52 protein-coding genes and 1 pseudogene (1 of these 53 cut by a window edge) are annotated in these 57340 nt (G+C 59.7%); 20 read left to right on the plus strand and 33 right to left on the minus strand.

All coding sequences use genetic code 11. The annotated features are described in order from the left end of the window. Both LC354_RS07445 and LC354_RS07450 read right to left on the minus strand, forming a co-directional pair. On the minus strand, positions 1-410 hold a 410-nt coding region (locus LC354_RS07445), incomplete at its 3' end, for a transposase (protein WP_223421634.1). Between the two features lie 304 nt (positions 411-714). Then, positions 715-1608 carry a hydrogen peroxide-inducible genes activator gene (locus LC354_RS07450; RefSeq protein WP_223422528.1) on the minus strand — a complete coding sequence of 298 codons (894 nt, stop codon included), beginning with the start codon at positions 1606-1608 and terminating at the stop codon, positions 715-717. Positions 1609-1840: 232 nt separating this feature from the next. On the opposite strand from LC354_RS07450, the gene katG reads away from it, so the two are divergent. Continuing rightward, positions 1841-4018, plus strand: coding sequence for a catalase/peroxidase HPI (gene katG, locus LC354_RS07455; RefSeq protein ID WP_223422529.1), 2178 nt, complete (start codon positions 1841-1843; stop codon positions 4016-4018). A 55-nt stretch (positions 4019-4073) separates the two neighbouring features. Here the strand turns inward: katG and pcaG are convergent, their stop codons facing one another. The 3 genes from pcaG to pcaC are packed head-to-tail and all read right to left on the minus strand — an operon-like array spanning position 4074 to position 5783. Beyond that, a complete protein-coding gene (gene pcaG, locus LC354_RS07460; RefSeq protein ID WP_223422531.1) occupies positions 4074-4682 on the minus strand; it encodes a protocatechuate 3,4-dioxygenase subunit alpha in 609 nt (202 codons plus the stop codon). Further along, the gene (gene pcaH, locus LC354_RS07465; RefSeq protein ID WP_223422532.1) at positions 4682-5407 is read right to left on the minus strand and encodes a protocatechuate 3,4-dioxygenase subunit beta; all 726 of its coding nucleotides are present in this window, start codon (positions 5405-5407) and stop codon (positions 4682-4684) included. The genes pcaG and pcaH overlap by 1 nt, the downstream gene beginning before the upstream one ends. Next, positions 5400-5783, minus strand: a complete 384-nt coding sequence (gene pcaC, locus LC354_RS07470; protein WP_223422534.1) for a 4-carboxymuconolactone decarboxylase — start codon at positions 5781-5783, stop codon at positions 5400-5402. Before pcaC ends, pcaH begins: the two co-directional genes overlap by 8 nt. 154 nt (positions 5784-5937) lie before the next feature. On the opposite strand from pcaC, the gene aspS reads away from it, so the two are divergent. The 4 genes from aspS to LC354_RS07490 all read left to right on the plus strand — a co-directional run bounded on the left by aspS (position 5938) and on the right by LC354_RS07490 (position 11233). After that, positions 5938-7788: an aspartate--tRNA ligase gene (gene aspS, locus LC354_RS07475; protein ID WP_223422536.1), complete on the plus strand. Its 1851-nt coding sequence runs from the start codon at positions 5938-5940 to the stop codon at positions 7786-7788. Positions 7789-7879: 91 nt separating this feature from the next. Further along, the gene (locus LC354_RS07480; protein ID WP_317849278.1) at positions 7880-9271 is read left to right on the plus strand and encodes a DUF1800 domain-containing protein; all 1392 of its coding nucleotides are present in this window, start codon (positions 7880-7882) and stop codon (positions 9269-9271) included. An 11-nt stretch (positions 9272-9282) separates the two neighbouring features. After that, positions 9283-10455, plus strand: coding sequence for a DUF1501 domain-containing protein (locus LC354_RS07485; protein WP_223422537.1), 1173 nt, complete (start codon positions 9283-9285; stop codon positions 10453-10455). A gap of 52 nt (positions 10456-10507) precedes the next feature. Further along, the gene (locus LC354_RS07490; RefSeq protein WP_223422539.1) at positions 10508-11233 is read left to right on the plus strand and encodes a GNAT family N-acetyltransferase; all 726 of its coding nucleotides are present in this window, start codon (positions 10508-10510) and stop codon (positions 11231-11233) included. A 6-nt stretch (positions 11234-11239) separates the two neighbouring features. Here LC354_RS07490 and LC354_RS07495 read toward each other — a convergent pair. Next, a pseudogene (locus LC354_RS07495) lies at positions 11240-11959 on the minus strand (response regulator). Positions 11960-12088: 129 nt separating this feature from the next. On the opposite strand from LC354_RS07495, the gene mce reads away from it, so the two are divergent. Together mce and LC354_RS07505 are read left to right on the plus strand one after the other, a co-directional pair. Beyond that, positions 12089-12493, plus strand: a complete 405-nt coding sequence (mce, locus tag LC354_RS07500) for a methylmalonyl-CoA epimerase (RefSeq protein WP_223422551.1) — start codon at positions 12089-12091, stop codon at positions 12491-12493. Positions 12494-12495: 2 nt separating this feature from the next. Further along, the gene (locus LC354_RS07505) at positions 12496-12771 is read left to right on the plus strand and encodes a DUF1467 family protein (RefSeq protein ID WP_223422553.1); all 276 of its coding nucleotides are present in this window, start codon (positions 12496-12498) and stop codon (positions 12769-12771) included. Here the strand turns inward: LC354_RS07505 and LC354_RS07510 are convergent. The 6 genes from LC354_RS07510 to trpS all read right to left on the minus strand — a co-directional run bounded on the left by LC354_RS07510 (position 12728) and on the right by trpS (position 18169). Then, a complete protein-coding gene (locus LC354_RS07510; protein ID WP_223422554.1) occupies positions 12728-13447 on the minus strand; it encodes an EI24 domain-containing protein in 720 nt (239 codons plus the stop codon). The genes LC354_RS07505 and LC354_RS07510 overlap by 44 nt on opposite strands. Further along, positions 13444-14022: a nitroreductase family protein gene (locus LC354_RS07515; protein WP_223422556.1), complete on the minus strand. Its 579-nt coding sequence runs from the start codon at positions 14020-14022 to the stop codon at positions 13444-13446. Before LC354_RS07515 ends, LC354_RS07510 begins: the two co-directional genes overlap by 4 nt. A 61-nt stretch (positions 14023-14083) precedes the next feature. Further along, the gene (locus LC354_RS07520; protein WP_223422558.1) at positions 14084-15190 is read right to left on the minus strand and encodes a class II histone deacetylase; all 1107 of its coding nucleotides are present in this window, start codon (positions 15188-15190) and stop codon (positions 14084-14086) included. A gap of 174 nt (positions 15191-15364) precedes the next feature. Beyond that, complete coding sequence (locus LC354_RS07525; protein ID WP_223422559.1) at positions 15365-15859, minus strand: VOC family protein; 495 nt, start codon at positions 15857-15859, stop codon at positions 15365-15367. 165 nt (positions 15860-16024) lie between these two features. Beyond that, positions 16025-16813 carry a porin family protein gene (locus LC354_RS07530; RefSeq protein WP_223422561.1) on the minus strand — a complete coding sequence of 263 codons (789 nt, stop codon included), beginning with the start codon at positions 16811-16813 and terminating at the stop codon, positions 16025-16027. Positions 16814-17122: 309 nt separating this feature from the next. Further along, positions 17123-18169: a tryptophan--tRNA ligase gene (gene trpS, locus LC354_RS07535; protein ID WP_223422563.1), complete on the minus strand. Its 1047-nt coding sequence runs from the start codon at positions 18167-18169 to the stop codon at positions 17123-17125. A gap of 69 nt (positions 18170-18238) precedes the next feature. Between trpS and LC354_RS07540 the strand changes: the two genes are divergently transcribed. Beyond that, complete coding sequence (locus tag LC354_RS07540) at positions 18239-18922, plus strand: rhomboid family intramembrane serine protease (protein WP_223422565.1); 684 nt, start codon at positions 18239-18241, stop codon at positions 18920-18922. On the opposite strand, the gene murJ is transcribed toward LC354_RS07540, so the two are convergent. Beyond that, positions 18919-20454 (minus strand): murein biosynthesis integral membrane protein MurJ, encoded by a 1536-nt coding sequence (gene murJ, locus LC354_RS07545; RefSeq protein WP_223422567.1) that lies wholly within the window; start codon positions 20452-20454, stop codon positions 18919-18921. The two genes, LC354_RS07540 and murJ, sit on opposite strands and share 4 nt — an antisense overlap. 228 nt (positions 20455-20682) lie before the next feature. Here murJ and LC354_RS07550 point away from each other — a divergent pair, with 228 nt between their 5' ends. Genes LC354_RS07550 through LC354_RS07565 form a run of 4 tightly spaced genes read left to right on the plus strand, consistent with a single transcriptional unit; the run spans position 20683 to position 24530 of the window. Beyond that, positions 20683-21546 (plus strand): FAD binding domain-containing protein, encoded by an 864-nt coding sequence (locus tag LC354_RS07550; protein WP_223422568.1) that lies wholly within the window; start codon positions 20683-20685, stop codon positions 21544-21546. Further along, entirely contained in the window at positions 21543-22025 is a 483-nt protein-coding gene (locus LC354_RS07555) for a (2Fe-2S)-binding protein (protein ID WP_223422570.1), read from the plus strand. Before LC354_RS07550 ends, LC354_RS07555 begins: the two co-directional genes overlap by 4 nt. Continuing rightward, positions 22022-24283, plus strand: a complete 2262-nt coding sequence (locus tag LC354_RS07560) for a xanthine dehydrogenase family protein molybdopterin-binding subunit (RefSeq protein ID WP_223422572.1) — start codon at positions 22022-22024, stop codon at positions 24281-24283. Before LC354_RS07555 ends, LC354_RS07560 begins: the two co-directional genes overlap by 4 nt. Before the next feature lies 1 nt (position 24284). After that, positions 24285-24530, plus strand: coding sequence for a MoaD/ThiS family protein (locus tag LC354_RS07565; protein WP_223422573.1), 246 nt, complete (start codon positions 24285-24287; stop codon positions 24528-24530). A gap of 120 nt (positions 24531-24650) precedes the next feature. Here the strand turns inward: LC354_RS07565 and LC354_RS07570 are convergent, their stop codons facing one another. Continuing rightward, positions 24651-26204, minus strand: coding sequence for an alanine/glycine:cation symporter family protein (locus LC354_RS07570; RefSeq protein ID WP_223422575.1), 1554 nt, complete (start codon positions 26202-26204; stop codon positions 24651-24653). A 10-nt stretch (positions 26205-26214) separates the two neighbouring features. Further along, entirely contained in the window at positions 26215-26652 is a 438-nt protein-coding gene (locus LC354_RS07575; protein WP_223422577.1) for a universal stress protein, read from the minus strand. Between the two features lie 194 nt (positions 26653-26846). Here LC354_RS07575 and LC354_RS07580 point away from each other — a divergent pair, with 194 nt between their 5' ends. Beyond that, on the plus strand, positions 26847-27293 hold the full coding sequence (locus LC354_RS07580; RefSeq protein WP_223422579.1) for an Lrp/AsnC family transcriptional regulator: 447 nt from the start codon (positions 26847-26849) through the stop codon (positions 27291-27293). Positions 27294-27462: 169 nt separating this feature from the next. Here LC354_RS07580 and LC354_RS07585 read toward each other — a convergent pair whose 3' ends face one another. From LC354_RS07585 to LC354_RS07620, 8 genes are all read right to left on the minus strand, one after another. Beyond that, positions 27463-30603: an efflux RND transporter permease subunit gene (locus LC354_RS07585; protein WP_223422580.1), complete on the minus strand. Its 3141-nt coding sequence runs from the start codon at positions 30601-30603 to the stop codon at positions 27463-27465. Between the two features lie 5 nt (positions 30604-30608). Next, positions 30609-31739, minus strand: coding sequence for an efflux RND transporter periplasmic adaptor subunit (locus LC354_RS07590; RefSeq protein ID WP_223422582.1), 1131 nt, complete (start codon positions 31737-31739; stop codon positions 30609-30611). Between the two features lie 138 nt (positions 31740-31877). Beyond that, positions 31878-33242, minus strand: coding sequence for an FAD-dependent oxidoreductase (locus LC354_RS07595; RefSeq protein WP_223422584.1), 1365 nt, complete (start codon positions 33240-33242; stop codon positions 31878-31880). Then, entirely contained in the window at positions 33232-34098 is an 867-nt protein-coding gene (locus LC354_RS07600; protein WP_223422586.1) for an isocitrate lyase/PEP mutase family protein, read from the minus strand. Before LC354_RS07600 ends, LC354_RS07595 begins: the two co-directional genes overlap by 11 nt. Beyond that, positions 34095-34715: a cysteine hydrolase family protein gene (locus LC354_RS07605; RefSeq protein ID WP_223422588.1), complete on the minus strand. Its 621-nt coding sequence runs from the start codon at positions 34713-34715 to the stop codon at positions 34095-34097. Before LC354_RS07605 ends, LC354_RS07600 begins: the two co-directional genes overlap by 4 nt. Further along, on the minus strand, positions 34712-36775 hold the full coding sequence (locus LC354_RS07610) for a hydantoinase/oxoprolinase family protein (protein WP_223422590.1): 2064 nt from the start codon (positions 36773-36775) through the stop codon (positions 34712-34714). The genes LC354_RS07605 and LC354_RS07610 overlap by 4 nt, the downstream gene beginning before the upstream one ends. Beyond that, entirely contained in the window at positions 36772-38466 is a 1695-nt protein-coding gene (locus LC354_RS07615) for a hydantoinase B/oxoprolinase family protein (protein WP_223422591.1), read from the minus strand. The genes LC354_RS07610 and LC354_RS07615 overlap by 4 nt, the downstream gene beginning before the upstream one ends. Next, a complete protein-coding gene (locus tag LC354_RS07620) occupies positions 38463-39029 on the minus strand; it encodes a tautomerase family protein (RefSeq protein ID WP_223422593.1) in 567 nt (188 codons plus the stop codon). The genes LC354_RS07615 and LC354_RS07620 overlap by 4 nt, the downstream gene beginning before the upstream one ends. 147 nt (positions 39030-39176) lie before the next feature. On the opposite strand from LC354_RS07620, the gene LC354_RS07625 reads away from it, so the two are divergent. The 6 genes from LC354_RS07625 (at position 39177) to LC354_RS07650 (ending at position 44973) form a co-directional block, all read left to right on the plus strand. After that, complete coding sequence (locus tag LC354_RS07625) at positions 39177-39980, plus strand: GntR family transcriptional regulator (RefSeq protein ID WP_223422595.1); 804 nt, start codon at positions 39177-39179, stop codon at positions 39978-39980. Then, positions 39977-41383 (plus strand): 3-isopropylmalate dehydratase large subunit, encoded by a 1407-nt coding sequence (leuC, locus tag LC354_RS07630; protein ID WP_223422597.1) that lies wholly within the window; start codon positions 39977-39979, stop codon positions 41381-41383. Before LC354_RS07625 ends, leuC begins: the two co-directional genes overlap by 4 nt. Further along, positions 41383-41994: a 3-isopropylmalate dehydratase small subunit gene (gene leuD / locus LC354_RS07635; protein ID WP_223422598.1), complete on the plus strand. Its 612-nt coding sequence runs from the start codon at positions 41383-41385 to the stop codon at positions 41992-41994. The genes leuC and leuD overlap by 1 nt, the downstream gene beginning before the upstream one ends. A gap of 100 nt (positions 41995-42094) precedes the next feature. After that, positions 42095-43105, plus strand: coding sequence for a TRAP transporter substrate-binding protein DctP (gene dctP, locus LC354_RS07640; RefSeq protein WP_223422600.1), 1011 nt, complete (start codon positions 42095-42097; stop codon positions 43103-43105). A gap of 60 nt (positions 43106-43165) precedes the next feature. After that, positions 43166-43666: a TRAP transporter small permease gene (locus LC354_RS07645; RefSeq protein ID WP_223422602.1), complete on the plus strand. Its 501-nt coding sequence runs from the start codon at positions 43166-43168 to the stop codon at positions 43664-43666. Continuing rightward, the gene (locus LC354_RS07650) at positions 43666-44973 is read left to right on the plus strand and encodes a TRAP transporter large permease (RefSeq protein ID WP_223422603.1); all 1308 of its coding nucleotides are present in this window, start codon (positions 43666-43668) and stop codon (positions 44971-44973) included. Before LC354_RS07645 ends, LC354_RS07650 begins: the two co-directional genes overlap by 1 nt. 7 nt (positions 44974-44980) lie before the next feature. Here the strand turns inward: LC354_RS07650 and LC354_RS07655 are convergent, their stop codons facing one another. From LC354_RS07655 to LC354_RS07670, 4 genes are read right to left on the minus strand one after another with little or no spacing between them, the layout of a single operon-like run. Then, complete coding sequence (locus LC354_RS07655; protein ID WP_223422605.1) at positions 44981-45535, minus strand: pyridoxamine 5'-phosphate oxidase family protein; 555 nt, start codon at positions 45533-45535, stop codon at positions 44981-44983. Beyond that, a complete protein-coding gene (locus tag LC354_RS07660; protein ID WP_223422607.1) occupies positions 45528-46568 on the minus strand; it encodes a lipocalin-like domain-containing protein in 1041 nt (346 codons plus the stop codon). The genes LC354_RS07655 and LC354_RS07660 overlap by 8 nt, the downstream gene beginning before the upstream one ends. Continuing rightward, positions 46558-48936: an ABC transporter permease gene (locus LC354_RS07665; protein WP_223422609.1), complete on the minus strand. Its 2379-nt coding sequence runs from the start codon at positions 48934-48936 to the stop codon at positions 46558-46560. Before LC354_RS07665 ends, LC354_RS07660 begins: the two co-directional genes overlap by 11 nt. Continuing rightward, complete coding sequence (locus LC354_RS07670; protein ID WP_223422611.1) at positions 48933-49589, minus strand: ABC transporter ATP-binding protein; 657 nt, start codon at positions 49587-49589, stop codon at positions 48933-48935. The genes LC354_RS07665 and LC354_RS07670 overlap by 4 nt, the downstream gene beginning before the upstream one ends. Positions 49590-49899: 310 nt before the next feature. Between LC354_RS07670 and LC354_RS07675 the strand changes: the two genes are divergently transcribed. Then, positions 49900-50925 (plus strand): fatty acid desaturase, encoded by a 1026-nt coding sequence (locus LC354_RS07675; protein WP_223422613.1) that lies wholly within the window; start codon positions 49900-49902, stop codon positions 50923-50925. Positions 50926-51008: 83 nt separating this feature from the next. Here the strand turns inward: LC354_RS07675 and urtE are convergent, their stop codons facing one another. The 6 genes from urtE to urtA form a co-directional block, all read right to left on the minus strand. Further along, the gene (urtE, locus tag LC354_RS07680) at positions 51009-51704 is read right to left on the minus strand and encodes an urea ABC transporter ATP-binding subunit UrtE (RefSeq protein WP_223422615.1); all 696 of its coding nucleotides are present in this window, start codon (positions 51702-51704) and stop codon (positions 51009-51011) included. Then, entirely contained in the window at positions 51697-52446 is a 750-nt protein-coding gene (gene urtD / locus LC354_RS07685; RefSeq protein ID WP_223422617.1) for an urea ABC transporter ATP-binding protein UrtD, read from the minus strand. Before urtD ends, urtE begins: the two co-directional genes overlap by 8 nt. After that, a complete protein-coding gene (gene urtC / locus LC354_RS07690; protein WP_223422619.1) occupies positions 52443-53609 on the minus strand; it encodes an urea ABC transporter permease subunit UrtC in 1167 nt (388 codons plus the stop codon). Before urtC ends, urtD begins: the two co-directional genes overlap by 4 nt. A 25-nt stretch (positions 53610-53634) precedes the next feature. Then, positions 53635-54039, minus strand: a complete 405-nt coding sequence (locus LC354_RS07695; protein WP_223422621.1) for a DUF6636 domain-containing protein — start codon at positions 54037-54039, stop codon at positions 53635-53637. A gap of 62 nt (positions 54040-54101) precedes the next feature. Beyond that, the gene (urtB, locus tag LC354_RS07700) at positions 54102-56027 is read right to left on the minus strand and encodes an urea ABC transporter permease subunit UrtB (protein ID WP_223422623.1); all 1926 of its coding nucleotides are present in this window, start codon (positions 56025-56027) and stop codon (positions 54102-54104) included. Positions 56028-56096: 69 nt separating this feature from the next. Beyond that, positions 56097-57340, minus strand: the 3' portion of a protein-coding gene (gene urtA, locus LC354_RS07705; RefSeq protein WP_223422625.1) for an urea ABC transporter substrate-binding protein. It continues 43 nt past the right edge of the window; only the last 1244 of its 1287 coding nucleotides appear in the window; its start codon lies off the right edge, out of view; the stop codon is at positions 56097-56099.

Here is a 57340-nt window from a genome sequence, read left to right on the forward strand (position 1 = left end):
TCAGACAGAGCCGCCCGGTTCTCTGCGGTCGCCAGTCCCTCGGTCTCGAACCGGCCCATCTGCGACGTGGATGCGGCATGCGCATCGACGGCACGGCCACCGACAACCTGGCGCATCACGGGATCGAGCGCGAGACGGTCGGCGTCATTGACGTCCCCGTATCCTGCCAACCGGCCGTAGACCGATTGCCGAAACAGCCCGTCGAGCCGGTGGATCGTGTTCTTGCCACGGCGATTATCGCACAGGGCAGCAGACGCCAGATTGGACAGACCGAGCGCGTCATCAAGCTCGCGCATCACCAGAAGGCCGCCATCCGAACTGAGCTGAGCGCCCCGGAATTCCAGCCGCACGCGAGGGTCAAAATCCACACGATCTGCCCGCTGCAAGCCCGCACCCTCTGGGTGATCCATGAAACACATCCTCCGCAGCAACCAACGCCATGATATATATAGAAAATATCACGTTCAAGACAGCGAAATCAGAGATCTACTTGGGGAATGCGGGTTGGTATCAGTAATCAAGGCAAACTCGGCAAATCTGTAATGAAATCTGTGGAGCGCGCGTGTTTCGGGGCCGCCGTTTCGCAGGGATTGCATCTTGCGGGTCACAAAACCAGATTTCCAAACACTTCCGGCGTTGGCTGGCAAAGTGTTTGCCCGCTCTGTTTTCGAGCAATTGAACGGCTTCGGGGATGCAACGCGTGCATCGGGTCTGCTATGTCGGCGCGGCACAGGCGCGGACGATGCCCGACAATTGCGTCAGCTGATCTGCCAAAGGATTGCTCTTGCGCCAAACCATGCCCACCGTGCGGGTCGGCCGCGGTTTCTGGAAGCGGGCGATATGAACGGGCGCCGCTTTGGTTTCCACGTCGATCGCCATTTCAGGGATCAGGGTCACGCCGATGCCGGCCCCGACCATTTGAACCAGCGTCGACAACGAGGTTCCATCCAGCCCCTCTCGCGGGCGTGACCCTCCCAAGTTGCAAAAGGAAAGGGTCTGATCCCGAAAGCAATGCCCTTCCTCCAGCAGCAGCAGGCGCATGTCGCGCAGCGCGGCCTGGTCCGGTGCGGGCAAGTCCCTGTCACCTATGGGGCGGATCAAGACGAGGTCTTCGGTAAACAAGTCGATTTCCGTCAGGGACGGATCGGAGATCGGCAAAGCCAGAATGGCCGTATCGATTTTACCCGCCTGCAACTCTGCAATCAGCCGGGATGTGACGGTCTCCCGGATGTGGATATCCAGATCGGGATGTCTGCGGGCAAGATCGGCGATCAGCCTTGGCAGCAGGTAAGGTGCGATCGTTGGAATGATGCCGATGCGCAGACGTCCGCCCAGACCTGCGGTTGCCGCACGCGCCAAATCTCCCAACTCGTCCACCGCGCGCAGGATGGTTTGCGCGCGCTGACCAAACTCTTCTCCGAAAGCGGTAAGACGTACATGCCGCGGGCCGCGCTCGAACAACGCAAGACCAAGGGATATTTCAAGCTCCTTGATCTGGACCGACAGCGCGGGCTGCGAAATCGCACAAGCATCCGCCGCCCGCCCGAAATGCGCCTCGCGGGCAAGGGCTTCGAAATAGCGCAACTGTTTGAGTGTGATGGTATCCATAATCTCAGACTATGAATGTAATCACAAAATGCAACTTAAGTCTATCGCAACACTCTGCTATCTGTTTCGCAATCTGGGGGGACCTACAGCCATTGCGACTCGCAACAAACGCCTTTCGGTTGATCTGAAATCGCAGTTCGCCGAAAAATTTGGACGCAAGTCTAGAATCATTCCAAGTTGGGTGTATGTTCAGACAAGAATATAAATAACGTATAACGGATCGGAGAGAACCATGGACGGAAACGACATTGGCGGTAAATGCCCGGTGATGCACGGCGCGAGCCTTGTAAGTACATTTGGCGGACGTACCAACGAAGACTGGTGGCCAAATGCTCTGAAAGTGGATGTGCTGCACCAGCACGGCAACTCCAACAACCCGATGACCCCTGATTTTGATTATCGTGAGGCGGTCAAGGGGCTTGATGTTGAAGCGCTGAAGGCGGACCTGCATGCGCTGATGACCGAAAGCCAGCCGTGGTGGCCTGCGGACTGGGGCCATTATGGTGGCCTGATGATTCGTCTGGCGTGGCACGCGGCGGGCACGTACCGCACCTATGACGGACGCGGCGGCGGATCGACGGGCAACCAGCGTTTTGCCCCGCTGAACTCGTGGCCGGACAATGCGAGCCTGGACAAGGCCCGCCGCCTGCTGTGGCCGATCAAGAAGAAGTACGGCAATGCGATCTCTTGGGCTGACCTGATGCTGTTGTCCGGCAACATTGCTTACGAATCGATGGGTCTGAAGACCTTTGGGTTCGGCTTTGGCCGTGCCGACATCTGGGCGCCCGAGACCGATATCAACTGGGGCGAGGAAGACGAGTGGCTTGCGCCGTCGGAGAACCGCTACAACGACCTCGACGACACGTCGACCATGACAGAGTCCCTGGCTGCTACCCATATGGGCCTGATCTACGTGAACCCCGAAGGTGTGAACGGCATTCCGGACCCGGCCAGAACGGCTTTGCATGTCCGTGAGACCTTTGCTCGTATGGCGATGAACGACGACGAAACGGCCGCATTGACGGCTGGTGGTCACACCGTTGGCAAGGCCCACGGCAATGGCGATGCTACGGCGCTGGGCGCCGAGCCGGAGAGCGCGGGCCTTGAGGCGCAGGGCTTTGGTTGGGCCAATCCGGATCAGACGGACAAGGCAAGCTCGCTGATGACATCCGGGATCGAAGGGGCGTGGACGACCGAGCCGACCAAGTTCGACATGGGTTATTTCAAGCTGCTGTTCGGATATGAGTGGCAACTGACCAAATCGCCCGCCGGTGCCCACCAGTGGGAGCCAATCGACATCAAGGAAGAGGACATGCCGGTTGATGCGTCCGATCCGTCGGTGCGCCGGATGCCGATGATGACGGATGCGGACATGGCGATGAAGGTTGATCCGATCTATCGCGGGATCTGCGAAAAGTTCATGGCGGACGAGGCCTATTTCCGCGACACCTTTGCACGGGCGTGGTTCAAGCTGACCCACCGCGACATGGGGCCGAAGGTCAACTATATCGGGCCAGACGTGCCGGCCGAAGACCTGCTGTGGCAGGATCCGGTTCCTGCGGGCAGCACCGACTACGATGTCGCTGCGGTCAAGGCCAAGATTGCGGCTGCGGGCCTCAGCCAGTCCGACATGATCGCGACCGCCTGGGACAGTGCCCGGACGTTCCGAGCTTCGGACAAACGGGGCGGGGCCAATGGGGCCCGTCTGCGTCTTGCTCCGCAGCGTGGATGGGACGGCAACGAGCCTGAGCGTTTGGATGCTGTTCTGGCCAAGCTGGAGCCGATCGCGGCTGAAACCGGTGCATCCGTGGCCGATGTGATCGTGCTGGCGGGCGACATGGGTGTCGAAGCGGCAGCGAAGGCTGCTGGGTTTGACATTGAAGTGCCCTTTAGCCCGGGACGTGGTGATGCGACGGACGAGATGACGGATGTCGACAGCTTTGACGTGCTCGAGCCTACTTCGGACGGGTTCCGCAATTGGCACTCTGACAGTGCCAACAAAAGCCGCGAGGACATGTTCCTGGACCGCGCGCAATTGCTGGGCCTGAGCGGTCCGGAAATGACCGTGCTGCTGGGCGGCATGCGGGTGCTGGGTACCAATCACGGTGGAACGGCCCACGGCGTGTTCACCGACCGGGTGGGGCAGTTGACGCAGGACTTCTTTGTCACGCTGACTGACATGGCGTATGTGTGGAAGCCCGGCCCGGACGGGATCTACGAGATCTGCGACCGCGCCACGGGTGACACCAAGTTCACTGCGACCAGCGCGGACCTTGTGTTCGGTTCAAACTCGATCCTGCGGGCCTATGCCGAAGTGTACGCGCAGAACGACAATGCCGAAAAGATGGTTGCCGATTTCGTCGCCGCGTGGACGAAAGTGATGAACGCCGACCGTTTCGACCTCGTCTGAGCCGACACCGTTTCGTAACCTGAAAAACGCGGGTCAGGTGGCCCGCGTTTTTTATTCACACATCGAAAAAGATGGTTTCGTTCGCCCCCTGAAGGTGAATATCAAACTGAAAACGGTGCGGCCCGGTTTGTTTGGCGATCAGCGTCTGTACCCGGTTTTGATGTTCGATCCGTGTCAGCCAGGGGTCGCTTTCCAGTGTGGGATCATCAGGGAAATACATGCGCGTCTGCAAGCCGATGTTGATGCCACGGGCGACAATCCAGAAGCTGATATGGGCAGACATCATGCGCCCGTCCGGAAAGGGCACAGCGCCGGGCCTGATTGTCTCGAACGACCAAAGGCCGGTTGCACTGTCCCCGGCCGTCCGACCCCAGCCGGTAAAATTCGGATCGCCGGCGCCACGCGGATCGCCTGCGGCGTAGATGCCATTGGCATCCGCTTGCCAGATCTCGATCAGGGCATCACGCAGCGGCGTGCCTGTCCCGTCAAAAACGGTGCCTGACACACTAATCCGTTCCCCTTTGACCCCATCCTGCACCATCGGGCTGCCCAGATCGCTGTCATATACCCCTGATACGCCCGCAAAATTCGGGACGCAGCCGATGTGGACGTAAGGACCGGCGGTCTGCGATGGGCTTTCCTTGAGGTGGTCAAGCTTTTGCATCAGTTTCCCTCCATCCGGTTTTCAAACAGGGTTGAGCGCCGTCCTCGCAATACAATATCGAACTTGTAGGCGCGTGCATCCATCGGAACGGTGTTGTTCATGTCCAATGGCGCGATCAGTTGTTCGACCGCCGCCGTGTCTGTGATCGTTGCCACAATCGGGCATGTCCAGATCAGAGGGTCACCCTCGAAATACATCTGCGTGATCAGCCGCTGGCCAAAGCTGGGTCCAAAGACGGAAAAATGGATATGCGCTGGCCGCCAGTCATTCACCCCGTTGGGCCAGGGATAGGCCCCCGGTTTCACCGTCCGTAAACGATAGCCCCCCTGATCGTCGGTGATCGTACGTCCACAGCCGCCGAAGTTCGGATCCAGCGGCGCGAGATAGCCCTCTTTCTTGTGGCGATACCGGCCACCCGCGTTGGCCTGCCAGAACTCCAGCAAGGCACCGGGCACCCCGCGTCCGTTTTCATCGAGCACACGGCCATGTACAATCGTACGCTGTCCTATGGCCATTTCTCCCGGTTGGGCAAAGTTCAGGATCAGATCGTTGTCCAACGGGCCCAGAATATCATGCCCAAAAACCGGCCCGGTTTCCTCGCTCAGGGTGGTGTTCATCGACAAAAGCGCCCGCTGCGGAGATCGAACGACGCTGGTTTTATAATCGGGCGTCAGGCCCTTGGGTTGCCAATTTCGATCCCGGTGGAACAATGCGCCGTCACTCATTTTCGCACTCCATCTCTGCATAGGTCTGCTTGGCCAGTTTCAGTGCATGGTTCGCGCGCGGGACGCCTGCGTAGATCGCCACGTGCTGAAAGGCCTCTGCCACATCCGTCGGCGTTGCCCCGGTGCGCGCCGTGGCGCGGATGTGCATTGGAATTTCCTCGAAATTCCCGGTCGCGGCCAACAGCGCCAAAGTCAGCATGGACCGCTCTCGCAAGCTGATCGCGTCACTGGCCCAGACGGTGCCCCACGCCCCTTCGGTGATCAATTGCTGAAACGGCTCATCCAGTGGTGTGCACGCAGCAGCGGCGCGGTCCACATGGGCATCGCCCAGGACTTTGCGGCGTATGGCGTCCCCTTTCGCGGCCTTGTCTGTCATCTGCACCTCCCTTTTGGAAATTCATAACATGGCAAGGCGGGTTCGTATATCGCGGCCAAATCCCCTTTGTTGCCTTGACTTTCCCGGTCGTGAACTGTGTATCTGCGCCGATATTCGAACCGGGCTGGCCCCGGGCCATGATAGGGATAAACACATGCATGCTTACCGTTCTCACACCTGCGCTGCGCTGACATCGGCCAATGTGGGCGAAACCGTTCGCTTGTCGGGCTGGGTGCACCGCGTGCGCGACCACGGCGGCGTGCTGTTTATCGACCTGCGGGATCACTACGGCATGACGCAAGTGCTGTGCGATGCCGACAGCCCGGTATTTGCCGACGTGGAAAAGTTGCGCAGCGAGTGGTGCATTCGCATCGATGGCACGGTCAAGGCGCGCGACGCGAGCCTGATCAACACCAAGCTGCCCACCGGAGAGATTGAAGTATACGTCCGCGACCTCGAAGTGCTCGGCCCCGCCGGAGAACTGCCCCTGATGGTGTTCGGCGATCAGGAATACCCTGAGGAAACCCGCCTGACTTACCGTTATCTCGATCTGCGCCGCGAAAAGATGCAAGCCAACATGAAGCTGCGGTCAGACGTTGTGTCGTCGATCCGCAAGCGCATGTGGGATCAGGACTTTCGTGAGTACCAGACGCCGATCATCACCGCGTCCTCGCCCGAAGGCGCGCGCGATTTCCTGGTGCCGTCACGGCTGCATCCGGGCAAGTTCTATGCCCTGCCGCAGGCCCCGCAACAGTTCAAACAACTGCTCATGGTGTCGGGCTTTGACAAATATTTCCAGATCGCGCCCTGTTTCCGCGACGAAGATCCGCGGGCGGACCGCTCGCCTACAGATTTTTACCAGCTCGACCTTGAGATGAGCTTTGTTACCCAGCAGGATGTGTTCGATACGATCCAGCCGGTGCTGACGGGCGTTTTCGAAGAATTCGGTGGCGGCAAGGCTGTCGATGCAGAGTGGCCGCAGATCAGTTACCGCGATGCGGCCCTTTGGTATGGATCGGACAAGCCCGACCTGCGCAACCCGATCAAGATGCAGGTCGTGAGCGAGCATTTCGCAGGCTCCGGCTTTGCCATCTTTGCCAAGCTGCTGGAACAGGACGGCACCGAGATCCGCGCCATTCCCGCGCCCAAAGGCGGCAGCCGCAAGTTCTGTGACCGGATGAACGCCTATGCCCAGAAAGAGGGTTTGCCCGGGATGGGGTATATTTTCTGGCGCGAAAAGACGGCTGATGCCGTCGCTCAGGAAATGGGTATTCCGGTGAAAGAGGCGCAAGCCAAACTGAAGTCCGGTGAAGTCGCAGGCGGCATGGAAGCCGCAGGGCCACTGGCCAAGAACATCGGCCCCGAGCGCACCGAAGCGATCCGCCAGCAACTGGGTTTGGGTATCGGCGATGCGGCCTTCTTTCTCGGCGGCAAACCGAAAGCGTTCGAGGCTATCGCCGGTCGTGCGCGCAACGTAATCGGCGAAGAGTTGGGTCTTACGGAGCAAGATCGGTTTGCCTTTGCCTGGATCGTCGATTTCCCGATCTACGAAGCAGATGCGGAAACCGGCAAGATCGACTTTGAGCACAATCCGTTTTCCATGCCGCAAGGTGGGATGGACGCGCTGCAAGGTGATCCGCTCGAGGTGTTGGGCTATCAATACGATCTGGCCTGCAACGGTTATGAGCTGGTGTCCGGCGCGATCCGGAACCACCGCCCCGAGATCATGTTCAAGGCCTTCGAGATTGCCGGCTATGACGAAGCCGAGGTGCGCAAGCGGTTCGGTGGCATGGTCAACGCGTTTCAATACGGCGCACCACCGCACGGCGGCTGCGCTGCGGGGATCGACCGGATCGTCATGCTGCTCGCCGGAGAGCAGAATATCCGCGAGGTCATCCTGTTCCCGATGAACCAACGGGCCGAAGATCAGATGATGGATGCCCCCTCCGAGCCCACCAGCGATCAGCTGATGGAATTGGGATTGCGCGTCATTCCGCAGGACTAGGCAAACGCTTGCCGAATTGTGAACGTGGGTCGGTGCAAAATGCGCCGACCCACATTATATTTCAGTCAGACGTAACGGGTGAGCGTGCGCTGTGCTGAAATTTGATCCTCAATTGGCAGAAATCCGGTTTGGATACGGGCTTTCCCCTCTGGTGCCCGGCCCCGCCAGCCCGAAAGCCATGCTTGATGGGCTGCGCGGCCCGGACGAGATTGTCGAGCAATTCCCGATCGAGCCGTTCACCGAGTTTCAAAACCGCATGGTGGCGGCGCAGAAACAAGGCGTGATCAGACGGAAGAAGCGCGGGACGCCAGAGGCGGAGGCCGCAAAGAAACAACGCAATCTGTTGAACAAAGACGCGCGAATCGCGATGCATAAATGGCTGGGTCAAACGATGCTGCGACGGGCCCATACCAAAACGGCCTTTCGTGAGCGCCTTGTCGCGTTCTGGGCGGATCACTTCACCGCACTGGGCAAGAGCGGCGTCGTGCGCCGGGCGACGTCCCCCTATATCGAGGACGCCATACGCCCGCACATCTCAGGTCGCTTTGGGGATCTGTTGCAAGCGGCCGTGATGCACCCGCTGATGTTGAGTTATCTGGATCAAACACAGTCCATGGGGCCGCTCAGTGAACGTGCCCGGAAAATGGGACCCAGGCAGACCCCCGGCCTGAATGAAAACCTGGCCCGTGAAGTGATGGAATTGCACACGCTTGGCGTTGGTGGCCCTTATTCGCAACAGGACGTCACGCAACTGGCCGAGCTTTTCACCGGCATGACCTTTCAACCGAAAAACGGGTTCAAGTTTCGCAAAGACTTTGTAGAACCCGGCGCTGAAACGATTTTGGGCAAAAGCTATCCGGATGCCTACAACGTGGCCCCGGTCCGCGACGTGCTGAACGATCTGGCAGCGCATCCCGCCACGATGCGGCACATTGCGCGAAAGCTCGCGGTGCATTTTGTGTCTGATTCCCCGGATGAGGATCTGGTGCGCCAGATCGAAAAGACCTTTGAGGCCAGCGACGGCGATCTGATGTCCGTCTATGAGGTGCTCATAGGTCATCCGTCTTCCTGGGATCCGGAACTGGTCAATTACAAGCCACCGATCGATTTCATTTCGTCTGCGGTTCGTGCATTGGGCGTGCCTGCATCCGGTTTTGAAGGGCTAAAGGACAAAGACTATTATCAAATCTTTATCAATCGACTGGTCGAAATGGGTCAGCCGTGGGAGCGGCCACCCGGTCCGGACGGTTGGCCCGAAGAGGATCAATACTGGATCACCCCTCAGGGTCTGGCAACGCGCGTGCAATGGGCCATGGGCATCCCTATTCGACTTGTTCCAGCACTTCCCGATCCACGTGAATTTGCAGTGTCCGCGCTCGGGGATCACGCAAACGAGACGGTGCGGTTCGCGGCCTCGGCCGCGGAAAGCAAACGCGAAGGGATTGGCCTCGTGTTGATGTCACCCCAATTTCAACGCCGGTAAGGAGCCTGCCCATGTCATCTTCCTTGTCTCGCCGTGATTTCCTTTTGCGTTCGGGCTTTATCGGATGCTCGTTGGCGGCCAGCCCCTTGGTGACGCCCGTCAGCTTTGCCCAGACACCGTGGGACAATCGATTGGTTGTGATCATTTTGCGCGGCGGCATGGACGGTCTGGACGTGGTGCAACCTTATGGCGATCCGGCGTTGCGCGGCTTGCGCACGACCTTGTCCGGAGGGCCGGAAAACGGTGCGCTGGATCTGGATGGGTATTTTGCGATGCACCCCGGCCTCGCGCCCCTGATGCCGATGTGGCAGGCCGGGCAACTGAGCTTTGTGCACGCGGTCTCGACGCCCTATCGCAACAAGCGCAGCCATTTCGACGGTCAGGATCTGCTGGAAGCGGGCACGAACGACCTCAACGGTGCTCGGGACGGTTGGCTGAATCGGATGCTGCTATCGGTACCGGGCGTCCACGCGCGGACGGCCTATGCCATCGGGCGCGGCGACATGCAGGTATTGCGGGGGGCGGCGGAGGTTGCCAATTGGGCGCCGGGCGCCGACTTGCGGCTGAGCCCGCAGGCGGTGCGCCTTATGGAGTTGATCACGGAGTCTGATCCGGCCATGCATGCGGCCCTCGCCGAGGCGCAATTGCTGTCTGAAGCGGATTTAGGGCGCTCTGAGAACGGCACACCGGGTCATGTCCAGATTGCCGAGTTCGCCGCCGCGCAATTGTCGAACGACGCTCGGATCGCGGCCTTTAGCCTGAACGGATGGGACACGCATCGAAATCAGAGCCGCGGATTGCCGCGTGCTCTCGGCCAACTCTCCGACACACTTCTGACCCTCAAGGACAAGATGCGCGGGGACACGTGGAAGAAAACCGCCGTAGTCGCGATGACGGAATTTGGCCGGACCGCGCGGCAGAACGGAACGCAGGGCACCGATCATGGAACGGGCGGGCTCATGGTGCTGGCCGGGGGTGCCATTCGGGGCGGGCGCGTGGTTGGCGACTGGCCCGGTTTGGGCGAAGGTGCTCTATATCAGGACCGTGATGTCATGCCGACGGGTGATGTGCGGGCGCACGCGGCTTGGGTCATGCAGGGCCTGACAGGGTTGGATCGTGCGACCATCGAAGGGTCGATCTTTCCGGGGGTCGAGATGGGTCCCAATCCCGGTTTGCTGTTATAGGGCGATCTCAAAACTGCTTGGCCTTGCGGTGCTGTGCGCCTAACGTCCTGTCATGACCTCAGTCTACGAAGTGAATGCAAAGCCTGTTGTGAACTGGACGCCGCCGCCGGTCCCCGATGCCGTGCAGGTTCTGACGGGACGATATTGCAGGCTCGAACCGCTTGTCGCCGAACATCACGCCGCTCTGCTGTATCAGTTTTTTGCCGGGCATGACCACGTTTGGGATTACATGCCATACGGGCCGTTCTCGTCGTCTTCGAAATATCACCGTTGGGTTCGTGAAACCGAAGCCGACCCTGATGTGCAGTTCTATGCCGTCAAAAACTGTGACACCGGTGCATTCGAGGGCGTCGCCAGCTATCTTCGCATCGCGCCGCAGGCGGGCAGTATCGAGGTGGGTCACATCAATTTCAGTCCGGCCTTGCAACGGACCCGCGCGGCGACCGAGGCGATTTACCTGATGATGGCTTGGGCATTCGAGACGGGCTACCGCCGCTTTGAATGGAAATGTGATGCACTTAACACAGGATCTCGGCGTGCCGCGCAACGCTTTGGCCTGAGCTACGAAGGCATTTTCCGGCAGGCGACTGTCGTGAAGGGCCGCAATCGGGACACCGCGTGGTTCGCCGCCATTGATTCCGAATGGCCCGCGCTGAAAGAAGCGTTTGGCGCGTGGCTTGCACCGTCGAACTTCGACGCTACAGGAAGGCAGGTCGAAAGCCTTAGGGACCTTACGCAGTTGGTGCGTGTGGCGGATGATCCTGCGCTGACCGGCTGAGCGGGGTCAGATCGCGATCTTTTCTGCCAGCCGTTCCTGAACCAGTCCGGCCACAGTCGCGAGCTCGGATGCGGCAGACCCCCCGCGCGCCCGTTAGGCGGCCAAAGCATCAGAGGCCATGATCAGGGCGTTGTCGTCCGCGCTTCGCGCCACTCCGCCCAGAAACTGAGCGATGTAATCCAGCGTGCGGATGTCTGTCGCGCTCTCCAACACATCTGCCACATGCGCCATGTCGTCACGATAGGCGATTGGGTCTGGTTGGACGACGTCCTGAACCACGGCGCGTGGGCCTCTTGGGCGCCGATCCGCGGGGAGATTTGAAACAATACGATCCTGAAAAATGGCCAATGCGGTAACGGGTTTTGCGAGAAACCCGTCTGCCCCGGCGGCCATCGCAGCGGCCTCGCCAGTGTCGTCACCGGAGGTGCCGAGGATGACCTCGGGTCTTGGGCTCGCCTGGGCGAGCTCTCGTATCAGATCCGTACCACTGCCATCCGGCAGGCCAAGGTCGATGATGGCCACACTCGGGCGATAGACCTGTAGATGTCTGCGCGCTGACCGCAGCGTATCGGCGCGTCTTATGCGCGCACCGCTGCGCAAACATAGCAGTCGCATCGCTTCGCACGCATAGCGGCTGTCTTCGATCACCAGCACTGTGAGGCCCAACAAGGGGCGCATTGCAGTGGGCGCGGGGTAATTTGGTTTGAACGGGTCTGTCGAATCCATCACATCCTCCTACTTGTGGCGCACCCCAATCGTTACGCGCGGATGGATAACAGGGCGTTAACGCGTCCTCTTGCACGTGCCATTCACCTTGGCGATAAGGGCGCAACGCCCATGAAAAGGAGCCTGACCATGATCGGACGACTGAACCACGTGGCCATTGCCGTGCCCGACCTCGACGCCGCTGCCGCCCAGTATCGCGGTGCTTTGGGGGCGACGGTCGGCGCGCCTCAAGACGAACCTGATCACGGGGTCACTGTGATCTTTATCGAATTGCCTAATACCAAGATCGAATTGCTGTATCCTTTGGGGGACAACAGCCCGATCAACGGATTTCTGGAAAAGAATCCGTCGGGCGGTATTCATCACATCTGCTACGAAGTCGACGACATCATCGCCGCGCGCGATCATCTGCAAGCCTCTGGCGCACGCGTGCTGGGCACCGGAGAGCCCAAGATCGGTGCCCATGGCAAACCCGTTCTGTTCCTGCATCCCAAGGATTTCAACGGCTGTCTTGTCGAGTTGGAGCAGGTGTAGCAATGGGCATTACCTCAGCCCTCGTGCTCTATGCCGTGATCTGGTGGATGTGTTTCCTGATTTCGCTGCCGATCAAGGTGCAGACTCAGGGCGATCTGGGACAGATCGAACCGGGCACACATGCGGGTGCGCCTCAGGTGCATAACCTCAAGCGCAAGGCGTGGATCGTAACGGCGGTGGCAGCCGTACTCTGGGTTATCATCGCGGGGATCATCCTGTCTGGCTGGATCAGTCTCAGCGATATGAACTGGTTTGACCGCGCTCTGCCGCCCCTGTGAGCTTGTGAAAAATATGGGTGAACGTGGCCGCCCCGATGATCGGAATCAGCAAGTTGATCAGCGGGACCGAGAGCGGAATGGCCATCAGCGTGCCTGCCAGCCAGATGGTGCCGGAATTGGCCTTGCGTAGGTCTTTCGCCTCACTTCGGCTCATCCTGCGCATGGCGGCAAGGGTAAAGTATTCCCGCCCGAGCAAGAGTCCGTTCAGCGCCCAGAATATGAATAGGGCCGCTGGCGGGAACAAGACATACAGGATCAAAGCCAAAAGGTTGGCCACCACCAGCACACCAAGAAAGTTGAGCGTATCAACCACGGCGTCGCCAAAGGGCACGTTATGGGCGGGCGGTAAATTGGGATAATGTTTGTCTTCGACGGCCTGCGCCACTTCATCGAGGAACATGGATGTAATGGCCGATGCGACTGGCATCATCAAAAAGATCGACAAACCAAAGAATAAAAAGAACGACCCCCAACTGACGATATCGTCGAGCCAAGTGACTTCGCCCACCCATGGGATCGTGGTGCTGTCGGCGGTCAAGGTACCAATGAGCCAGACAAATCCGGTTGTCGCCCCGATCAGCAGGGCAATGGTCAGCGCGATCCCGCGCAGCAGAACGCCGCGAAAACGTGGATCGCCGATCTGGCCCAACGCCGCGAAGAACGACGTGAGGATCATGTTTCGACCCAGTCTGTGATGGCCTTCAGATCGGGGCGCGGCCGTTCCGGGGGCGCGTTGGTTTCGGTGGCAATATGGACAAAGCCCGCGATACGTTCGTGATCCGCAAGACCGAGCGCTGCGGTCATGAACCCACGGTCATGGCTGGGCCATCCGCTGAGCCAGTTGGCGCCCCATCCTGCGGCAAGTGCGGCGTTGAGCAAGGCCAGGCAAACGGCGCCTGCGGAATAGGACTGTTCTATGGCCGGGATCTTTTCGGATGGCTTCTGAACTTCGATCACGGCCACGGCAAGCAGCCCCTGATCAAACTGCGCACGCCCTTTCGTGATCTGTTCGGCATCAAGGCCGAGAGCCGCGCCGCGTGCCGCCGCCGTTTCGGCGAGGCGCGGCATGGCCCCTTTTTCGATAACCACAAACCGCCAGGGCTCAAGTTTGCCATGATCGGGCGTACGTGCCGCAGCCGTCAATAACGGTTCCAACTCGGCGCGGGTGGGCGCAGGGCCTGACAGCGTCTTGGCCGGGCGCGAGCGCCGTGAGAGCATGAATGCGAGCGCTTCGGGGTTCGGTGTGGGCATATGTTACGCCTTTTTACATATCTCCCCCCATGTCGGGGGATCGAGGTTTGAATACAAGGGGTCAGAGCCCTAAAATTTGGGCCATGCGATCGATTTCGCCCTTCAGAAACGCATCAAAGCGGGGACCGGGCTGGCGCACCTCAAAGGTCTTTTCAAACGGATCGGGGGCCGTGATGGCGCTGCCGGACAAGGCTTCGATCGCCGCGTGACCGCAAAATGGCACGTAAGGTTCGGAATAGCCGCCTTCGTGGACAAGGACCAGTTTGCCGTCGCACAGGCGCGCGGCGAGGTCTTTGATCTTTGACGTCATCTGGCGGAAGGTGTCGGCGGTGGCCAGCATGCGCCCCATTGGATCAATGGCACTGGCGTCATAGCCGCAGGCCACGATGATCAAGTCGGGTTTGAAGGTGTCGATGGCCGGGATTGCGACACGATCGATGGCGTGCAGATAGGCACTGTGCCCCGTACCCGCAGGCAGTGGCAAATTGATGTTGAGCCCATCGCCCGGTCCCTTGCCACGGTCCGCCAAATCGCCCGTATCAAGCGGATAGTTCCCGTCCTGATGAAAGGAAATCGCCAGGACGTCGTCGCGGTCATAGTAGATCGCTTCGGTTCCGTTGCCGTGATGCACGTCCCAATCCAACACCGCGACCTTCAGATCCGGGCGTGTGGCCTGGGCGGCTTCGATCGCGATCGCGATATTGGCGAGCAGGCAGAACCCGTTGGGAAAATCAGGCAGGCAATGGTGACCGGGCGGGCGGCTGAGCGCATAGGCGTTGGCATGTGTGCCGTCCAGCACCGCCTCGACGGCGGCGACCGCCAAACCGGCGGACAGGGTGCACAGTTCGTAGCCACCCGCGGCGAAGGGCGTGCGACGGCCCAACTCTCCGCCACCTGAATCCGACAGGGATTTGAATTCTTTCAGATAATAGTCGGGATGGATGCGCAGCAACTGTTCGTAAGTCGCGGGTGGGGCCGAGGACACGGCAAGGTCGTGCATCAAGCCGGTGACATCCATCAGGTTCTTGAGACGGCGCTTTGTTTCAGGATTTTCTGGCAATCCCCCTGCGGCGAGGGGCTGGACCAATCCGCCGATGGGCAGCGTGTACGTATAATTGCCGCCTGCATGCCAGAACGTCCGTTCATCCCAATAAAAACCTGTGCTCATCATCTGCCCTTTCGTTTCGTCTACCAAAGCGGTTTTGACAGGCGGGTGCAACGTGATGCGGCGCGACGGCTGCGATTTTTTGAGGTCTCAAAACATTGGTCAAATGGTGTCCTGCATCAGAGCTTTGATCCGGCAAATAGCCGCGACGCCGTTGTCAAAGCGTGAGGTGCGGGATCACTGCGTCGACAACGCTTCCGCCAAAAGTGTCGGAACATCCAGCGGCACATTCACCATCGCAAGGGTGCCATCGGCATTGCGCGGCCAGTCCTTGGCGTCATGATCACAGTAAAGCTCCACACCGTTTCCATCCGGATCGCGAAAGTAAACCGCTTCGGACACCCCATGATCTGCGGCCCCGTCAAGCGGGGTGCCGTGATCCAGAACCCGCTGCAACGCCGCACCAAGGGACGCACGGTCAGGAAACAGAAACGCACTGTGATAGAGGCCCGGCGCCCGCTCCAGGGCGGGGCCTGCATCTTTGGAATGCCACGTGTTCAGGCCAATGTGATGATGATAGTCTCCCGCCGCCAGAAACGCCGCTTGATCGCCGTAGCGTTGGGTGAGGGAAAAACCAAGCACGTCGCCGTAAAAATGAATCGCACGCTCAAGGTCGGAAACCTTGAGGTGAATATGACCAACGCGGGTTTCAGCGGGCACTTTGGCGCTCATCTGTTTTTCCTTCTCACAGAATGTCGTTCCAAAATGCAGTGTGTTGAAGTCAACGCAAATGCATATAAGCGCGCAGTGATCGTGCAAATATGTCGTCAGCCCTGCAAAAGGGATGGGCTGATGGAAATCCCCGTCCGGCGTTACAACGTCAATCCAGACGTGGTTTCAGAACCGGAAGCGCGCACCGATCAAGGGGCCTTTGACCGTGAGGTCTGACAATGCGGCGTCGTTGCCCAGATCCCAATCCATATATCGGTAGCCAACAACCGCATCCCACTTCTTGAAGCGATAGTTCACACCTGCAAACAACTGATAGGTCAAATCGCTCTGCCCGGTGCCAACATCGGCATAATAAGTCAAATACCAGTTTTCATTGATATTTGTCTTGCCACGAAACCCGACGATCCCATCAAAGAAATTATCGGTTCCGCTGAGTTTCCGCCCCGCCGGTCCAATGTCGAAATCAAGATCAGTCTTGAGCCTCAGATACCGGAACCCGGCAAGGCCGGAGATCTGGGTTGATCCGTTGTCGAACGCCGAATACCCGGCGCCGGTCGTATTGATCCAGGACTTCAGGTTAATTTTGGTCTTAACCTTGGCCGGAACGCCGATGACATTCGCCGTTGTTCTGTTCGTCGTTCCCTGATCCAGGTAGATCAGGTCCGAAAACAGTGTCCATTTGCCTTTTTCTGCGGCCAGTCCTCCCATGAACACCATGTCCAAATTGTCGATGATGTCGGAAAAGGTGATTTCAACGCTGTCCCCGGACTGCGTTGTCGAGTCAATGCCCGACAACCACCCGTAAACAGCCCCAGAAAACGTCCAGCGATCCGTCGTGGTCAACGCGGGTTGCGGCGCGTTCGGCTCAGCGGGCACGTCCTGGGCAAATGCATGGCTCACAGAGGTCAGAGCCAGGCAACCTGCGAGGACTGTCGATTTCAATTTGGTGTTCATTGCTGCCCTCAATTCCGTTTGGCTCAACCTTTGATTTTGCAATCATAAGTTAGAGTACGTCTTTTGCCAGTCCTTTCTTAACATAGCATATCGGGGCGCAGAGGTCCTGTCTTATGTGACACGTTCGGGAAGGCAAAAGTGGATCTGAAGGAAGAACTGAGGACGCATCCGCCTGAAAACAGGCTAAGAAGTCTAAGTTCGTACCACAACGGAAGGCGGCCACGCGGCACTGCTATTCCCCCGCCGGACCGCGCCGTCAGGAATGCCTCCAAGCCTCGCACAAAAAACGCAGAATGCCTTGTTGTGCGCTTAATTGCCCACCATTCCAACGATTTCGTAGGTCTTTTTCAGGATTGGGGTTGTAATTTCGCGCGCCTGTGTTGCCCCGTGGGCCAGAATCCGGTCGATCTCTGCGGGGTCGTCCATCAACCGCGCCATTTCGCCCGAGATCGGCGCAAGCTTGTCCACGGCGAGATCGGCCAGCGCGGGCTTGAACGTCCCGAATTGGGCACCGCCATGCGCGGCAAGCACCTGATCAACGGACATGTCGGCCAAAGCCGCATAGATATTGACCAAATTGCGGGCTTCGGGGCGCGATTCCAACCCTTTGGCTTCGGAGGGCAGGGCATCCGGGTCGGTCTTGGCCTTGCGAATCTTTTTGGCGATTGTGTCGGCATCGTCGGTCATGTTGATCCGCGACGCATCCGATGGATCGGACTTCGACATTTTCTTGGAGCCATCGCGCAGCGACATGACCCGCGTCGCCGCCCCTTCGATCACCGGCTCGGTCATCGGAAAGAAATCGACGCCGTAGTCATGGTTGAACTTGGCCGCGATGTCCCGTGTCAACTCAAGATGCTGCTTCTGATCCTCGCCCACGGGCACATGGGTCGCGTGATAGACAAGGATATCCGCTGCCATCAGCGCAGGATAGCCAAACAGTCCCAGCGATGCGTTCTGCGCATTCTTGCCAGCCTTGTCCTTGAATTGCGTCATGCGCTGCATCCAGCCCATACGGGCGATACAGCTCAAAATCCAGCCCAGTTGTGCGTGTTCCGGCACCTGGCTCTGATTGATCAGGATCGACTTTTCCGGGCTGATGCCGCTGGCAATGAAACCCGCCGCCAGTTCGCGGGTGTTGTGGCGCAGCGCGGCAGGGTCCTGCCAGACCGTGATCGCGTGCAGATCGACCATGCAATAGATCGTCTCGAACGCTTCGTCCTGCATGCTGACAAATCGCTTTATCGCACCGAGGTAGTTGCCGAGGGTCAATCCACCCGATGGCTTAATGCCGGAAAAGACGCGGGGCTTGAACGTCGCGCCGGCGGCACGCACATCATTTGGTGTTTCGGACATTTGAACCTCTGGGCAAATCTGCGTCGCTGGCTTACCCATGTGGATCAGTAGCGTCAAGAAGGCCCGACCATGTCTCATTCGGATGATCCAAGCCCATTCAACTCAATGCCCGCACCCGTTTGGGGGCTGTTCCTGATGATCGCGGGGGTCGAAGCCCTGTTCAGTCTGGGCGAAGCGGGCCTGATCGGTGGCCCCGGTGCCGTCGGCTGGCGGCTGGCCGCGATCAATGATTACGGATTCTCGGGGCAGGCTTTCGATTTCATGGTGCAGAACGGTCTTCTCTTGCCCGAACAAGTGCTGCGCTTTGTGACGTATCCGTTTGTACATGGCAGCTTTACGTCGATGTTATTTGCGGGCGTCCTCCTGTTGGCGATGGGCAAGATGACCGGCGAGATCATGGGCGGTTGGGCCGTCGTTCTGATCTTTGTGCTCAGCGGTATTTTCGGCGCTCTGATATTCGGCCTGTTCACCAGTCAGGCCTGGATGTTCGGGGCTTATCCAAGTGTCTATGGCCTGATCGGTGCGTACACGTTTCTGACGTGGCAAAGGCTTGCAGCGATCGGCGGTCCGCAGGGGCAGGCCTTTATGCTCATCGGGTTCCTGATGGGCATTCAACTGGTATTCGGCATCTTTTTCGACGTTGGGTACACTTGGGTGGCCGAACTGGCCGGCTTTGTCGCCGGCTTTGCGCTGTCCGCCTTTGTCATGCCGGGGGGCATGGCGCGTGTGTTGTCGGCATTGCGCCGTCGTTAGCGGTGGGTGGCCTGACGGATTTCGGACATGCGCAACGCACCGGTGACATGGGCCATCCCAAAGTAACTGACGACACCGACAGTGATCAGGATCAGTAGGGCGACATAGCGCATATAAGGTGCGCCCAGCGCTGTGGCCAGCAGGACAGCAGCCATCCACATTGCGGCCCCCATGACGGCAGCGGATATCAGGATCCGGGGCAAGCGGCGGCGGTACCGGGTGTCGACCTTTGTGGCATCTCCCATCCCACGCACACCCCAGTAAAGCTGCGCCAGCATCGCCCATCCTGCAACCGTCGTCGCAATCGCGGGCGCGATCCAACCGACAACCGGGGCGAGCCCCACGGCGATGCCCGCATTGATCGCCATCGACACCACCGCATACCGAAAGGGACGGCGGGTATCGCCGCGCGCAAAATATTGCGGCTGCAGGACCTTTTGCAAAACGAAGGCCGGAAGCCCGAGCCCATAGATCGATACGGCGACGGCAATCGAGGCCACATCATCAGTGCCGGTCTGTCCCCGTTCGAAGAGCACAGAGACCAGCGGCAGCGGCACGATCATCAGAGCGATAGCCGAGGGGATGGTCAGCGCCATGGAAAACTCGGTCGCGCGGGAATAGGCGTGGCGCGCGCCTTCGAAATCTTCCGCCTTGAGGCGGCGTGACAGGTCGGGCAACAGCACGATACCGACTGCGATCCCCACGACGCCCAGTGGCAGTTGGTACAACCTGTCCGCGGCAAACAGCCAACTGACCGCGCTGTCGTATTGGCTGGCGACAAGCTGGCCAACCACCAGATTGATCTGCATGACACCCGTGGCCAAAGCTGCGGGCACCGCCGTGCGCAGCATTTGCGCCATATCCGGTGTCCACTTGGGCAAGCCAAAACCCAGTGCAAAACCGGCATGTGCCGCCGCGCGCCAGGTGAGCGTCAGTTGCGCGACACCGGCAAGCGGGATGGTCCAGATCAGCCAGGTGATGATGGTTCCGCCCGTTGCCCACGCCAGTGCCATGGCCGTGATGACGAATATATTGAGCAAAACGGGCGCCGCCGCGGCCGCTGCAAAGCGACCCGTGGCGTTCAAAACTCCGGAAAACAGGGCCGAGAGGGACATGAAAAAGATATACGGAAACATAATCCGCCCGAACGCGACGGTCATGTCGAAACGCGCAGGGTCAAACCCGCCCGCCGTGGCCCAGACCAGCGTCGGCATGAAAACAAGGGCAAGACCGGTCAACGCGAGTGTCGCCAGTGCCAGCAGGTTCAGGGCATCATGGCCAAATTTCGCGGCATCCTCGTCCCCCTCAAGCTTGGACGAAAACATTGGAACGAATGCCGCGTTGAACGCGCCCTCGGCGAAAAAACGGCGGAACATGTTGGGCAAGCGGAATGCGGCCACAAAGGCATCCATCACCGGGCCCGGCCCGATCAGCGACAGCAGCATGATCTCGCGAACAAAACCCAGAATGCGCGAGGCCAGGGTCCAGAACCCGACGGTCAGAAAGCCGGACATGAGGCGGATTGGTTTCATGGGAGTGGCGTAGCGACTGGCACCGGGTGGCGCAAGACAGCTTTGGCGATGCGGCCTCGTTCTGTGCGCCGCGTCCGGGCAGAATAATGGGCTTGGGTGTCGACAGTGCCGCAAAACTGCGCAAAAGATTTCTGTGTTATGGACTTGCGACAGCACCCCGAAGTAACCGATGGTTCGATGGTCGTAGGCAAAGCCCGTAACCCCGAGCTGACAAGAAGGATGTATCCGATGCGCTATGAGAGACCCGAAACGATTATGGATGCAACGGCATTGCTGGCGCAAGCGAGCGACAGTGCCTTCGTACTGGCTGGTGGAACGGATCTGCTGGTGAAAATGCAAAACGATGATTTCGAGGCCGAACTTGTCGTCGATATCAAGTCCATCGCGGGAATGGCGGATGTTGTTGAGACCGATGACAGCTTTGTCATCGGGGCTGCGGTCCCTTGCGCCGCCCTTGGTGAGCATGAAGCGCTTTGCGCCGCTTGGCCGGGTGTTGTGGAGGCTGCCAATCTGATCGGCTCCACGCAAATCCAGGGGCGCTGTACCGTTGCGGGCAACCTGTGCAACGCGTCACCCGCGGCCGACAGCGTGCCCGCACTGGTTGCCGCCAACGCACAGGCCCGGATCGCGGGGCCCGATGGAATTCGCACCGTCGCCGTAGAAGACATTCCGACCGGACCGGGCAAGACATCCCTGGCCAAAGGGGAAATCATCGAAGCGATCGTGCTTGCCAAACCCACGGACCGTTCCGGCGATGCCTATCTTCGGTTCATTCCGCGCACCGAAATGGACATTGCGGTTGTGGGTGTCGGTGTCTGTCTGGCGCTGAACGATGACGGCGCCGTTGCGTCGGTTCGTGTCGCGTTGGGCGCAGTTGGTCCCACGGTCATGCTTTGCCCGGAGGCTGCTGAAACACTTGTGGGCACCAAATTGGAGGACGCGGCGCTTGAGGCTCTGGCGGCTGCGTGTTCTGCGGCCAGCACGCCGATTGATGACAAGCGGGGCACGGTAGATTTCAGAAAACAGGTTGCAGGCGTGTTGGCCCGCCGTGCGGCCCTCATCGCCTTTGAGCGGGCAGGAGGAAGCCAATGAGTTCGATAGCTGTATCCACCACCATCAACGGCGACGACGTCGAATACCTGTGTCAGGCGGATGAAACCCTGCTCGACGTCTTGCGCAACCGGTTGGGCCTGATGGGCTCGAAGGAAGGCTGCGGGACGGGGGATTGCGGGGCGTGTAGCACCATCATGGATGGTCGTGTTGTCTGTTCTTGTCTGGTGCTCGGAGCCGAAGCGCAGGGTCGCAGCATCGAAACAATCGAAGGCATGGCGAACGGCAGCGAGTTGCATCCGCTTCAGACCAAATTCATTGAACATGCAGCCCTGCAATGTGGTATTTGTACGCCCGGCTTTCTGATGGCAGCCAAGGCGCTGCTTGATGTGAACCCGGAGCCCACCGAGGAAGAGATCAGGTTCTGGCTGGCGGGCAACCTGTGCCGCTGCACCGGCTATGACAAGATCGTGCGCGCCGTTCAGGCCGCCGCCGCAGAGATGAGAGGAGAAGCAGCATGAGTTTCGATGCAGCCTATCAGAGCCAAAAGCTGAAATCCGTTGGCACGCGTCCCTTGCGCCCCGATGGGGTGGACAAGGTCACCGGGCGCGCACGCTATGGTGCAGACTTCAACATGCCAGGCCAGCTTGTGGCGCGCGTGCTCCGCAGCCCCCACGCCCATGCCCGGATCGTGCGCATGGATACAGGTGCTGCCGAAGCACTGAAAGGCGTCAAGGCGGTGGTGACCGCCGCCGACCTGCCGGACCTGACCAACGGGGATGCGGAACTGTTTGCAGTGCTTGATAACTGCATGGCCCGCACCAAGGCGCTTTATGACGGGCACGCGGTCGCAGCGGTGGCGGCGATTGACGAAAGGACGGCGAAGCAGGCGCTCAAGCTGATCGAAGTCGAATACGAAATCTTGCCGCATGTAGTCGATGTCGATGCGGCGATGGTCGCTGACGCCCCGATCCTGAACGACGAACTGTTTACCGGCGGTGTCGATCCCAAGCCTGACACGCCATCCAACGTCGCGAACCGCGCCGAATTCGGCCACGGTGATGTCGATGCGGGATTTGCTGAGGCCGACTTCATCGTCGAGCGCAGCTACAAGACCGAACAGACCCATCAAGGCTATATTGAGCCGCATGCCTGCGTGGCCAGTTGCAACCCGGACGGCACCGCTGAATTGTGGGTGTGCACCCAAGGGCATTTTGTCTTTCGCCAGAACTGCGCGGACCTTTTGGGTCTCGAAGTGTCAAAGTTGCGGGTCACGTCATCCGAAATCGGCGGCGGTTTTGGCGGCAAGACCCATGTCTGGGCCGAGCCTGTGGCCTTGGCCCTGTCGCGCAAGGCGGGTCGGCCGGTCAAGCTGGTGATGTCGCGGGACGAGGTGTTTCGTGCATCCGGGCCCACAAGTGCCACATCGATTGACGTCAAAATCGGCGCAAAGGCGGACGGCAAGATTACAGCCGCAATGGCGACATTGCGCTATAGCAGCGGCCCCTATCCGGGCATGTGGGCCGAGTTGGGAGCCATGACGTCCTTCGCCTGCTACGATCTGGAAAACGTCAAGACGGTTGGCTTCGAGGTCATTGTGAACCGGCCCAAGGTGGCGGCCTATCGCGCCCCGTCCGCGCCCATGGCGGCCTTTGCGGTCGAAAGCGCCATTGACGAGTTGGCGCAGAAACTGGGCGTGAATGCCGTCGAACTGCGCATCAAGAACGCGGCGCGCGAAGGGACGAAATCGTCCTACGGGCCCGTTTATGGGCCCATCGGTATTGGACCGACGCTTGAAGCCGCACAATCACATCCGCACATGAGCGCCCCTTTGGGCAAAAATCAGGGCAGGGGCATGGCCTGTGGTTTCTGGTTCAACTTTGGCGGCCAGACCTGTTCCGACCTGAACGTGAACGCCGATGGTACCGTGGCGCTGGCCGTAGGGACCGTTGATGTGGGCGGGTCGCGCGCGTCCCTGTCACTGATTGCTGCCGAAGAACTGGGCATCGACTACAAGGACGTCAAAGCCGTTGTCGCCGATACTGCGACGCTGGGCTACAACGATATGACCGACGGCAGCCGGGGCACGTTTTCGTCGTCCATGGCGACCATCTCGGCGGCTCGGAACGCCATCGCCATCATGCGCGCGCGGGCAGCATTGACCTGGGATATCCCGGTCGAGGACGTCTATTGGGAAGACGGCCACGCCAAGGCGGCGGGCACGAAATACGGCAACCTATCGCCGCTTTCGGTCAGGGATATCGCGGCTGAGTCCGGCAATACCGGTGGACCGATTGCAGGTCACAGCGAGTTGGTGGCAGACGGGGCCGGCGTGTCCTTTGCCACGCATATCTGCGACGTCGAAGTGGATCCGGAGACAGGTGCCACCAGCATCATCCGCTACACCGTGATTCAGGACGCGGGCAAGGCCGTGCATCCATCTTATGTGGAGGGTCAGTATCAGGGCGGCGCCGCGCAGGGCATCGGTTGGGCGCTGAACGAAGAATACATCTACGGCGCTGATGGACGCCTGCAGAATTCGGGGTTCCTTGACTACAGGATCCCGGTTTGTTCGGACCTGCCGATGATCGACACGCAAATCCTTGAGATTCCAAATCCGAACCACCCCTACGGTGTGCGCGGTGTGGGCGAGACGTCGATTGTGCCCCCTCTTGCGGCAACGGCCAACGCGGTGTCGAACGCGGTCGGCGTGCGCATGTCGCATATCCCGATGTCGCCGCCGCGCATCCTTGCGGCCTTGAATGCGGAGCGGGATTGAAATGGTTGACGTCACCCTTTGGGGTGGCCTCGTCCCGCTTGCGGATGATCAAAAGACGCTGTCGATCGAGGCAGACACAATCCGCGAGTTGTTGCGCAAGCTGCAAGAGCGTTACCCCGCGCTGAGCGGGCCGATCAAAAACGAGGTGGCGGTGGTGATTGATGGTGTCATCTATCGCAACGACTGGTCGCAACGCATTCCCGAGGGGGCAGAGGTGTTTTTGATGCGCCGTCTGGCCGGGGGGTGATGTGCGACGGGCAATCGATGATGACCTGATCGGCATGTGCGCCTGTCTGCGGCCCGGCATTACCGGGTGACCCACAGTGTGGATGCTCCGACGCAACAGGATTGCGTCGGAGCTTTTTGTTTAGTGACTGAACTTCTTGATCTCGCCCGACTTCAGACGTGAGGCGTAGGAGAAGAGCTCTGTCTTGACCACCTTCATCAGGAAGTAGAGGCAGAAGATGTTCACCACGGCCATGGCAAAGATCGCAGCATCGGAGAAGTCGATAACCGGGCCAAGACTGGCGGCCGCACCGATGACGATGAAGACGCAGAAGATGATCTTGAACACGAGCTCTTTCGTCTTGCCTTCGCCAAAGAGATACGTCCACGCCTTGAGGCCATAATAGCTCCAGGAGATCATGGTCGAGAAAGCGAACAGAACCACCGCAATCGCCAGCACATAGGGGAACCAGCTGATGCCGGACGCAAAGGCTGCGGATGTCAGTGACACACCGGAATTGCCGTCGACCGTCGCAATGGCTGTGGCAGACTCGTTCAGCAAGTAATTGCCGGTTACGGGATCAATGATGAGCTGCTGGGAGATTACGATCACCAGAGCGGTCATCGTACAGATGACGACGGTGTCGATCAGCGGCTCCAGCAAGGACACAAACCCTTCGGTAATAGGCTCTTTGGTTTTCACCGCAGAGTGCGCGATTGCCGCAGAACCGACGCCCGCCTCGTTCGAGAACGCAGCCCGTTTGAAGCCCTGGATCAGAGCCCCGACGAAACCACCCGCGACACCGAGGCCCGTGAACGCTCCGGCAAAGATCTGACCGAATGCCCAGCCGATCATGTCATAGTTCACCAGCAGGATGACCAACGCGGCACCGACATAGAGGATGCCCATGAATGGCACGATTTTTTCAGTCACGTTGGCGATGGATTTGATCCCGCCGACGATGACGGCGAAAACGACGCCTGCAAAGATAATCCCGGTAATCCAGCCGGGAAACTCGCCGGTGATCTGGGTAATCTGAGCATGCGCCTGGTTGGCTTGGAACATGTTGCCCCCGCCGAGTGCGCCCAGAATACAAAAGACCGAAAACAAGACGGCCAGGATCTTGCCACCCGGCAGGCCCAGTTCGTCAAAGCCCTTGGAGATGTAGTACATCGGACCACCTGAAACGGTGCCATCCGGGTATTCGTTGCGGTATTTCACGCCCAGCGTACATTCGGTGAATTTGGACGCCATGCCCAGAAGTCCGGCAAGGATCATCCAGAATGTGGCCCCTGGCCCACCAATGCCGACAGCCACGGCAACGCCCGCGATGTTCCCGAGCCCGACAGTCCCCGAAAGCGCTGTGGCAAGCGCCTGAAAGTGGCTCACCTCGCCGGCATCATTCGGGTCGGAGTAGTCCCCTTTGACCAATTGGATTGAGTGTTTGAAAAAACGGAACTGAACAAAACCGAAGTAGACCGTGAAAACGCTCGCGGCAATGACCAGCCACATGACAATCCAGGGAAAGCTCGTGCCCGGAAAGGGCGCGAAGATAAGACTGACAAATGGCCCGGTGACATTCGCAAAGACTTCGTTGACCCTTTGATCGATGCTTACCGCTTCTTGCGCGGCAAGCGGGCCTGCCGTCATCGCGGCTGCCATGGCAAGAAGCCAGAGTTTTGAAATGTTTTTCATGTTTATGCTCCTATCCGACAACCGTGACTGGCACGTCTGCGTGCATCACCAGATTTTGCGTGGCGCTGCCAAAGATGCGTTTGGTAAATCCATCCGCTGACGTCCGCCCGACAATGATCTGAGAGCCGCCGTTCTCGACCGTGAGTTTGTTCAACGTTTCGGCCACATCGCCGTGCCGCACCAGACCGCTGGCGTTGAAACCCGCCGCTTTGAGAGCGGCAACGGCTGGGTCGACGATTCGCGTCCGCGCGAGGTTGATCTCCTCTTCCCGCCGCTTGTGGCGTTGCTCGTTTTCTTCGGCTGTCTGAAAGGTAAAAGGCGACCATTCTATGATGTAAACGGCGAGCAGTTCGCACGCTTCCATCCTCGAGGCCAGGTCCTTTGCGAATGCAAGAGCCCGTTCGCCGGTGTCTGTCCCGTCTAGTCCAATGACAATTTTGACTGTCATCTTATCCTCCGTTCTGGATGTAATTTTTTAGTGTTGGCGACCAATTGTCGCCCATGCAAGGCATTTTCAACTTATGGGGGGATTCCCGATACCTGCCATCAGTATTGGTGATAATCTCTAGACATAGGTCATTTTATACGCATTATTTTGGGTATACTTGCCGATTGATAGCAGTTTTGCAGGAAAAATAACCAATGCGCAGGATTCTGGATCGGATTGATGAGAGGATCTTGAAAGAGCTTGAAGCCGATGGACGCCTCTCGATCGTGGATCTGGCGGCGCGGGTAAACCTGACGAACACACCTTGCTCAGAGCGCGTCAAGCGGCTTGAAAAATCCGGCTACATTCGCGGATATCGTGCTGTTCTCGACATGATGAAGATGGGTCTGGGGCACCTTACTGTCGTGCAGGTATCGCTTTCGGCGACCGCCGGAGACAATTCACTGGATGACTTCAACGACGCCGTCGCGCTGGTGCCCGAGATTGAAAGCTGTTTGATGGTCGCGGGATCGTTCGATTATTTGCTGACGGTCCGCACGCAAGACATTTCGCACTTTCGCAAAGTTCTGGGCGAAAAGATCAACAAGCTGCCGGGCATCCTTCAGACAAACTCCTTTGCCGTCATGGAAGTTGTGAAATAGCCGACCGTATCTGACTGGCGAGCGCAACATACCTGTCCCAAGGGGAGACATAACGGACGGAGCGTCGTCCACCGGTGGGAACGACCTCAAAGATCTTGCGTCGCCAGATCGTGGCCACTGGGAGCAGGCGCACTGCGACCACAAGACTGTCGCCGCAGTGCGATGCTGATCAGCCTTCTTGCGGATCTGCTTTTGATTTGCTGCCAAGTTTTCCCTTGGTCCATTCGCGCGCCTGCTGCATCACAACATAGAGTACAGGCACGATAATCACACCGAGAACCGTGGCCGCAAGCATGCCACCAAAGACCGCGACACCAATGGCTTGCTGGCTGGCGGCCCCCGCGCCGCTGGCAAGCAGCAAAGGCACCACGCCCAACAGAAAGGACAGTGCCGTCATCATGACGGCGCGGAACCGTTGACCGGCCGCCTCCATGGCCGCCTCGCGGATCGACAGGCCGCTGGCCCGCCGTTCCATGGCAAATTCGACGATCAGGATCGCGTTTTTCGACGCCAGACCGATCAACATGATCATACCGATCTGCGTATACAGATTGATATCCCCACCCGAAACGGCAACGGCGGCCAGCGCACCGAACAAGGCCACGGTGACCGACAGCAGAATGCCCACGGGCATCGTCCAGCTCTCGTATTGCGCCACCAAGAAGAGATAGCCAAAGATCACGGCCATCGCCAAAATGATGATCACCAGCCCTCCGGAGGCCTGTTGCTGTTGGGCGGTGCCGGTCCATTCAAAGGAATATCCGGGCGGCAGTGCGGTTGCCGATTCCGCTTCCAGCACCCGTATCGCGTCCCCCGTCGATAAGCCTTCCGCGGGCACGGCGGTGACCGTGGCAGCCCGGAACATGTTGTACCGGTTCAGTGCAACCGGCCCGAGTTCGCTCCGCGTCGTCATCAAGGTTCCCAACGGTATCATTTCATTGGATTGTGAGCGCACATAAAGATTGCCCAGGTCTTCGACGTTGCTGCGATATTCGCCGTCGGCCTGGATCATGACCCTGTAAACGCGACCGAACAGGTTGAAGTCGTTCACATAATACGACCCCATGAACGCCTGCAAGGTCAAGAATACGTCAGACACGATCACATTGAGGGACTTGGTCTTTTCACGGTCGAGATCGACAAAAACCTTGGGCACATTCGCGCGGAACGTCGAATAGGATTGGCTGATGTCAGGGCTTTGGTTGGCGGCATAGACCAGTGACCCAACCGCTGCCGAAAGGTCTTGGGCGGTGCCGCCGCCGGTTTGCTGAACTTTCATCTCGACGCCGGCGCTCATCCCCAGACCGGAAATGGGCGGTGGGTTGAAGGCAATCACGGTGGCTGCGATTTCCTGATTGGCGACCGCGTAAATATTACCCAGAATGCCGTTGGCACTCAATGCGTCGGTCTCACGCGCGCTCCATGGGTCGAGGTTGGCTACGATCATGGCCCCGTTGGAACTGCTGCCACTGAGCAGGCTGTACCCGTTCACGACAACAGTCGAGGAAATTCCGGGAATGTCGAGAATCTGATCGTTGATACGGTTGGTGACCGTTTCGGTGCGTTCAAGCGAGGCTGCATCCGGCAGTTGTACATCGACGAACAGATATCCATTGTCTTCCAGCGGGATGAAACCCGAAGGAATACTGTTCAACAAGGTTCCCGACCCAAAGAAGATGCCGCCAAGAATGGCCAGTGCCAGCAAGGGCACGCGGACAAGGCGTTTCACGATACCCACATAGCCGGTCCGGACGCCATCAATGCCTTGTTCGAATCCTTTCAGGATGCCCTTCGGAGGGCCTGACCGTGGCTTGAGGATGATCGCGCACAGCGCCGGAGACAACGTCAGAGCGTTGATTGAGGAAATCACAACAGCCGTCGAAATGGTGACGGCAAACTGCGAATAAAGCTTGCCGGAGATGCCGGGCATGAACGTCACAGGCACGAAAACGGCGAGCAGCACGAGTGTCGTGGCGATCACGGGGCCGGTGATCTGGCCCATCGCCTTGGCTGTCGCCTCCGGTGGACTGAGCCCTTCTTCGGCGATGATACGTTCGACATTCTCAACCACGACGATCGCGTCATCGACCACAATACCGATGGCCAGCACCAGCGCGAAAAGCGAGATCGTGTTCAGTGACATCCCGAACAGAAGCAAAAAGGCAAATGTCCCGATCAATGACACCGGGATCGCGATGGCGGGAATAACCGTCGCCCTTGCACTGCCAAGGAAGATGAAAACCACTGCAATGACGAGCGCGAAAGTCTGCATCAGCGTCGATATGACGTCTTCGAGGGACTGTTTCACAAACAGGGTCGAATCGAACGGTATGTCGTAAACCACGTCATCGGGGAACGCGTTCGAAAGCCGTTCCAGCTCTGATTTGACGCCGTCCGCAACCGCCAGTGCGTTGGCACCGGGGGCCTGATAGATCGCAAGAACCGTGGCCGGATTGCCGGAAAATCGGCCTGAAGCGTTGTAGTAATCCGCGCCCAATTCAACGCGCGCGACATCGCGAACGCGCACGATGCTGCCGGAGTCGCCTGTGCGCAGGACAATGTTTTCAAACTCCTTGACCGTGCTCAGCCGACCCTTGGCTTTGATTGTGTACTGAAATTGCTGGCCTTCCGGGATGGGAGGCGTGCCGATCTGCCCTGCGGAAACCTCGATGTTCTGTTCGCGAATGGCCTGGATCAGATCGGCGGGTGTCAGGCCCAATCCAGCCATGCGACTCGGATCCATCCACATGCGCATCGAGTATTCGAAATTGGTCATCACGTCGGCTTTGCCGACGCCAGAGACACGGGCCAGCGCATCCTTGAGGTTGATCGACGCGTAGTTCGACAGGAACACCTCGTCATATGTCCCGTTCGGCGAGGACAATGTGATGATCAGCATCATGTTGGTGGATGACTTCTGGGTCACAACACCGGACGCAGTCACTTCGCTGGGCAAGGACGCCATGGCTTGGGCCACGCGGTTTTGCACGTTCACCGATGCGATATCGGGGTCGGTGCCGACCTCAAAGGTGACCGAAAGGTTATAAGATCCCGTGTCGGTACTGTCCGAAGACATGTAAATCATGTCGTCGACGCCGTTGACCTGCGCCTCGATCGGGGCCGCGACCGTGCTTTCAACAGTTTCCGAGTTCGCCCCGGTATAGGTGGCGCTGACCGATACGACGGGAGGCGTAATTTCGGGGAACTGTTCGACTGGCAAAACAGTAAAGCCGATCACACCCATGATGGTCAGGACCAGCGAGATGACGATCGAGGTCTTGGGGCGCGCAATGAAAATCGAGGAAAACATCGATGCTACTCCTCGACCGGGCTGCCGGAGAGAACTGAATCCACCGCAACGCCCGGACGGACACGCTGCAATCCTTCAACGATAACCGTTTCGCCTTCCTGGAGGCCGGAGTCCACGACGACGGCTGTTTCGACCTGGCGCCCGAGCGTGACGTATCGTTGTTCCACGGTTTGCTGCTGGCCGACGACCAACACAAAATCACCACGCTGGTCACGCTGCACGGCAGCCTGCGGGATCATCAGGGCTTCGGTTGGCTCGTTGGCCTGGACGCGCACGTTCAGAAACGACCCGTCTGTGATCAGGTTGCGCGTGTTGTCAAACTGGGCCCGCACGGTGATTGTTCCCGTCGTGGGATCGATCCGGTTATCGATGAAAACCACCCGTCCGGCTTCGTCCAGTTCATCGCCGTTGGGCAGAATGACAAAGACGGCCGGGGATACAGTTGCATCAATCAGGTCATTTGGAGACGCATCAAGCGACTCGAGAATACTCACGAACTGCTGTTCTGTCAGTGAAAACTCCACATATATTGGTGCCACACTGACAACGTTGATCAAGGGGTCAGAGGTTGGTCCGACCAATTCACCGACGCTGACGGCTGCCCGGCCAACCCGCCCGTCAAACGGCGCATGTACTTCGGTATAGTCGACATCAAGCTGGGCCATGCGGATCGCGGCTTCGGCGATGGCGACTTGCGCGATGGCGACCTGATTATTGGCAAAGGCAATGTCGCGATCGGTTTGCGTGCCGACCTCGCGTTCATAAAGCTCGCTCTTGCGCTTCAATTCGACGGTCGTCAGGTCCAGGTTTGCGTTCGCCTGTGCCAGATCGGCCTGGCGCGCGGCCAGTGTCGCCTGATAGGCATCCGGTTCGACCCGGAAAAGCAGGTCGCCTTTTTTGACGACGTCCCCGTCCCGTACCAGAACCTCATCGACAAAACCGCTGACCCGGGCCACGATATCCACCTTGTTGATGGCTTCGCCCCTGCCGATAAAAATCTGCTGGTCGGTGATTTCGGACGTATAGGCGGCCGCCACGGACACCTTTGGCGGGACAGCGTCTTGCGCCCATGCCGTCCCGTGGATGCCAAGGACGATCAAACAGATCGCGAGAACCTTGTGAAATACCGCTCTCATTTTGGATTTCTCCATGTCAATTTCTGCCGCCACGTCGCGTGAATGCCGACGCGTTCCCCGGAAAGCATAACCATACAGAGATGGGGGATGTTGACCAGAGCGAGAAAACAATGAGCTGAAAGGAATTGGACCCGCCGATTATCTGGCAATGCCCGCCTGTCGGCCAAGCACAATGGCACTCAGCAAGCCATTGCCGGACAGATAGCCGCTGTCGCGTGCCCCGGAGACACCGCAGGCGGCGCCGCCCCCGGCATAGAGATTGGAAAATGGCGCGCCATTTTTGCGCAAAACCTGCGCCTGACCGTTTACCCGCAATCCGCCCTGCGTGTGAAACAGCGCCCCCGTCACGCGCACGCCGCAATAGGGCGGGGTCAGGGGGTGTTGGCCAAATTTGCGCCCAAATACGTCTGTCCCGTTTTCCGGCAGGCCCCGCAACGTTTCCGACAAAGCATCCCGGGGCAAAGCCAAGGCATCGGCCAATGCCGCGATGCTGTCGCCTTTGTGCACGGCCCCTGCGGCTTCGGCGCGTTTGAAGTCTTCGAACTGGCGGGCGATGGCTGCGATCCGGTCGTCGAAAATGGCAAAAGCCTCGGCCCCCGGTTGGGCGAGCACCACACGCGCCGCTTCGGAATAGCCTTGGGATTCGTCCCAGAACCGCACTCCATCCCGATTGACCTGCACGCCGCCCTCGGTGATCACCGCCCAGGTGATCAGGATCCCGTGTGGATGGGCAACATTGCCGTGCCCCTGATAGGCCCCGAGATGTTGAACATCTGCACCAATCTCTTCGGCCCACAGGACAGCGTCTCCGGTATTTCCATCATGACCGAACCACAGCCCGCCCTCGATCTCGGGCATGTATTGCGACACCAGCGCGCGATTGCCGCCAAACCCGTTGCAGGCAAGGATAAGCCGCTGGCAGCCGATGGTTTCCACCTCGCCGTCGGGGCGGGTGACCGACACACCTTTGATGACACCCTCTTTGTGGAACAACACGGTGGCGCGCAGATCGCAGATGATGTCGATGTCATTGCGTTCACACGCGCTGCGCAAGGCGTCGATCAACTCGGCCCCGGACCGCGTGGGCAGGCCATGCATTCGTCGTCGGCTGTGGCCGGGATAATCGAAATCGGTCACGACGGAGAATGGCAACCCGTGGGTCTCGGCCAGCCAGTCGATCGCGGCGGCGGCATTCTGTGCCAGCAAATCAACCAGAGCCTGGTCGTTTTCACCCTTGGCTTTGGCCTGAATGTCGTCTGCAAACAGGGCTGCGGCATCATCGATCCCCGCAGCGCGTTGCATGGCTGTACCCGCCGCCGGGATCAGACCCGCCGACAGGGCCGTCGAGCCGCTGGGGACGGCATCTGCTTCGATGACAAGCACCTGCTGTCCGGTCTCTTTCGCGGAAAGGGCCGCGACCAGCCCGCAGGCCCCTGCACCGATGATGAGCGTTTCGCACTCAACATCGAAACGGGCCGGAGGCGGCGCTGTTCTAGCTGTCATCTGCATCATAGCGCGCGCCCTTCTCCAGCATGTCCGCGGTGCCGATCACCCCATTCAAACCGTTGAAATCGAACATCCGGTCCGCGAAGGGCCGATTGCTGCCATTTGCCCGCAGGCTTTGGTAGTAATCCTGCGCAGTGCGCGCCAAGGCGCGTACGATCCCGCCCGGAAAGATGACGATGGAAAAGCCTTGCTGCTCCAGATCGTCTGCACCCGTGATCGGGGTTGCGCCGCCTTCGACCATGTTGGCCAATAGCGGAACGCGTCCGGCAAACTGGGTTGCGATTGCGTCCAGTTGCGCCCGCGTTTGCGGTGCTTCGATGAACAACACATCCGCGCCCGCCTCAAGATACGCGCCCGCGCGGTCGATGGCGGATGCGAACCCTTCGACCGCAATGGCATCCGTGCGCGCGATGATCAGTGTCTCTTCGGAGGCCCGCGCATCGGCCATGGCCGCCACTTTGCCCGCCATTTCCTGAGCCGGGATCAGCGATTTATCCGCCAGATGGCCGCAGCGTTTGGGATAGGTCTGATCCTCGACCTGAAGGGCCGCAGCACCGGCGCGCTCATAAAGGCGCATCGTGCGTTGTGCATTCAGCGCATTTCCAAAGCCGGTATCGGCATCGATGATCACCGGCAGGTCCGTCCGATCCGCGATCAGTGTCATTGTGTCTGCCATCTCGCTGGCGGTGGTCAGTCCGATGTCGGGCCGACCCAGCCGGGTATAGGCGACGGCTGCCCCGCTGAGATACAGCGCTTCGAACCCGGCATCCGTGGCCAGCGACGCGGTCAGCCCGTCATAGACTCCCGGCGCCACGAGGATGTCTTTTTGCGCGATGCGGGTCTTGAGGCTCATGCACCATCCTCCAGCCAGCGCAACGCATCGGCACAGCTCATCTGGTGAGTGACGGTGCCCAGTGACAGGATCGTTGCGTCATGCACGTCGTCGCGGAAGGCCGCACAGCCGTCTGTCAACATCACCGTTTCGATGTTGCGCAGATGCGCGTCCCTCAGCGTCGAGGCGACCCCGCCATTGGTCACAATCCCGCCGACGATCAGGTTTTCTACGCCCGTCGCGCGCATGAGGTATTCCAGCCGGGTTTGGTAAAACGCCGAATAGGCGACCTTTTCGACGACGAAGTCCGCAGGATAAAGCGTATCGACCAATGTATGGCCAAAGCTGCCGGGCGCGAAATCACCTTTGCCGAGGAAAGGGCGCAACTCTTTGAGATGCGGCGCAATCAGCGGTTCGCCGTCTCGGTCAGGCACCAAAGTGAACTGTGCCGAGAAGTAGCGCCCGCCTCTCGCCCGCAGCGCCGCGATCAAAGGGGAAATGCGGTCCGGAAGGGCTGCGATACTGGTGGCTCCCTGACCGGCCCGCCCGTAAGCCCCGTCAGGGTGTAGGAAATCATTCTGCAGATCGATGGTCAAAAGCGCGGTGCGCGCCGGGTCCCAGCTTTTGGGGTTACTCATGACGCATCCTCCACAGGTTCGATGATCGTGTTGCCAAACCGGTCGACGCGCCCTTGCAGGCCCGGTTCGATCAACACGGTTGTGTCTGGTTGCTCCAGAATGGCCGGGCCTGAAATGACAGTGCCCACTGGCAATGCGAGCCGGTCATAGACCGCCGTATCGTGCCAGCTATCGGCAAAGTGTACCGGGCGCGATGCCTTGGGCTTGGTTGAGCCGGACCCGGTCGGAGCCAGCGTTTCAAGGTCGAATTTAGGGCGTTTTCCCGTTACGGCGCTGCGCAGGTTGATGATCCGCCGCACGCCATTTTTTAGCAGTCGCCCGAACGTGGCCTGATAGGCTGTGTCAAAGGCTTCTTCGATCTGATCTTGCGTCGGTGTAATCACGCCCCCGTTTTCCATTGCCACGGTTATCGGCACCGAAACTGTGTGGGTCTGGCCGATATAGGCCATGTCCAGCTCGAAACTGACCTCGCGCGCCTCGAAGGTGGTGCGCGCGGCATCCAGCAGGGCCATCCCCTGATCAGCGTGGGATTGCATGAAGGCGGCAAGCGCCTTTTCGTCCAGGGTGGAGACCAGCGTGTTGATCGTCTGAACAAAATCCTGACGCATATCAGCAATCACGCAGCCCAAAGCGGAGGTGACCCCCGGATAGCGCGGCACGATGGCGCGCGCGATGCCGACTTCGGCCAGCATGGCCCCGGCATGCAGCGCGCCGCCGCCTCCAAAGGGCATGAAGGCAAAGCGCTTGGGATCGAACCCCCGCTCGACACTGACCAGACGAATGGCCCCGGCCATGCGCGAATTTGCGACCCGCAGGATCGCTTCGGCGGCGGCGAGGGTATCGAGATTCAAAGGCGCGCCCACATGGGTATCGATTGCAGTGGCTGCGGCCTCTACATCGAGACGCGTCAGCTTGCCGCCAATGGGGTTTTCCGGATCGATCCGACCCAGCACGACATTCGCATCCGTGACAGTGGGACGGAAATTGCCGAGCCCGTAAGCCACCGGACCGGGATCGGATCCCGCACTTTCCGGGCCGATGTTCAATAGCCCGCCCTTGTCGACCCAAGCGATGGAGCCGCCACCTGCGCCGATGGTCGTGATCTCGATCATCGGAGTGCGCACGACCATGCCGAAATCAATCGACGTTTGAGGTGACAGCATCGACTTGCCCTCGGCGATCAGCGAGACATCGAAGCTGGTGCCGCCCATGTCGCCCGTGATGACGTTGTCGAACCCCGCAGATGACGCGATATAGCCCGCCGCGATGACGCCTGCGGCGGGACCGGAAAGCGCCGTACGTATAGGTAATCGACAGGCCGTGTCGACGGCCATCACCCCGCCATTTGATTGGACGATCATGAATTCGCCATCAAAGCCGCCTTGTTTCAGTGCCCCTTCCAGCCGCCCAAGATATCCCGACACCTCGGGCTGTAGGTATGCATTGAGAGCCGTTGTCGAAAACCGTTCGAACTCGCGGATTTCAGGCAGAATTTCGTGCGAGGCAGAAACATGGGCGTTGGGCCACATCTTACGCACGGCGGCCACGGCTGCGGCTTCGTTCTGAGGGTTGGCATAGGAATGGGCAAAGAGGATCGCGACGGCTTCGCAGCCTTGTGCGCGCAAGGCTTCGGCGGCGCGGCGCACCGCGGACAGATCGACTGCGGTACGGATCGTGCCATCCGCCAATGTCCGCTCGGGCACTTCAAGGCGATTGCGCCGGTCAACGACCGGTTCAAAGTCGCCCCGCAGGCCCCATGTGCGCGGCCGGTCGCGCCGACGCATTTCCAGCACGTCACGCAGCCCTTCGGTGCAGATCACGCCAATCGTGGCCCCTTTGCGTTCAAGCAGCGCATTGGTGCCTGCGGTTGTCCCGTGCACAACCACTGAAATCTCGGACAGGTCGTCGATCTGGCGACCAATGCCATCCAGAAAGCCGGCCGATTGGTCGGGCCGCGTGGTGGGCACCTTGGCGACGGACGCCGTGCCGTCAGTTTCATTCAGCACAAAGACATCCGTGAACGTACCGCCCACATCGACACCGATCATACGTCCGGTCATGACGTCACCCCCCGCCAGTCCGTGCCATAGGTCTTGTCGGCTTCGCCTTCACTGACCATGCCGCGTGCCACATCCAAAGCGACGGCATCGGGTGCACGGTCGCGTGCCGCGCCGTATCCACCGCCGCCGGGCGTTTCCAGCCGCACAGCCTGCCCTTGGCGCAGGATGATCCCGCGCATTTTCGACGCGAGAGGTGGGTGTTTCCAGCCATCATCCTGTTCATAGGAAAAGATGTTCATCGTGCCGTTGCCCCCATCGGCAATACCCTTGGGTGCAAAGCGACCCCGCTCGCCGAAGAGAAACGCTTCGGCGCCGTTTTCTTCAAGCACTTCGATCTCATAGACTGCGCCCAGCCCGCCGCGATGCATGCCTGCACCCGCACTGTCAGGGCGCAGTGCCCAGGTGCGGAACATCACCGGATAGGCGGCCTCGAGGATTTCCATCGGTGGGATCGTCGCGGTGGAAATGGGGGCGTTGCCGTGGTTCAGACCGTCGGTCTCGATCGAGCCACCGTGGCCGCCGCCATAGAAACTGAACATGACCCAAGGCTGTCCGTTGCTGCGTTTGCCCGCAATCGACAGGGCGTTGATCGTGCCGTAAGCATTTGCCACGACCCGATCGGGGGCCGCCTTGGCAAAGGCCGAAAAGACTACGTCGATCATACGTAAAATGGTTTCGGTATAGCCGCCGGTAGGGGCGGGAAACTTGGCTGACAAGAGCGAGCCTTCCGGCACGATCACGTCAATCGGTCGCATCACGCCAGCGTTCGCTGGCAGGGCGGGAAAGACATGTTTGATGGCCACATAAGCCGTCGCCACGGTGGTCGGCAGGGCGATATTCACTGGCCCTGCGCATTGTCGGGCGGAGCCGGTGAAGTCGAGCGTCATGCGATCGGCCTTGATCTCAAGCGCCACTTTGATCTTGAGGGGTTCGTCAACAATGCCGTCATTGTCGAGGAAGTCTTCGGCCTCCCAGCGGCCATCGGGCAGGTCCTGCAATTCGGACCGCATGAGTTGTTCTGCCCGGTGCCCAAGTGCTTCAAGCGCGGCGGCGACGGTTTCAGCGCCATATTCGTCGAGCAATTCATCCATCCGCTTGATGCCGAGGTCCAGCGCGCCAAGCTGGCCGTTCAGGTCGCCCATTGCCGATTGCGGCAACCGGGTGTTGCGGAGTAGAATATCGATGATGTCCTGATTGACCTCACCTGCGCGCGCCAGTTTGACCGGGGGCAGAATGAAAGCCTCTTGGAACACATCCGTGGCGGCCGGATTGTAATTGCCCGGCACCGCTCCGCCCACATCGTGCCAATGGCCGACCGAGGCGAGATAGCAAAACAGTTCCCCGTCGCGGTAATACGGACGCACGAGGCGCATATCGCTCAGATGCGTGCCGCCGATATGCGCATCGTTGAAAATATAGATATCGCCATCGGCGAGATCACCGTCTGCCGCTGCCTTTTCGATCACCGCCTGCACCGCAAAAGCCATCACACCCACAAAGATCGGCAGGCCCGATTTGCCCTGAACCAGCGTGTCGCCCGTCTGGGCATGATACAGGCCGTGGCTGGCGTCATGCGCTTCGGCGATGATCGGGTTGAAAGCGGCGCGAAACAGGGTCGCGTCCATCTCGTCGGCAATCTGTTCCATCCGGCCTGCCAGAACCGACAGGGTGATCGGGTCGATATCGCTCATGCGTGCGCCTTTGTTTCTGCGATGTCGTTCCAGACATCCTGTCGTGTGATACAACCGGCGCTCACTTCGAACCGGTCGATGAAACGGATGCCGCTGAACGGCGTGCCGTCGGGCCATTCCCCCGAAAGCGTGCCCCGGCAATAGACAATGGCGGCGTCGCTGGTGCCTTGCATCGCGTCAAAGCCATCATAGGTCTTCGTGACAAATTTATAGCGGGGTGCGGCCCAGTCGATGAGCTGTTGCAGTTGCGTCATGGGTGCGGCCCCGGGAAACTGCATGACAAAGCCCGCGCCGAGCATCCCCCGCGCGGCTTTAATGTCGCGCCGCTCCATTGCGGCAAGATAGTCGCGCACAACGACTGCCGGGTCCGGCAGGGCCTTGGCGGGTTGGCGGGCGGTGCGGCCACGGAAATAATTATGAGCCGACATCTCGTGGATCATGACCGTAACCAGCTCTGGCGCTGCGGGCACAACGAATCGAACCGCATCGGTCAGGGCCTCGCCCAGACGCCTTTTTTCTTCGGAATCATAACCTTCCAGCACATGCAGTTCGACGATTGGCATGGCGCCCTCCCAATTCCATCTTGTATTATTTATAATACATGTATTGTATTGTTGTTAAGTCAAAAAATTTGACACATGAAATACAATCTCTTGATTTTTTGAAAGACACCTCTACCATCCGTCGCAGGTTTACAAGGGAATCGTCGCATGCAGCCGGGTCAATCAGTGCAGTTGCCGGAAGGTGCCAAGGCGCGCCGGGTGTACCTGTCGCTGCGCGATCAGATTTCAGATGGCCGTCTGCCGGACGGAGAGAATCTGCCGGGCGAACAACGGCTTGCCGCCAGCTTCGGCGTGTCGCGCGTGACCGTGCGACGCGCGTTGGATGCTCTGTCTGACGCGGGCTTGATCGAAAAGCGCGCTGGCAGCGGAACGAAAGTGCGTGCGCAGAACATGGCGGGCAAAGCGGCGGCGATGGACTTCAACACCCTCATGCCGCAACTGGTTGAGATGGGGCATTCGACAACGGCACGGTTGTTGTCGTTCTCCTACAGTCAGGCCCCGGATTTCGTAGCGCAGGCCATGGGGCTGGCGGCGGGCGAAAAGGTGCAGATCGCGACCCGCGTGCGGATCACGGATGACATTCCCTTTTCGCATCTGACAACTTACGTGCCCGCCGAAATCGCACAGAGCTATTCCGAAGACGACCTTGCCACGACACCACTGTTCAAGCTGCTGGAACGCAGCGGGGTTCAAATCGAAGAAGCGCACCAGTCTGTGTCCGCCACACTCGCAGGCCCGGATGTGGCCGAGGCGTTGGACGTGGCCGTGGGCTCGGCCCTGTTGTCGCTCAAACGTGTTGTGCGGGACGTGGACGGGAACGGCGTCGAATACCTCTCGGGCCTGTATCGACCCGACATGTTCCGCCTCGAAATGCCACTGAGCCGGGTCGGGCAAGGCAGTGCCCGCCATTGGGAGCCCGCGATAGGCCAGATGGACGAGGCGTCTGGATGAGCACACCGCTGACTTTGCTGGACAAGCTGTGGGCCGCGCATGAAATTGTGACGCGCCAAGACGGTGTTTCACTTTTGTGGGTGGATCGCCATCTTGTGCACGAAGGTTCGCACCATGCCTTTGCCAAGCTGGCCGCGCGCAGTGCGCATGTTGCGGCACCCGAGCTGACATTTGCCGTCGTCGATCATTACGCGCCGACCCGAAATCGCGCCCACATCGCCGATCCACAGATCGCACGCATGATCGACACGCTGCGCGCCAATGCGGCGACCCATGGCCTGCGCCTGTTCGACCTCGGTGACCCGGCGCAGGGCATTGTGCATGTGATCGGACCCGAACAGGGGCTGACGCTGCCGGGTTTGCTGATCAATTGTGGTGACAGCCACACATCGACGCATGGCGCGTTCGGCGCGCTGGCCTTCGGTATCGGCGCCACGGAAGTCGCCCATGTTCTGGCGACCCAAACCATCTGGCAGAAAAAGCCACCGGCCATGCGGATTACGGTCGATGGTGCCCTGGGCGCGGGTGTCAGTGCCAAGGATATCGCCCTGAACTGGATTGCAAAGCTGGGCACGGATGGCGCGCGCGGTCATGCGCTGGAATATACCGGCAGCGCGATAAGGGGTCTGAGCATGGAAGGGCGCATGACGCTGTGCAACCTATCGATTGAGGGGGGTGCACGCTTCGGTATGATTGCGCCGGATGAGACGACGCTGGCTTACGTTGAAGGCAGACCGCACGCGCCCAGAGGGCGGGACTGGGACGCAGCATTGACGGCCTGGTCTGATCTGACGACAGACGATGATGCTGAATTTGTGCGCGACGTGCATTTCGATGCCAGTGACATTTCACCGACCGTGACGTGGGGCACCAGCCCCGAGCAAGCGCTGCCCGTGACGGCGATGGTGCCCGATCCCGGACAACTGACTGATGACAAGGCAGACGCGGCGCGTGCGGCGCTTGACTACATGGGCCTTGTGGCGGGACGCCCGCTGGCGGGGACACAGGTGGATCAGGTCTTTATCGGATCCTGCACCAATGGACGGATCGAGGATTTGCGCGCCGCGGCCGCGGTTTTGGCGGGGCGGCAAGCCAAAGTGCCGGGGATCGTGTCTCCCGGATCTGCGCTGATCAAGGCGCAGGCCGAGGCCGAAGGGCTGGACAAGGTCTTTACCGATGCAGGCCTCGACTGGGTCGCGTCGGGATGTTCGATGTGTGTCGGTATGAACGGCGATCTGGTGGCAGAGGGTAAACGCTGTGCCTCCTCGACCAACCGCAACTTTCGCGGCCGACAAGGGCGCGGCGCGCGAACCCATCTGATGTCGCCCGCGATGGTGGCCGCCGCAGCCGTGGCGGGTGCGCTCACCGATGTGCGGCCCCTGTTGCAAGGCAGGCCGGCGTGATGGGCGGCTGGACGCAGCATAACGGGCAGGCCATTGCCTTGCCTTTGGCCAATGTCGACACCGATCAGTTGATACCGGCGCGATTCATGTCGGTGCCGCGGGCGGATGGCTACGGCAATTTTCTGTTGCATGACCTGAGGCGAGATGCGCAGGGGACATTGCGTTCTGACCTGCCGCTCAACGCTCACAGCGGGGCGAGTGTACTGGTGGCCGGGCGCAATTTTGGCAGCGGATCATCGCGTGAAGCGGCTGTGTACGCGCTCGTCGATGCCGGGTTTCATGCCGTCATTGCCCCCAGCTTTGGCGATATCTTTGCCAGCAACGCGGTCAACAACGGGCTGTTGCCCGCGCGGATCGAGGACGCCGCCTGCGAGGCGCTTCTGGCCCAATTGGGGGCGGGCATGCTTCCTGTGACGGTCGATCTGCACGCCAGCACCATCGCAATCAACGGCACAATACTGACATTTGCGCTGGAGGAAAGCTGGCGCATCAAGCTGATCAACGGCTGGGACGATATCGACCTGACGCAGCAATACACACCTGACATCAGCCGCTACAAAGACAATCGATCTCAAACCGCATCCTGGGCCTGGCCCGCAGCGGCGGATTGAAACGCGTCATAGGAACTGGCGCAAACCGACATCGGGGAGGTGTCGTAAACCAACGGGGATATCAGAGCGATCTGCCCCCAACGAAAAGTGGAGAATGACAATGAAGATGAATGTACTGGGCGGCATCCTTGCCGGGTCGACGATGGTCGCAAGTTTCGCGCAGGCACAGGAGACGATCACTGCGGTGCATGCCTTTCCTGAAAGCCTGATCTACACTCAGAGCTTTCTGTCTTTCGTGGACAAGGTGAATGCCGCCGGTGAAGGTGTCGTTCAGATCGAAGTGCGGGGCGGCCCCGAAGCGATCGGCATGTTCCAGCAGCCTGACGCCGTACGCGATGGGATCGTCGACATGGTCTATACACCCGGATCGTTCTACGGCGGAGCCCTGCCTGAAAAAGACGCGATGGTGACATCGAACCTGACAGCCGTGGAAACACGCGCCAATGGCGGGATCGAACTGATCGACCAGATCCATCAGGAAAAGATGGGCCTGAAATACCTCGGCTGGTTCGACAGCGGTGTGTGCTACAACCTGTGGACCCGCGAAGCGCCCACATTCGATGCTGATGGTAACCTTGAGGTCGAAGGGCTGAAGCTGCGCGGCAACAACGTTTATAACGCCTTCTTCACCAACTACCTTGGCGCTCAGGTCATTGATCTGCCTACCGGCGAAGTGTACTCGGCCCTGCAACGCGGTGTTGTGGACGCGACCGGTTGGACGCAGATCGGCCTGATCGATCTGAAGTGGAACGAGTTCCTGAACTATCGCATCGAGCCGTGCTTTTTCTCGACCGATCTGGGTGTGATCGTGAACATGGAGAAGTGGAATTCTCTGTCTGAAGAGGCCAGGACTATCGTGCAGGACGTCGCCATCCAGCACGAGATCGACAGCGTCGCAGCCCTGCGCATTAAGCGCGACGAAGATTTTGCAGCTCTTGAGTCGGCAGGCATGCAAGTCGTAACGCTGGAAGGCGAAGCGAAAGCCAACTATCTGGCCGCTGCCCGTGAAACAACATGGGAACGGATGAACACCCTGATGGCTGAACAGCCCGGTGGTACCGGTAACTATGATCGTCTGCTGGAGCTGTTCTACGATCTGGACGCCAACTGATCCAAATTGCGGGCCCGCCATCCCGGCGGGCCCGTCCTCTCACAAGGCCGACACCGTTTCATGATCAACAAAGCCTACCTTACCGTGCTGTACGCCATGGCGTTCCTTTCGGGCGCAACGCTGGTCTGGCTGATGATTTCGGTCGTCGCTTCGGTGTTGATGCGCAATGCCGGACTGCAACCGTTTGCGTGGTTGTTCACATCTGCGGAATACGGTTTGCTCTACATGACGATGCTGGGCGCGCCCTGGCTGGTACGGGAAAAGGGTCATGTTCACATCGAACTTGTCACCTCGGCCTTGCCACCTGCTGCGCGGCGTATCGTCAGCCGGGGCGTGGCCGTTGCCTGCGTCGCAGTCTGCCTGATCCTGGCCTGGAAGGGCGTTGATCTGGTGCTGACCAATATCGAGCGGGGCGATGTCGACACCCGGGCCTATTACTTCCCGCGTTGGATGCTGACGATCACCTTCCCCATCAGCTTTGGCCTGATGGCGATTGAGTTTTCGCGCTTTGTGTTCGGATCCGACCTCATGCACACCGGCGAAGCAGGGATTCACGAATAATGGAATGGTATGAGGCATTGGGCCTGCTGGTCGGCGCAATCATGTTCCTGATGGCGATGGGCATGCCCGTTGCACTCGCGTTCCTCGCGGCCAACATCCTTGGCGCATGGATATTCATGGGCGGCGAGCGGGGCGTGTCTCAACTGCTCAACAACGGTCTCGGGGCGCTGACCAAATACGCGCTGGTGCCGATCCCGCTTTTTTTGCTGATGGGCGAGATTTTCTTTCACACTGGGCTGGGCGGGCGCATGTTCACCGCCATCGACAAGCTGCTGGGGCGTCTGCCGGGGCGGCTGAGCTATGTGACCGTTTTGGGCGGCACGGCCTTTTCGACGCTTTCGGGTTCATCCATGGGGTCCACCGCGCTTCTGGGCTCGCTGATGGTGCCGGAGATGAACAAACGCGGCTACAAACCCCACATGAGCATCGGCCCGATCCTTGGCACTGGCGGGCTTGCGATTATCATCCCCCCCTCGGCGCTGGCCGTCTTGCTGGCCACGCTGGCGCAGATTGATGTGGCGGGCCTGTTGATCGCCGGGGTGATCCCCGGTTTGATCCTGGCCGGGTTCTACATCGCGACGATCTGGATACAGACCAAGATCGACCCCGACGCAGCACCCGCATATGACGTCGAGCCAATGACCTTTGTGCAAAAGATCAGCCTGCTGGTGCGCGAAGTCGTGCCTATGGTTGGCGTTATGGTCGTGATTGTCGTGCTGATGATCCGCGGGTTCGTCACACCGTCCGAGGCGGCGGCCTTCGGGGCGTTGGGCGTTCTGATTCTTGCGGCGGCCTTCCGGTGCCTGACGATAGACGCCATGAAGAAATCCATCATCGGCGCCATGCGCGTGACCCTGATGGCCTACCTGATCGTATTCGGGTCTGCCACGTTCAGCCAGCTTCTGGCGTTCTCGGGGGCGTCGCGGGGACTGGTCAACTGGGCGACGTCCTTCGATCTGGCCCCGCTTGCCATGCTGCTGGTGATGTTCGCGGTGCTCTTGGTCCTCGGCATGTTCATGGAGCAGATCTCCATGATGCTGCTGACGGTGCCGATCTTTTTCCCTCTGGCGGTGACCCTCGGATTCGATCCGATCTGGTTCGGCCTGATCATGCTTTTGGCGTTGGAGATCAGCTTTACCACGCCACCCTTTGGCCTGCTCTTGTTCGTGATGAAGGGGGTCTCGCCGAAGGGGACGACCATGCGCGTGATCTACACGTCAGCATTCCCGTTTATCGGATGTTCGTTGCTCTTGGTGGCACTGTTGATTGCCTTCCCGCAACTGGCGCTGTGGTTGCCGTCGTTCTAGACAACAATCAAGGGGACAGCCACGTGCCTTGCCAGTTGTCACCGACGACATAGGCCGCGCGGCGATGCCGGGTATCCAGATGCACCAGATCGATATGGGTCAAATGACATTCCAGCACGGCAAAACTGTCGCGCAACGCAGGTTTTTCATACGCGTACACATGCGCGATCGGCGTGCCCGGCGTTGGTGTCGTGCCATATGACACGCGTGAAGTGGCCGGAACTTTGGCCCATTGCGCGTCAACGTCCGGCCCGGTCAGGATGGTCACCCGCGCCGTCAGGCGAATTTGCAAGTCTGCGCTGGGCACCCAGATATGCAGAGCGGCCACTGGATTGTGGCGCAAAGCGACCACTTTCGGCGTGGTGATGTCGGTGTGGGCTTCGAGCACGCCTCTGTCTTGGTCTGCTGCACGCAAGGCAACGGTTCGGGCTTCGGGCGTGCCATCCGGTGCGACGGTCGCAAAGGTCGGGAACCGGGCAGGGGCGTCGCTGCGCGCCACGCCATCGCGAAGGTGCCGCCAGCCGTCCGACAGGAACGCGGCCAGATCATTGGGGTCACTCATAGCCTGTCATCTCCAGGTATCCTTGTCCTGCGTGGCTTCCGCTGATGGTGACCGGCCCCTCCCAATACGGGATTGAAAGGCCCATCCATGCCGCCGGGTTCAGGGCGGAGACGGTCACATCCACCTGTCGTTCGGGAAGTATCACGCGCCACTGCGTCGGGATTGTGCGGTCGGCCACATCCGTCAAGGCCAGCGCCTCTGCGCCAAAGCTGCCGTCCGCATAGGCCGTCGTTGCCCCGTCCGGCGTGATCCACGTGGCGGAGGTGTAGTCCGTGCCATCGGTTTGCCGCAGTTGAAACCCCATCAATTTTGCGCCGTCGTCAAAAGACAGGGAAAACCAGTCCCAACCGGATTGCGTGTCCGACAAAGGCTGTGACGACCATTCGCGGTCCAGCCACGCGCTGCCGGTCACCTCGACCGGACCCGTGGGCAAAGTGAGCACGCCTTCGATCTGGAAGAACGGTTGAGAATAGTAATAGCTGGCTTGTCCTTCTGCGGATTTGACCGAAAATCCGTCCTCGCCGTGAAAGACCAAAGGCCCCATGGCAGTGAGCGCCATGTCATAGGCAAAGTCCGGGCCATTGGCGGTCAGCTTCATCTGATCGAAATTCAGCCCCTCCAGTGCCCATTCGTCGATCCAGGCATGAAACGGATCGGCCTGCACCCCGGCCTGCCCGATACCGCCCCGGGCAAAACGTTCGGCGGTCAGATGGGTTTCGGGGGTCGTAACGGCTGCATGGGCAAACCAGATCTGAGGCGATTGCCAGCCCTCGGCCTCTCCGGGCGCAAGGGCGGTGCGAAACAGGGTCCATTGCAAGCCATAGGGCGTACCGTCCGGGCCCAGCAAATTGGCCGTCAGATACCACCATTCGATCCGGTAGTCCGGGTGCGGCCCGTGATCCATTGGAAAAGAAAAACTGGGGTTGGCCTGCGGTGTGGCAAAGCCTTCCGCATCGGTGCCCAAGCCGGAAAACCCCTGCGCCGCTGCGGCGAAGGGCAAAAGGCAGAGCAGCGCAAAAACTCTAACGTTCATTGGCAAACACCTTCAGTAAGGTCGAGGGCGGCGTGCGCATCAGACGCAGGGCGGGCCACAGGGCGGCCAGAGCGGCTGCGATCAGCGCATAGATTCCCAAACGCGCATAATCGGCGGGAAACAGGAACATGGGCAACCGCCAGCCAAACGCCTCGACATTGATGATGCTCAGGAGCACCCAAGCCAGAGCCAGCCCAAGCGGGACTGCGCAAACGAACACCAAGGCCGCCAGAACGACCGCGCGCAGCAGCTCCAACTGGCCCAGCGTGCGCCGTGTCAGCCCCAGCGCCCAGACCGGGGCAAGCTGCGGCACCCGCAGATCGGCCAGTGTCAAAAGGCTCATCAGCAGGGCAAAGCCTGCCACCATGAGCGTCAAGGCGTTCAGGGCCGCCGTGACCGTGAAGGTGCGTTCAAATACTCCCAGCGATATTTCCTTGATCGCGGCCTGGTTGATCATGGCGCTGTCGGGGATACCGAGTGTACCAGCGATTGCGTTGCGCAAGCCCGCGACGTCTTGGGTGCGGACGCCGAATTGGAGCGGGAAGAGCTCCGGGTGCAGCGTCTCGAATTCAACTTCAGAAATGACGACTTGCCCGTGGGGGTTGCCATAGTCGCCCACAACCGCCGCAATGGGCAGGGTCAGACCGGGCGCTGCCTCTATGGTGTCTCCGACCCACAGGTCCGCACGGCGCGCCAACTGCTCGTTCAGTACAACGGCCTGACCGGCCTCCACCTGATCCCAGGCATCATCGGTCGCATCCAGAAACACCCAATTTTCGCGATAGGTCGGGCCGACCCGTACACCGTAAACTTTTGCTGGCTGACCCGCGATGTTGGCTTGGGTCGACAGCAAAGGCAGGACTTCGACGCCTTCACTTTGCAAAAAAGCCTCAAGCTGGCGGCTTTGATCCTGGGTGTCGACCTGAATGAACAATTCCGGGGCCAGCCGCTGATCCAGAAAGGCCACGAAGGTCAGTCGAAAGCTCGACACCATCGTGGCGACGCCGATATTTGCGGATACGGCCAGCAAGAGCGCCATCAGCGCAAGGCTCAGACCCGGCAATTGCTGGCGCGTGTCTGCCCAGAACCAATCCCAGATGGGCGCGCGGGTCATCCGTTGCAGAAACGACAAGGCCCGCTCGGCCAGAACGGGCAGGGCGAGCGCTGCACCGATCAGCAGGCAGGCCAGCAAGGCAAATCCAGCGGTCAGCCCCCGGGCGAACAGGCCCAGAAGGAGCGCCACGCACAACAGCGATACCGAACACATCATCAAAAGGCGCAATCGTCGACCGGCGACCATGGCCCACGCCCTTGGGCGAACACTTGCCAAAAGCGGCATTCGCGCGATCTGCCATATCCGGTTGGACAGCGCCGCCGCGGTGCCGAGCAGAGCGATCAACAAGCCCGACAGCCACCACTCGGCCCGAAACTTGAGCGTGCCGGAAATATCCGCGCCATACAGGCCGCGCACGGTCGCGGCCACGTCCGGCAACAGGAATGCCGCGATCAGGTACCCGAAAACGATCCCCAGACCCGCCCCAATCGCCGCCAGCATCAGCATTTCCGCCGTGATCAGCACGATGAGCATCCGCAGCGGCACGCCCAAAGATCGCATCGTCCGGATCATCCCGCGCCGTTGTTCGAAGGCAAGACCGATGGTGCTGTGGACGATAAAGAGCCCGACTGCAAAGCTGAGCAGGCCAAAGGCGGTGAGGTTCAGGTGAAAGCTGTCGGTCAACTCGCCGACATCGGCGGACTGTTGCGAGGGCTGAAAGCGCAGTTGTGGCGCGACTGTACCCAGTTCAGGGCGACCCATGGGCTGATCGGGCAGCACGATGAGGCGCGTGAGGTCCTGGCGCTGCAACAGATCTTGCACGACGCCGATATCGGCAATGGCGATACCGGGTGCCATCGTCGTGTCGACAGTGACCGGGGCAACACCATCAAGGTCCCGCGCGGCGGCCTCGCCGGTAAATACCTGGCCCGGCTGTGTAAAGTCCAGCATCTGCGGCGCACCCGCCGCTTGCGCGGGCAAGAACCCGGCGGGCGACGTGATCGGGTCGATCCCAAGCAGCCGCACACCGTTCAATCGCCCTTCGATCACCGGCGACACCTGCCATCCGGCGCGCCTGAGATCGATATAGGTTTGCTGGGCGATTTCATTGCCGCGCCGGGGGACCAGTTGGTCATATTGCCCCTGACCGAGTGTCGACGCGGCTGCGGCATAGCTGGCGCGGGCTTCGGTATTGATGGCTTGGACGCCCGACCAAAGCGCCGTCGCGAGCGCCAGACCCGCAAGGTAGGCAAACAGCTGAATCGGATTGCGCCGCCAATGCGACAGCAAGGCAGACAGGCACGCCCGGATCATGCCAGTCGGCCACGCTGCAAATGGATGTGGCGGTCCATGCGCGCCGCGACATTTGACGAATGTGTTACGACGAGGAGGGCCGCTCCGGTCTGCGCCACCAATCGCAGCATCTGGTCAAGGACCTCGGCGGCTGTCGTTTCATCCAGATTGCCCGTCGGCTCATCCGCCAGCAGCAAACGCGGCTTGACCGCAAGGGCGCGGGCAATGGCCACGCGCTGCTGTTGGCCGCCTGACAAAGTCTCGGGGTATTTGCCCATTTGCTCCGTGAGGCCAAGTGCCATGACAAGGTGGTCGATATGCGCCTGATCCATCCGCCCGGACAGCCGCGCCTGAAAGGATATGTTCGCCGCGACGGTGAGTGAGGGCACAAGGTTGAACTGCTGGAACACCAGCGCAATATCGCTACGACGCAAAGCGGCGCGTGCTGAGTCATCCAGCGTTGTCACGTCCTGCCCGCAGACGTGAACATGCCCGCTGTCCACCTCTTCCAATCCGCTGGCGATATGCAGGAGCGTGCTCTTGCCGCTGCCGGATTCGCCGGTCAACGCGAGGGTCTGGCCTGCCTCCAGACCGAAGCTGACGCCCTGCAAAACGGGAACCGACCCGTCACTGTCATGAAATGATTTTTGGACGGAAACAAACTCAAGCAGCATTTTTTACCCTCATGGCGCGTTACGTATCACGCGGGCCCGGGTTTGACAGGATACGGGCCGAAAAAGGTGGATGTGTTGTGCCCGGCGGGCCTTGTCTGCGCCATCAGGCCCGTAAGAGGTGCTGCTTGGAAGGCCGCTGTCATATCGTTGCGTGCCAATACACCGCACCCTGTCGAATGTTCCGGGAACAAGCGCTTTTGGGGTATTTCTCAACCCTTGGATGAAAGTCCGGCGGCGCACAGTGGCTTTTACGCTTGCTATGTCCCCGGGATGCTATATCGGAACCCGGAGGCATCACACGACGCAGGTTATGACAAAAAACACGAATGACACCGCTCCGATGGCTGCGCGCGATTGGGTTAAAATCCTCGCGCAGTACCGCGAACCAAGCGGCCTGAGAAGCAGCTTTGAATTGGGTGTCAGCTTCGTGCCGTTTGTCGCCCTTTGGGTTCTGGCCTGTTGGACGGCGCAATACAGCTATCTGGGTGCGTTTCTGATCTCGGCTGTGAATGGTGGATTTCTGCTGCGTCTGTTCTGCATCCAGCATGATTGCGGGCATGGCTCCTTCTTCAACAATCGTAACCTGAGTGACTGGATCGGACGTGCCCTGGGCGTTGTGACCCTGACGCCTTACGACGTTTGGCGCCGGACGCATTCGCTACACCACAGCCACGCAGGTGACCTGAACCATCGCGGCATCGGCGACATCATGACCCTGACCGTTGCCGAGTACCACCAGCGGACGGCCTTCGGGCGGTTCCTGTACCGGGCATACCGTCATCCATTAGTCATGTTCGGCGTCGGCCCGACATATCTTTTCTTTCTGGAAAACAGAACACCTTACCCTTTGTCAAAGCAGGGCAAGAAATACTGGATCAGCGCGATGGGCACGAACGCCGCAATCGCCGCGGCCTTGGGTACGATTGTCTATTTCGGCGGGCTACAGGCGCTGTTTCTGGTGTTCTTGCCAACCACTCTGATTGCCGCGTCAGTCGGTACGTGGTTGTTTTATGTCCAGCACCAGTTCGAGGCGACCCACTGGGATCAAGGCGAAGAGTGGCAACTGCACGAAGCGGCGCTGCATGGCAGTTCCCATTTTGATCTGCCCCCGATTTTGGCCTGGTTCACCGCCAATATCGGCATTCACCATGTGCACCACCTCTATAGCCGCATTCCGTTCTATCGGTTGCCACAGGTTCTGAAGGACCACGAAGAGCTGGTCGAGTGCAGCCGGATGACGTTGATGCAAAGCTTCAAATGCGCGAGCCTCGACCTATGGGACGAAAAAAGCCGCACCTTGGTGTCATTTTCCAAAGCTCGCATGTTGGCGGCCTGATCGTCTGATTGCCAAAGGTGACGGTGTCGATGTCGACGAGCATCGCGCGAACGTGCTGGATCAGATTTACGCGTTTCGGGGGTTTATAAGGCCAGGTCGTCTATCAGGCTTTGCTTGGAATAGTCTGCCTTGGCCACACGGCGTTTGACGCGTCCGCCTTCCATCAACACGAAACTGTCGCCCAACCCAAAGGCAAAGTCGGCGTTCTGTTCAACCAGAACAATAGCCATTTTGCCCTGACTGCGCAGCAGTTGAAGCGCATCGCCGATCTGGTCGATGACGTTGGGCTGGATGCCTTCGGTCGGTTCATCCAGCAACAATACCTTTGGCTTGGTGATAAGGGCGCGGGCGATGGCAAGTTGCTGCTGCTGCCCTCCGGACAGGTCACCGCCCCGGCGCGCCTGCATGTCGCGCAAGACCGGAAACAGATCAAACACATAGTCAGGAATGCTGTGTTCGGACTTGGGAAGGCAAGCAAACCCCGTTTCGAGGTTTTCCATGACAGACATCATGGGAAAGACTTCGCGCCCCTGCGGCACATAGGCGATGCCCGTGCGTGCGGCATCATATGCTGACACACTGCGCGTGGGTTGCCCGTCTACCTTAACATCCCCGCCCGAGGCCGGATGACGCCCAGCGATGGCCTTGAGCAGGCTTGTCTTGCCCACCCCGTTGTTGCCCATCAGAGCTGTGATCTGACCCTGATCCGCATGAAAGGAAATGTCATAGAGGATCTGGCTCTGGCCGTAGTGAAGATCAAGATCGGTGACATCAAGCATGACTGCGTCCCAAATATACGTCGATGACGGTTTGGTTGGAGGTGACATGGTCAAGGCTGCCCTCGGCCAGCACCGAGCCCTCGTGCAGCACCGTCACCTTGCAGCCCAGACGGCGCACGAATTCCATGTCATGTTCAACGACCACAACGGCGCGTGTCTCGGCGGCGCGCCGCAGGATGTCGGTTGTCTTTTCGCGCTCTTCGACTGTCATGCCGGCCGCGGGCTCGTCCACCAGCAGCAGCTTGGGGTCTTGCGCCAGCAACATGCCGATCTCAAGCCATTGCTTTTGCCCGTGGCTGAGCTCGCCTGCGACGCGGGCCAATTGGTCGATCAGGCCGATCTCGGTCGCGATGGCTTCGATCCGTTCCGCGTTCTTCGGGGTTTTCTTGTGCATCAGAACCGCAAAAGGCCCGCGCGGGTTTTTCAGCGCCATGGCGAGGTTCTGGCGCACGGTTTGCGCCTCGAACACCGTCGGTTTCTGAAATTTGCGGCCAATGCCCTCCCGGGCAATCTGGCTTTCGGACATACCCAACAGCGAGATATTCCGATCCCCCCAGATCACATGGCCTTCGTCAGGTTTTGTCTTGCCTGTGACGATATCCATGAAGGTGGTTTTCCCGGCTCCGTTCGGGCCGATGATGGCGCGCAACTCTGCGGGGGCAAACTGGATCGACAGGCTGTTGATGGCGCGAAACCCGTCAAAGGTGACCGTGACGCCATCCACTTCCAAAAGCGTGCTCATGACGGTTTCCTCACCAGATAGTCAAACAGGCCACCGATGCCTTTGGGAAAGAACAGCGTAACCGCGACAAAGGACACGCCCAGCAGCACCAGCCACCAGTCCGTCCATTGTATGGTGTAGAAGCCAAGGTTGATGTTTGGCGCACCGCCGCCCGTGAACCAGCTGGACAAAAGCGATACAAACGCCGCCCCGATGGCCGCTCCGTACAGTCTGCCGCGTCCGCCAATAGCGACCCATACGGCGAGATAGATGGAAGCGATGGGCGTAAGCTCACCGGGGTTGATGATGCCCGCCTGCGGATAATAGAGCGCACCCGCGATGCCGGACACAATGGCCGTAATGGTAAAGATGAACAGCTTGTAGCTTTCGACATGATAACCAAGGAAGCGTACGCGCGCTTCGTTGTCGCGTATGCCTTTGACGACGCTGCCCATCTTGCCCGACACGACCCAGGCGAAAAAGACATAAGCCAGCGCAAGGGCGAGGGCCGAGCCCCAGAGGAACACGATGGAAATCATCGCCTGAGAGGTTTCCTCGTATCCGGGGATGTTTTGCAGGCCCGAAAGGCCGTTATTGCCGCGCAGGCCGCTGTCATTCTGGAACAGGTACAGGGACAGCGCGAGGGTCATCGCTTGCGTCAGGATCGACAGGTAAACGCCTGTAACCCGCGATCGGAAGGCCAGCCAGCCAAAGACCAGCGCCAAGAGGCCGGGCACCAGAACCACCATCAGCAATTGCAGAAAGAGGCTGTCGGCAAAGGCCCAGATCATTGGGAATTCGGCACTGCCCACCACGCCGAATATCTGGTTGCCGATGGCGTCCGATATCTCTTGGGGGGTTGGCGGGATGGTCTGTGCCATCAGGTTGGGTACGACGATGGCTTCGGTGCGGGCATACATCAGCCACATGCCGATGGCGTATCCGCCGATCCCGAAGAAGGCAAAGTGGCCCAGAGACAGGATCCCGCAATAGCCCCAGACGACGTCCATCGCGATGGCAATGAGGCAGAGGCACAGTGTTTTACCAAGCGTTTTCACGAAGGAGGTCGAGATCAGGCCGACCCCCGTTGCTTCGGACATCAGCGTCACGACCACTGTGAAGAGGCCAAGGGCGGCAAGGAACCACAAGACCGATGGGTTTTGGGAAATAAAGGACTGTCTCATGGCTGCACCCTGACTGTGGTCTGTCTCAGAAGGCGTTTTGCTGCCTGCGCGACAAAAAGAACCCGTGCCCTTGCGGATTGGTACAGGTCAGCCCTGTGCTTTCCGACTGGCAAAAGATCGCGCCGAAACTCGCACTTACGCCGTAGGGGGCAACATCGGTATAGTTCACGGCGCGTGGCGGGTTGCTGCTGGACAGAGTTGCCGGGCCGATGGGGCCGAGTTTGAACACATGCCCCCACGTCGCGCTGCAATTGATCGGGCGCGGCAAGGCGGGTGGACCAGCGGTGCGGTTGATGATGGAGCATGTGATCTGGCTCGCTTCGACGGCACCGTTGCAATAGATGTTGCCCGACGGCGTCATGAAACCGTAGCCGTCGGCCGATGCCGCGCAGGGCAAGGCGAGAAAAATCGCTGAGATCAGGGGTCGCATGGGCATTCCTTTCGATCATGCACGTGTGTGTCCTGAAAGTGAGCAATGTTTGGGCCATAAGATCAATCCGCCGCGGCTCGGCCCTTGAGGGCGACGATGCCCTTGGGTCGGAATTGGATGAACAGGATGATGAATAGGATCATGTAGGTCTGCGCGGCCAGCGTATTGGACGGGTTCAGCCACTCGATCCCTTTTTGCAGGAACCCGATCATGGAGGCCCCGGCAAGCGTGCCCCAGACGTTACCCACGCCGCCGACCACAACAGTCATAAAGCTTTGCACGATATAATCGGCACCCATTTCGGATGTGACCTTGGCATAGAGGCCGATGGCAACACCCGCGATCCCGGCAATGCCGGAGCCAAGGCCGAAGGTCAGCATATTGATCCGGTCCGGGTTGATCCCCATCGAGGCCGCCATGCCGGGGTTTTGCGTCACGGCGCGCACTTCGAGGCCGAGCCGCGTGCGTTTCAGCACAAAGAGGATCAGCGCAAGGAACAAGAGCGCCAGAACAAAAATCGCGATCCGGATATAGCTGATCTGGATCACGTCCGAGATCACCCAGGCTCCGTCCAGCCAACCGGGCGAGGTCAGGGGCCGGGCCTGGGTGCCAAAGATGTTCTTGGCCAATTGCTGCAAGGCAATCGAGATGCCGAATGTGGCCAGCAGCGTCTCAAGCGGGCGATGATACAGGTGGCGGATCACCAGGCGCTCCATCGTGACGCCCGCGCCAAAGGTGATGGCAAAGGCCAGAGGCAGGGCCACGATGATCGACAGCGTGTAGTCGGGAATGAACAATTGCACGACATAGCCGGTATAGGCGCCCATCATGATGAACTCGCCATGCGCCATGTTGATCACGCCCATCACGCCAAAGGTGATCGCCAGCCCGATAGCCGCAAGGAAATAGATCGAGGCCAGTGACAGGCCATCAAGTGCCAGATCCGCGGCCTGCGCAAAGGCTACCCGCGTTTCGACCGAGGCCAGAGCCGCGGCAGCGGCGTCTGTGATGTCAGTATCGGATTCATCATATTCTTCGTAAAAGACATGCGCCGACAGGGCCGCATCGCGATCCGCAATCGTGACCAAGGGCGGGACGGTGCCTGCGGCGGCAAGTTGGGAATAGGCGACTTCGCGCATTTCTTCGGTGCCCAATTGGGCAATCGGGGTCTGTCCGACGCGTCCATCGACGACATGTGCCTCAAGGGCGGCGCGGATTGTCTGCGGCGGGGTGCGCGGGGGTGCCAAGCCTGCCTCGACCAATTGCGTGTAATAGGCATCCGGCGTTTCGCCGGTCTCAAGAATGCGGGCGATGTTGCCCTCGGGCATTGTGGCGCTCACGCCTTCGGAGGTGGTCAGGATCTGGTTGAGAACGCTGCGTGCCTCGACGCTGGTGTCTTTGGCAAGGCTCTCGATGGCAGCGATGCGATCCGCCGTTTCGTCCGCAAAACGCGCGGACATGAAGTTTGCCAGTTGGATCTTGCGGGCTTTCAGTGTGCTGTCGGTTTCGCCGTCGATCGACGCGAGCAGCGGTGCCAGTTGTTCCGTTTCGGGGCTGCGTGCGATCGAGTCCACGGCGCTTTCACGACGGGCCAGATCAGGATCGCTCAGCTGGAACTGCACGAGGGCGGTACCGATCACGCGGCGCACGCCGCCATTCGGTCTGATTTGGGTAAAATCATCCTTGGAGGCGGTGCTTTGTTCGCCCGTGTCCACGTCTGTCAGGGTCAGATCATCGCCCTGTTCGCGGGCGATGAAAAAGATACCGTCGTTGCGTTGCCAAACATTTCTATCGGACCATTCTTCAAGAAACGTGGTGGTCTGCGGCAAACCGGACGCAACCAGATCGTCCAGCGCGACGCTCACGCTGCGGCGTGACGGCTTGGCGACCTCGTCGGCATGAACCTGCAGAATACCTTGCAGTTCCTGTGCCTGCGCAGAGACGAAGGTGCCAAGCCACAGGGCTATGGCGAGTACGAAGTAGCGCATATTGAAGGGGCTTTCAGGTCATGAGATGGCAGGGCGGCCCGAAGGAAAAAGCCGCCCCGCGCGTTGCGATCAGTAGTTGGACGTCAACTGAACGCAGGTTTTTGTCTCGGTGTTGTACATGCCGCAGCCCAGGTCTTTCCAATCGGACATCAGCACAGCGGAGGCAGGCAGGAAGTCTGTCCATGCGTCGCCCGGTACTTCGGCGGTCTGGGAGATGATATCGAACTGACCATCTGCCGTGATTTCACCGATCAGAACAGGTTTGGCGAGGTGATGGTTGGGCAGCATGACGGCTGTACCGCCTGTCAGGTTCGGGAATTCCTGACCATACATGGCCGTGCGCACGGCATCGACATCTGTGGTGCCGGCCGCTTCAACCGCGTTGATCCACATGTTGAAGCCGATATAGTGGGCTTCCATGGGGTCATTGGTCACGCGTTCCGCGCCTGCAAAGTCTTTCCAGGCTGCGATGAAATCCGCGTTGGCATCGGATTCAGCCGACTGGAAGTAGTTCCAGGCCGCCAGGTGGCCAACGAGGTTGGACGTATCGAGGCCGGACAGTTCTTCTTCGCCCACCGAGAAGGCTACGACGGGGATGTCGTCGGCGGAAATGTCAGCGGCGGCCAGCTCTTTGTAGAAACCGATATTGGCGTCACCGTTGATGGTGGAGATCACGCCGACCTGTTTGCCGTCTTCTCCCAAGGCCACAACATCGCCGACAATTGTCGCCCAGTCGGAGTGACCGAACGGAGTGTAGTTCACAAAGATGTCTTCGGCAGCAATGCCTTTGTCTTGCAGGTACTGCTCGAGGATGTTGTTGGTCGTCCGTGGATAGACATAGTCGGTGCCGAGCAGCGCGAATTTCTCGACGCCGAGCTCTTCGAGGAAGTAATCCACGGCAGGGATCGCCTGCTGGTTGGGAGCCGCACCGGTGTAAAAGACGTTCCTGGAGCTTTCTTCGCCCTCGTATTGCACGGGGTAGAACATCAGGCCGTTCAGTTCTTCGAGCACGGGCAGTGCGGATTTGCGCGACACAGATGTCCACGAGCCAAAGATCACATCGACCTCGGAAACGGTCAGCAATTCGCGTGCTTTTTCGGCAAAGAGCGGCCAGTCAGAGGCCGGATCGACCACGACGGCTTCGATCTCGCAGCCCAGCACGCCGCCAGCGGCGTTCTGCTTTTCGATCAGCATCAGCATGGTGTCTTTGAGTGTCGTTTCGGAGATCGCCATTGTGCCGGACAAGGAATGCAGCACACCGACCTTGACCGGGTCCGCGCATTCGGCCGCAACCAGGCTGGTTGACGCCAAAA

The sequence above is a fragment of the Tateyamaria pelophila genome, assembly GCF_019966495.1.
Taxonomy (GTDB): Bacteria; Pseudomonadota; Alphaproteobacteria; order Rhodobacterales; family Rhodobacteraceae; genus Tateyamaria; species Tateyamaria pelophila.

Bases quoted from the DNA above. Each gene is read 5' to 3' on its own strand.
- LC354_RS07450 (WP_223422528.1), bottom strand. From the start codon at position 1,608: ATGGATACCATCACACTCAAACAGTTGCGCTATTTCGAAGCCCTTGCC.
- katG (WP_223422529.1), top strand. From the start codon at position 1,841: ATGGACGGAAACGACATTGGCGGTAAATGCCCGGTGATGCACGGCGCG.
- pcaG (WP_223422531.1), bottom strand. From the start codon at position 4,682: ATGCAAAAGCTTGACCACCTCAAGGAAAGCCCATCGCAGACCGCCGGT.
- pcaH (WP_223422532.1), bottom strand. From the start codon at position 5,407: ATGAGTGACGGCGCATTGTTCCACCGGGATCGAAATTGGCAACCCAAG.
- pcaC (WP_223422534.1), bottom strand. From the start codon at position 5,783: ATGACAGACAAGGCCGCGAAAGGGGACGCCATACGCCGCAAAGTCCTG.
- aspS (WP_223422536.1), top strand. From the start codon at position 5,938: ATGCATGCTTACCGTTCTCACACCTGCGCTGCGCTGACATCGGCCAAT.
- LC354_RS07485 (WP_223422537.1), top strand. From the start codon at position 9,283: ATGTCATCTTCCTTGTCTCGCCGTGATTTCCTTTTGCGTTCGGGCTTT.
- LC354_RS07490 (WP_223422539.1), top strand. From the start codon at position 10,508: ATGACCTCAGTCTACGAAGTGAATGCAAAGCCTGTTGTGAACTGGACG.
- mce (WP_223422551.1), top strand. From the start codon at position 12,089: ATGATCGGACGACTGAACCACGTGGCCATTGCCGTGCCCGACCTCGAC.
- LC354_RS07505 (WP_223422553.1), top strand. From the start codon at position 12,496: ATGGGCATTACCTCAGCCCTCGTGCTCTATGCCGTGATCTGGTGGATG.
- LC354_RS07510 (WP_223422554.1), bottom strand. From the start codon at position 13,447: ATGATCCTCACGTCGTTCTTCGCGGCGTTGGGCCAGATCGGCGATCCA.
- LC354_RS07515 (WP_223422556.1), bottom strand. From the start codon at position 14,022: ATGCCCACACCGAACCCCGAAGCGCTCGCATTCATGCTCTCACGGCGC.
- LC354_RS07520 (WP_223422558.1), bottom strand. From the start codon at position 15,190: ATGAGCACAGGTTTTTATTGGGATGAACGGACGTTCTGGCATGCAGGC.
- LC354_RS07525 (WP_223422559.1), bottom strand. From the start codon at position 15,859: ATGAGCGCCAAAGTGCCCGCTGAAACCCGCGTTGGTCATATTCACCTC.
- LC354_RS07530 (WP_223422561.1), bottom strand. From the start codon at position 16,813: ATGAACACCAAATTGAAATCGACAGTCCTCGCAGGTTGCCTGGCTCTG.
- trpS (WP_223422563.1), bottom strand. From the start codon at position 18,169: ATGTCCGAAACACCAAATGATGTGCGTGCCGCCGGCGCGACGTTCAAG.
- LC354_RS07540 (WP_223422565.1), top strand. From the start codon at position 18,239: ATGTCTCATTCGGATGATCCAAGCCCATTCAACTCAATGCCCGCACCC.
- murJ (WP_223422567.1), bottom strand. From the start codon at position 20,454: ATGAAACCAATCCGCCTCATGTCCGGCTTTCTGACCGTCGGGTTCTGG.
- LC354_RS07550 (WP_223422568.1), top strand. From the start codon at position 20,683: ATGCGCTATGAGAGACCCGAAACGATTATGGATGCAACGGCATTGCTG.
- LC354_RS07555 (WP_223422570.1), top strand. From the start codon at position 21,543: ATGAGTTCGATAGCTGTATCCACCACCATCAACGGCGACGACGTCGAA.
- LC354_RS07560 (WP_223422572.1), top strand. From the start codon at position 22,022: ATGAGTTTCGATGCAGCCTATCAGAGCCAAAAGCTGAAATCCGTTGGC.
- LC354_RS07565 (WP_223422573.1), top strand. From the start codon at position 24,285: ATGGTTGACGTCACCCTTTGGGGTGGCCTCGTCCCGCTTGCGGATGAT.
- LC354_RS07570 (WP_223422575.1), bottom strand. From the start codon at position 26,204: ATGAAAAACATTTCAAAACTCTGGCTTCTTGCCATGGCAGCCGCGATG.
- LC354_RS07575 (WP_223422577.1), bottom strand. From the start codon at position 26,652: ATGACAGTCAAAATTGTCATTGGACTAGACGGGACAGACACCGGCGAA.
- LC354_RS07580 (WP_223422579.1), top strand. From the start codon at position 26,847: ATGCGCAGGATTCTGGATCGGATTGATGAGAGGATCTTGAAAGAGCTT.
- LC354_RS07585 (WP_223422580.1), bottom strand. From the start codon at position 30,603: ATGTTTTCCTCGATTTTCATTGCGCGCCCCAAGACCTCGATCGTCATC.
- LC354_RS07590 (WP_223422582.1), bottom strand. From the start codon at position 31,739: ATGAGAGCGGTATTTCACAAGGTTCTCGCGATCTGTTTGATCGTCCTT.
- LC354_RS07595 (WP_223422584.1), bottom strand. From the start codon at position 33,242: ATGACAGCTAGAACAGCGCCGCCTCCGGCCCGTTTCGATGTTGAGTGC.
- LC354_RS07600 (WP_223422586.1), bottom strand. From the start codon at position 34,098: ATGAGCCTCAAGACCCGCATCGCGCAAAAAGACATCCTCGTGGCGCCG.
- LC354_RS07605 (WP_223422588.1), bottom strand. From the start codon at position 34,715: ATGAGTAACCCCAAAAGCTGGGACCCGGCGCGCACCGCGCTTTTGACC.
- LC354_RS07610 (WP_223422590.1), bottom strand. From the start codon at position 36,775: ATGACCGGACGTATGATCGGTGTCGATGTGGGCGGTACGTTCACGGAT.
- LC354_RS07615 (WP_223422591.1), bottom strand. From the start codon at position 38,466: ATGAGCGATATCGACCCGATCACCCTGTCGGTTCTGGCAGGCCGGATG.
- LC354_RS07620 (WP_223422593.1), bottom strand. From the start codon at position 39,029: ATGCCAATCGTCGAACTGCATGTGCTGGAAGGTTATGATTCCGAAGAA.
- LC354_RS07625 (WP_223422595.1), top strand. From the start codon at position 39,177: ATGCAGCCGGGTCAATCAGTGCAGTTGCCGGAAGGTGCCAAGGCGCGC.
- leuC (WP_223422597.1), top strand. From the start codon at position 39,977: ATGAGCACACCGCTGACTTTGCTGGACAAGCTGTGGGCCGCGCATGAA.
- leuD (WP_223422598.1), top strand. From the start codon at position 41,383: ATGGGCGGCTGGACGCAGCATAACGGGCAGGCCATTGCCTTGCCTTTG.
- dctP (WP_223422600.1), top strand. From the start codon at position 42,095: ATGAAGATGAATGTACTGGGCGGCATCCTTGCCGGGTCGACGATGGTC.
- LC354_RS07645 (WP_223422602.1), top strand. From the start codon at position 43,166: ATGATCAACAAAGCCTACCTTACCGTGCTGTACGCCATGGCGTTCCTT.
- LC354_RS07650 (WP_223422603.1), top strand. From the start codon at position 43,666: ATGGAATGGTATGAGGCATTGGGCCTGCTGGTCGGCGCAATCATGTTC.
- LC354_RS07655 (WP_223422605.1), bottom strand. From the start codon at position 45,535: ATGAGTGACCCCAATGATCTGGCCGCGTTCCTGTCGGACGGCTGGCGG.
- LC354_RS07660 (WP_223422607.1), bottom strand. From the start codon at position 46,568: ATGAACGTTAGAGTTTTTGCGCTGCTCTGCCTTTTGCCCTTCGCCGCA.
- LC354_RS07665 (WP_223422609.1), bottom strand. From the start codon at position 48,936: ATGATCCGGGCGTGCCTGTCTGCCTTGCTGTCGCATTGGCGGCGCAAT.
- LC354_RS07670 (WP_223422611.1), bottom strand. From the start codon at position 49,589: ATGCTGCTTGAGTTTGTTTCCGTCCAAAAATCATTTCATGACAGTGAC.
- LC354_RS07675 (WP_223422613.1), top strand. From the start codon at position 49,900: ATGACAAAAAACACGAATGACACCGCTCCGATGGCTGCGCGCGATTGG.
- urtE (WP_223422615.1), bottom strand. From the start codon at position 51,704: ATGCTTGATGTCACCGATCTTGATCTTCACTACGGCCAGAGCCAGATC.
- urtD (WP_223422617.1), bottom strand. From the start codon at position 52,446: ATGAGCACGCTTTTGGAAGTGGATGGCGTCACGGTCACCTTTGACGGG.
- urtC (WP_223422619.1), bottom strand. From the start codon at position 53,609: ATGAGACAGTCCTTTATTTCCCAAAACCCATCGGTCTTGTGGTTCCTT.
- LC354_RS07695 (WP_223422621.1), bottom strand. From the start codon at position 54,039: ATGCGACCCCTGATCTCAGCGATTTTTCTCGCCTTGCCCTGCGCGGCA.
- urtB (WP_223422623.1), bottom strand. From the start codon at position 56,027: ATGCGCTACTTCGTACTCGCCATAGCCCTGTGGCTTGGCACCTTCGTC.